Below are 57,671 nucleotides of genomic sequence, written 5' to 3' on the forward strand. Positions count from 1 at the left end.
CCACCAATTTCAACGCCAAGCAGACAAAGTCGAGCGTGTAAGGAGGTTCTGGGACCTCGCGGCGAAATTTTTCGCCTTCCATGTTTCCTCGACGCAGCATTTGCCAGACATCGCTTGAGAACTGATTCGCAGTAGCTCTCTGATCGCGGGCGAACTGGATTCGCTCGGGGGATCGCGACGAATCGGTCGAAGAACGCCGGGTTCGGCGAGGCATGATTGAATCTCGATTTAGAGGATTTCGATCACCAGGGCCTTTTTAATATACGGAATTTGTGGCCCTCTACAGGGAAGTACCGGCCCCCTCTCCCCAGCCCCTCTTCCCCAGGCAAGCTGGGGGCGAGGGGAGCGACTTTGGAGGAGGGAGCATCGAGTTTTGTTTTGGGATCCGTTCGGCTAGGCTCGTTCCCGCCCATGCTGGTATCCAAACACGAAAAAAGCCGTCCTTGGTAAGGACGGCTATTCGGTGGTTTTTTAATTCGCTTCTTTTGTCGCAGTCCTCTTCCATCGACTCTTATTTGCGACGGCGTCTTTTGCGACCGGTGGGGGCGAACTTTTGCGTGACTTCGCTGACCGCTTGCACGAAGCTGTCGACCTCTTCGACGGTGTTGTAGAGGTAGAAACTGGCTCGGGAGCTAGCGCTGATGCCTAGGTCTTTGTGCAGGGGCATGGCACAGTGATGGCCGGCTCGGACTGCGATCCCGCGGGTGTCCAACCACTGCGCAATGTCGTGGGCATGGATGTGGGGGAAGACAAAGCTGACGATGCCTCCTTTTAATGCTGGATCCTGGGGACCAAGAATGGTTAGCCCTTCGATTCCGGCCAAACCCTCGTGAGCTCGTCGCGTGAGAACTTGTTCGTGATCGTGAATCGCTTCCAATCCGACCGCACTGATGTAATCGATGGCAGCTTCCAGGCCGATGGCTTCAACGATCGGTGGGGTGCCCGCTTCAAATTTGTCCGGCAGTGCCGCCGTGGTGAACCCTTCGGTGGTGACCGTGTTTATCATGGCACCTCCGCCGAGGAATGGAGGCATCGCATCGAGGATCGATTCTCGCCCGTAAAGGACTCCGATCCCGGTGGGGCCACATAGTTTGTGACCGCTGAAGATCACGAAGTCTGCATCCCATTGCCGGACGTCGATGGCCATGTGGGGGGCAGCCTGTGCCGCATCGACCAAAGTCGCCGCCCCGTGTTGTTGGGCTTGCTGGACCCACGCGGCGACGGGCGTAATCGTTCCCAAAACGTTGCTGACCGCCGTAAAGGCGAACATTTTGATCTGCTGGCCGTACTGCTGCCAGAGGGAATCGAGATGTTCTTGGTCGACTTGTCCCTCGGAATTCAGTTTCGCAAACAGGACCTTACAGCCCGTTCGCTCACTCAATTGATGCCAGGGGACGATGTTCGCATGATGTTCCATCATGGTTAGCAGGATGTAGTCGTCCGGACCGACATTCTGGTCTCCCCATGTTCTGGCTACCGTATTGATTGCGGCAGTCGTCCCGGCGGTAAAGAGGACCTCTACCTCGGAGGCGGCATTCAGAAATCGAGCGACCGTGCGGCGGGCCTGCTCGTAGCGGTCGGTTGATTCTTCGCTGAGCGTGTGGATGCCTCGATGCACGTTGGCGTAGTACTTGGAGTAGCATTCCGACATCGCGTCGATAACCGCGTGTGGCCGTTGCGTGCTCGCCCCGTTATCCAGGAAAACCAACGGAGCTCCACTGTTGGTTTGTCGCCCTAGGATCGGAAAATCGGGCCGATACAGGGTCGGATTCAGTACGGATTTCGAGAGACTGCTTGGGCTTTCGGTCATGCTTAAGATTCTTCGCCCAGGCTGGGGCCTCCAAAGTGTGTTTGTGATTCGTCATCGTCATCGACAGGAGCGTGCATCGCACGCTGGACGACTCGCCACGGTAACAGGCAGCATTTCTGGCGATTCGGGGTCAGGTGAGGCCCAAAGAGCTCCAGCATTTGTTCTGCGGTGTACTCTCGGACTTCCTCAAAGGTCATCCCTTCGATTTTTTCCATCAGCATCGATGAGGAAGCTTGACTGATTACGCAGCCTTTTCCCTCAAACCAAGCTTCTTGGACCTTTCCGTCGGCATCCAGTTTCAACTCAACGCGCACCTCATCACCACAGAGCGGGTTTTTCCCCTCTTCGGCGTGGGTCACTGAGTCACAATGTCCGCGATGATACGGATCCTCGTAGTGATCAAGGACGTGTTCTTCGTAGATATCTTGTTCTGACGGCATAAAGCAATCAAAGGTTCATGGAAATCAAAGGGTCAAAACGGAACGTTTTATCGTTCGGCCACCTTCAGTCTACTTGTCGGTGGCCATTTTTCGAAAGTAGGCTTCGATCGCTTCTCTGTAATGGGTGGGTAGATCTTGGCCAATTTGCTGCAAGGCTTGCTCGCGATCGGCAGGGGGCATCTTCCCCCATTCGCTCCGTTTTCCTAGGTCACGCTTGTCGACATCGCCTGCCCCGCCTCCTCCAGCGGCTTGACTATCCTGCATCGGTTGCCCCTGTCCTTCGGCTTGGCCGCCCGACGAGGATCCGCCTCCTTGTTGTTGCTGCTGCTGTTGCTGTTTTTGTTGTTCTTCCATTTTGTCGATCAACTTTGACAGTTTGTCAATAATCGCTTGCTCTTGTTCCTGAACCTTGTCGTCGGAGCGTCCTAGCTCTAACCGTCGTTCGACATCGCTCATCAACCGCGAAATTTCGTCCAGGCTATCGGGTTTCAGCGGTTTCATGTCGACAAGCATCAGTTTCGCCGTCCGTGCGTAACGGATGGGGCATTCGGCATCATTGTCGAGCAATCGACGTAGGTCTTTTAATGTTTCTTCTTTGTTTAGCAACGCGTGATTGCAGGCGGCTCGGTAGAACAGCAGCGTCGCGGGGTCGACGAAGGTCTGGAATTCGATATCCGCCAGCAGTGGCAATGCTTCATCGAACAACCGTTCACGCACCAAGTCGCGGCCGATGTAGGAAGCGACCACTTTCCTTAATACGGCCGACAATTTGTCAAATCGTTTATCCGTCGGATCCAAGTCACCGTTGAGGGATGCATCGATGATTTCCGCGATCGTGGGAACGACGCCGGCCGCGGCATCCACAAACGCATCTAGTCGATCGGTCTGCGGTTGCTCCAGCTGAGCCTGGAATGCAGCGGCCGCTTGCTCGATCGCCTGGTCCGAAGTGTTTTGTTGCTGCAGTGCGTCGCGCAGCGCCGCAACCGCAAGTTCCGAATCAGGCATCTGCCATTCCGCTTTTCGCTCCAGACTATCGGCCGCCGAAGCAACGTTGCCAACCAGCCCGCAACTGAAAAGGCTTAGCGATATCGCAACCATACATGTTGCTGCAATCGCCGAACGGAATGGTTGGGGATGGGCCGTCTTCGATTCGCAGAACCGAGCGACAATCCTGCTACCGCCACGAATGGTTCGCGAGATCCTAAGCCGAGTGAGCGTTTTAAATGGTTCGATCATCTTGGTTCTCATGGACGGCAATTCGAAAAATAGGCGAAGCGGTTTCTGAGTGCGGGATGGCTACTGATTTCGTTTCAGGACCAAGTCCCGAGTGATGGAGTACAGACGGTTTTGTCGCTCCGCTAGGCCCTGCAGCAATGTTCTGATTTCGGCGGTCGGAGCCCCGTTATCGGTTTGCAACATGGCATCGTAGCGTTCGGTGGTCCCTTTGACGCGAGTCTGCATCGTCCGAATCAATTTTAGTTCGGCGAGGGATTCGACCAACGGTTGTTCGCCTTGTTGCCCTTGTTGTGGTTGCTCCCCCTGTTGTTCCTGTTTCTTTTTCTCTTCAAGATCTTTCTGAGCTTTTTGGAGTGCACCGATCATCTCTTCCAGGGCGGCAAGCACGTCTTCTTGAATTCCCTGGGTGACGACATCGATTTTCGATTGAGCCAGGCGATCCACGACGGTTTGCATGTCGCCGCGTATTTGTTGGACCACTTCTGGGAACGCGACGCTGGACCCCTCTTCGCGCAACAGCAGCATGGCTCGGTCAGCCTCCATGACAATCTGTTTTTCTTCGTTTGCCAGGTTGCCCGCTTTTAGGTCCGTTTGACGGTCGCGATCGGCAAGCGGGATCGCCGCCAGTTCACGGTTCTTTTCCAGGACGGCCGACTGCATCTGTGCCATTTTACGTAAACGGCTCTCCAGTCGAGCGAGTTCGCGTTGCATTTCTTCTTCGCGTAATTGGCGAAGGATTTTCTCTAATTGATCGATCGCTTGGCGGATCTCTTCTTCGGCTTGTCGTTGTTTTTCGGTTGCTTGTTCCCGTTTCGCTTCTTCCAGAGCCTTTTCGGCTTCCTTCATTCTCTCGAGGGCTTTTTCCAATTGCTTCTGCGCACTCTGTTGAGGGGACTGAGGCTTGGATTCAGTTTTGGGAGATTCGGGTTGCTCTCCTTCTTGCGGCTTTTGGCTTTGACTTTGGGATTGCTGGGCCTGTTTGGCATCCTGCAGTTCTTTTGCTGCCTTGTCCGATTCGGCTGCAGCCTGTTTGGCGTCCGCTTCGGCCTTAGCTTTTTTCTCGGCAGCCTTTTGGGCAGCGGCTTTCTGCTCGGCTGCTTTTTGATCGCTGGATTGTTTTTCTGAAGCGTTTTGATCGCCTTCGCTTGCTTGGCTCTCTTGCTTGTCTTGGTCCTGTTTCGCTTCGGCTTCGGATTTCGCCTGCTCAGCTTTTTCCGCAGCGGCTTCGGCTTTCTTGACCATCTCGGCTAGTTCTTCAGCTTCCTTCTGTTTCGCTTTCTTTTCCGCTTCACTCATCTTTTCAGTCGCTTCTTCAGCCCCCTCTTCAAGCGCTTCTTCAGCGGCGGGATCCAATTCTTTGTTTTGCTCTGCCATTTCTTTTTGCAGCGCTTCGGCCGCTTTGGCGATGTCGCTTTGTTCGGATTCGACCGATTTCAGTTCGGCGCCGTTTTCTGTTCGAGCTCGAGTCCCCCGCTGCCGTCGTTCCTGACGTTTTAGATCTTTGATCCAATTGCTGATCCGTTCTTTTTCATCCCGGATTCTTTGCGGACGATCTTCGGTCAGCAGCAATTTCAGCAAAGCAGCCATCTGCTCGTTGGCGGCCTGTTGGTCGGTAATGGCCTGTTGAAATTTTTGGCTCCGGAGGGCATCGGAGGCCGAATTCATTCGTTCCAGAATGAAAGTGTCTCGTGATTGCTTGGCGGCTCGCCGCAGCAATGCCGCACGTTCGGGGTTCTCGGTGACTTCGACCTCGGCCAGCCGAAGAAGTAGTTCTTCCAGCCGTTGGTAACGTTCGGAGACTTGCGTTTGGCGATCGGGAAGGGGAACGTTTTGAAGCGCTTCGCCGGTTTTCGCTGGCTGGGCAGCGGCCGGCGATGGCACAGCGGTCCACAGCACTGTTGTCAGTGTCAGCAGGCAAAGTAGGGAAGCAGCCGCTCTATCGAACATGTTCATTCTCCTGACACTATTCGTTGAACAGGTTTCGGATACGTTCGGTCCGCTCCTGTTCGGTATCTTCGATCAGTCCTTCCTGAGCTTCAATCAATGACCGGACGAGGTCCAGAATTTCATTGTAGCTTTCTAAGTCTAGCATTTTCTCTAAAATCGCCGTCAAATCGAGCAGGGTTTGATCGGCGGTTGCGACCGCGAGGGCTGTTTGATCTTGCCCTGTAGAGGGGTCGGCGATCCGTTCTTCGATTCCTGTGATTTGTTCGCCCAGAAGTTCCAGAGGTCCCGAAATGACCTTTCGCAGGGGCTGAGCCACCGCGGCGGAAAGCCTGGATCGACGGTCTGGCGAGTCGACTCGGTTGTTGACCATTTCTTCAAGGATGTTTTCGACTCCCGAAGCCAAACCTTGCAGTTCTTCGCTGGTCTTTGTTGTTTGGAGGGCCGTCTGTTGAATTCGCAGGCGGAGGACCTGTTCGGCCCGTTCGGGCGTGTCGGTTGAAGTGTCGGACCATCCCTCCCGTCGCAGCAGGTCTAAGGTATCACGCAACGACCGCGTTTCGTTGATCGCTTGTTCAAGCCGCGCCCGCAAGCCAAGCTCACGCCGCTCCAGCATCGCAAGCAATTCATCCGGCGTCACAATCTGCAGACGGTAGACTTCCGAACGGGCCAGATGAGGAGGTCCCAAGTCATACGCATCGCTCGTTTCAGCAAACACGTTGATCGCCGAACCGGGTTGTAGCGGAGTCAGACGGCCAGAATCGACAAGGGAACGCAGGTCGATTTCCGCAGCGAAAACGCCCTCTCGATCGATGGAAATCGGCATCGTCGTCGGTTGCGTCTGAGTTTCTTGGTCGGAGACTTCAACGACGGAGACTTCGGAGGTGGTGATTCCATAGTCATCGGTAATCGTTCCTCGCAGAGGAATGTTCGCCATTTTGGTCACCGCCAAATCGATCCCTTTTAGCCGCATCTCGATTTCGGGAGGGTTATCGTTGATGACGCCCAGGAAGTATCGGAAAGGCGTTTGCGAGGTCAGCCCTTCTTTGTCAATCGGAACAACGACCACTTTGGTCGATTGTCGCAGGTCATGGATCGTGAACCGAAACGAAAGGTCATCCTCGGCAAATTCAACGATTGGATTAACAACCACTTCATCGCCGACGGTAATCGCAACTTCGGTTCCCGATAGCGGTTTGCTGGAGGTCGCGACCAGTGTGACGTCCGCTCCTTCTCGCAGTCGTAGCCCCGGTTGGTACTCCGTTGTCAGGTCAGCGCTGGTTCCTTCGCGGTCAGCGCGAAGATACGGGGGGGACTGCGCTAGGATTTGCAAACTGGTGACCGCTGGCGGCGGGACAATTTCGATTTTATAGCCGTCCAATCGATCATCTAACCCACGGACCGAAAACGTTAGATCTCCGGCAATCCCGCTAAGAGGAGGCCCATCCAGCACAAAGTCTTGCATCCCGTCGACAACACGCCCAACCCGCCGCATGTTGGCCTGTCCGCGAGCTCCGTCGGCGGTCCTGTAATACAACGTGCAGTTATCTGGAACGACCGCTCCGTCGGCTCTGGCTTGGATTCTTAGGTTCGCGTTTGCCCCGCGAGGTAACCGAGCGATCTTGTTTTCAAAAGCGATCGATTTAGCGGCTTCACTATCATCGTCCAGTGCGGTCACGCGGGGGATTTCCATCCCAACCATTTGTAAATCGGCCTGTCGGGGCCAAGCAGCGTCGGTCAACAACAGCAACCTGGCGGCGCCTTGTTGGAAAACATGAGGTCGGGCAATCAGCAGAACCAAGACTGCCAGTAGCAGCGGAGCGACCAACATGACTTTGTGTTGTATCGGTTGCCAGCGGAAAACTTTTCCCAGCTGAACGTCGCCAATCCTTGCCACCGCTTGTTCACCAACCCGCTGTAACATCTCGGGCGTGTGGGCGTCGCCTTGTCGACTTGGGGCATGTAACTGCACGGTGGTGATTAGGCTGCCACCCAGTTCCGGATGGTGTCGTTCCAGCAAGAGGGCCAGGCTGTCATCGGGCAGGGAGCGATTTAATCGCCCCACCAATAATTTGACAACCAAGTAGGCAATCACGACGGCGACGCCCAACAACAAAACGACCCGAGCGGACCGTGGCATTTCGGTGCCACCCAGCAGCACCGGGACATAGTCAAATAGCAGGCCGAGCCAGAAAGCGGATAGCAAGACTGCAAGGATCGCCAACAGCGAATCCCAAACGATATAACGCCGGACCTGACTGCGCAGCTGTCCCAGCAGCGAGGTCAATCGCGAATCGAGTTGTCGTTCAGAATGCGGATCAGCCATACAAACTTTCTATGCCAAACGATGCAGTCGTCGCACCACCCATTCAAAGGTAAGGCAGGTCGCCAATAACCACATCAAAGATGCATTTAATCGACGGTTAAAATCACGATCGGGTGCGCCAGGTAAAACCGATGTTTGTGGCTGGGGTTCGATCGTGCCGGTCAATGTCGCAAGAGCCGCGGTAGGGGCGACATTCGCGGAATCCGAACTCGGTTCCCCGATCGGCAGATAAATCCCTCCGGTCAGCTTGGCGACCGTCATTAAATCATCGTCGTTGCGGCGCGGTCGTTCCAGTTCCAACGTTGGCAGTCGTACCTGGATGGTTTGCTGCAGGACATCCTCTTTCAGGGAATCCCCTAAGGTTAGCCGCAGTTCATAATTGCCCGCTTCTCGGACAAGCATCCGCCCGCCATAGGTACCCGCTCGAGGTTCTCCAGGCAGTGGAGTCAGTTGCATTTGACCAATCTGTCCACCAGGAGCCAAAATGTCGACATTGACGGACGGTACGTCGAGCGGTTCGAACTGTTCATTGGTAAGGACGGCGCGAACATTAATGCTCTCTCCGACCATTGCCCGCGGGCGATCGACCAACAGCAACCCGCGATTGGAATCCCGCATCAAGCGTCCTTCGGAAACCCATCGCAGAAGTTTGGTGTAGAAATTATCGAAGTAGGCATCGCTCACCCCACGCAGTCGCCACATTTCGCCGCTGCCGAGGAAAAAGACTCGCCCCGCACCATAGAATTGGGAAGCCATATAGACCGGATACTGGTCGCTGATGGCGGTCGTTGGGTCCGAGAAATAAGCATAGACCTTGGCACCCGCTTTGGCGTCTTTTACTCCGACATAATCGTAGACGCCCCCCGATTCTTCCCAAGCTTCAAAACTGGTTTGAGGATCGTCGGTGACCCACAGGAATTCGGTCCGCAGTGCCTCGGGGGTCATCTTGAGGGGCCACTGGATTTCACCACCTGCGCGTCCGCCCCGTAGTAGTGGATTGGACGTCGTTAGGTTCACCGGAAAAAATCCTGCCAGTTTGCTGACGCGAGGATCGGTCCGTTTGGTGGTCCACTGCGGCATGTAGACCGGCCCCGATACCAGGATCATGCCGCCGGCTTGTTCGGATAACCAGCGATCGAGCAAGTCCAGTTGCGCCGCGTCCAGCTGTAACCAATCGACATCAAATGCGATCAAGGCGTCGTATTGAAACATCTCCTCAGGAGTCGAAGGAAATTCGCTCAGTTGGGCGTCCGCGTCCTGGCTCATTCCAGGTTGCCCCGTTTGCAAAAGCACGTCCAGTTGGGTCGATTTGTCGCGGAAAAGGAGGTTGCGAACGAAGCGATATTCACGCATTGGGCCGCCTGCAACCGCTAAGACGCGCAGTTTTCTTGCGACGACTTCGTAGCGGGCGTCGCGAATGTCGTCTTCGCTGTTTTGATCGCCCTCCGGCGGGACGACGCGGATCGCTAGTCGCCGTCGACCGATGGTTTCCGAGTCCATTTCAAAAGGGACTCCGGTCAACGTGCCGTCGACCGATAGCGTGACCTCTTTACTGTCGACAACTTCGCTCGGAACCGCGTCTCCGTCGGCCCCATCCAGCAACTGAACCTGCACGGTTACCGGTTCGCTGCCGCTGGCTTGTAGGACAGCCGACAAAGCGAATTTGTCACCGGGGTAGACACGGCGGGGAGCATCCAGATCGACGATTCGTACATTGACCGGGGCCAGCGAACTTCCCAGTCCCAGCGGATAAACCGAAACGCCGTTGCGAGCCGCAATTCCGGCGGCAGATGCGGCGGGAGTTCCGCCGTTGGTTTGTCCATCGGTCAAGACAATGATCGCCGCCAGGGTCGCGGGATCATGCCGCGTCAACACGCTACGCATTGCATCGCCCAGGTGCGTGGTTTGACCAGCTGCTAACAAAGCTTCGTTCCAATCTTGAACGCGTCGTTCCTCCGGCTTGTTTTCCTCGTCTCCGTCGGTGGGCCGTTGGTCTGGCGACGGCTCCGATGCGGGTTCGTTTTCGTCGGGGGCTTCCGTATCCGCGAAGCCAAGCAATGAGTTCAACGAGCGGTCAGCATGGATCGTCCATGCCCCGCTTAGCAAACAAATACCGGTAACGATCGTGATGACGCCCCAGAACAGCGGTTGCCCCAAGCTGGAAACTCGGCCCGTTGCCCCCAGGAACAGCGAAGCGGCGCAGAGGATCAGTGCCGCACAAATCGTCAGTAAACCAATCACCGCGACTCGCGATGAAGCGACCGGTAGGACTTCGGCGGCTTCAGCGTCGACAGGCGTATCGGTTTCGGCGGCGCGGACTTCTAACTCGCGCGGTTCATCACCTTGGTCAAATCCGTAAATCGTGACGCGTTGGTCCGCAGCAAACTCATCCAACCAACTGGAATCGGACATGATTTGCGCTGCCAGCTCGGATCGCGAGATCGAACCGATTTCATTGTCCGCCGGCAGGGACATGCTTTGGCTGGTATCGACCAACACAGCGATCTCGCTTTGCCGAACGCTGGATTGTTGTGTTCGACGAGTGAGCCCGAAGAAAAAGAAGACCAAACCGGCCAGCGTGCAGATTCGCAAGAAAATCAACGACATCCGTACCAGCCGCGGGAGCTCTTCGGTGTCGCGCCGGTACAGGCGAATCATCAATCCAAAGAGGACGGCGATCACCACGAACGTCAGAGCCCAAGCCCACCAGCCATCAAGCCATGCGGCGCGTTCAAGCGTGTAGACGATCTCTTGGCGATCCGATGAAACTACGTCCGCTTGGGCTAGTAAATTTGGCAGGAGTAATGAACCGATCATGAGCGGACTCCTGAACCACGCGGGGTGTGATAGCTTGCCCAATAAGCCAGCGCCTGTTCACTCGCTAGCAGTGTCCCCAGTATGGCCAGCAGGAGCATCGAAATCGCTGATCCACCAGCTCCGGTCGATTGTTGAACGATATCCTTGTTGTCATAAAACGTCAAAACAGCTGGCTGCACATCGCGTTGCATTTGAGCTCGATCGGCGCGGATTAAATTGCCCTCTTCCGTGCGGACCACGGAAGCATAGGGGACCACCTGCGGCGGGCCGTCCAGCGGCGACAACCAAGCTTCGGTTATTCCCGGAGTCAGCAGTGCAGCGACATCAGCCGCTCCATCGATTTCAGCCGTCCGCGGGTCGATGGTGATTTCCAGCCCGCCAGCTTGTTCAACAGCTTGCATTTCGATCGGCACGCGTGGAGGGTCTTGGACGGCTGTTAGCAGTTGGACCATTTGGCCGAATCGTTCTTTTGAGAATTCAATCTCTAGCGGCTCGTCCACCCACCGTGAAGTCGCTTCACTTTTTCCCGACCACATGAAGGCATTCGCACGCAGCAGCATGACGACAAACGTTGGGTCGCCGGCCCAGTTCGACCACTTCGGATCCAAGCCCGCCAGAAAAGTTAAGACGCGTCCTTTCCCTTCGGTGTGCTGGACAGCGAGGGGGCGGCCGTCCTGTCGTTCCAGAACTCGGCGCGGTGGATTTGTGCCAGCCAGACGTGGGTCTTCGGTATCCAGCCCCCAGCTATTGGTTAACCCGACTCGACCAAACGCAGCGTCGCCGAGCGGTTCCAGCGGTGCGGTCAGAGGATGGTCCCCGACCATCACGATATTGCTGCTCGCTTGTTCGTCAAGCGGCAAAGGAACCGATTCGGTCAATGCTCCGGGCAGCAGCCCACGTCCTTCTGCCAACAGAATTTCAGTTAGTTTTTCGGGCTGTACGTTGGAACCGAGGAACCAAGCTAGACCGCCGCCTTGGGAAACATATTGTTGCAAGACAACGGCGGTGTTCTGGCTGATCGTTTCGGGATCGACACAGTAGATCGCTCGGTAAGGAAGCAGGTCTTCCAAGGTTGCCGAACGCAGAAAGCTGGAGGGGCGAATTTCGGGGATGGCACCGGTCTGGACTTGGCTGCCAGGATTCAACACCGAGGCGATGTGGTAAGCCCCTTGCTGTTGATCGTCGCCATCGACGATCAAGACTCGCTGTGGATTGGTCAAGGGAAGCGTACAAACACGCGAATTGTCGATTGCGACCGCATCGTCAGGGATGGTCACTTCGATGGCATGCGTCCCCGGTTCGGTAACAAAGACCTGGAACTGGCGGACGACTTCTTCGCCTGCAGCCAAGCGATCAATGACGACGCCTGGCAATAAGTCGACCGTGCCGGAATAACGCCGCGAGGGGTCCGCTGTATTGGCCATCGCACCATAACGAATCACGCGTGCGGCGACGTTAACGTTGGAGACTTCGGTTTGGCTGTGATTCTGGATCGCGACCTGTACCACCACCGGGACGCCAGCCACCCAAACATCGGGCAACGGGCTGACGCGGGTGATCGCCAGATTAGGGGCCGGGTCGTCAACACAATCGATGCAGCGGAGGTCAATGTCTTCGGCGGCCAATCCTTGAAGGATTTCGGTCAGTCGTTCCGGGTTCTGCCAATTGCGTTCCCGAAAATCGCTGATCATGTAAACGACCGTTTCATCGGCCGGTGTGTTGGCAATCAGTTCCTGCCCCATTCTCAGTGCTGGAACCATGTCGATGCTAAGCGGGCTGACAGCCGTCGACATCAGTCGGTTGATCAATCGTGAATCCCCGGTGACGGTTTGCACCGCTAAATCTGCCACGCTATCGCCAGACACCTCTTGGTCGTCGGCAACCAGGGCGGCTCGACTGGCTCGCAGGACGGTCAGTTGTTGTTGTCCGTCGGCTTTGGCCAGCCCTTCGGTCAGCGACCGCAGCGTTTCCAAAGCCCGTTCGTAAGCGGGGCGGCCACTGCTGGCATCGGCCATCGAATAGCTGTCATCCAAAATGACCACATGATGGGACATGCGTCCGCCAACACTGCTTAGCAAGCGGCTGCCACCGACCCATCCGCACAACATGGCAATCAGGACAGCAGCGATCGCCGTACGAGCAAGCCACAGCAAAAATTGCCGCAGGATGATCCATTTTTTTTGCTTGCGATAACTGGCCAGCAAAAAATCCATCGCCGCCCATTGCTGTCGTCGATGCCGCAACATATTGATCAAATGGACCAATAGCGGGACGGCAACAAACAGGAATCCGAGCGTCAGGGCAGGGAAGAGAAATGTCATATAGGGCTTAGCCTCTCAACTTTGGCAGGCCCTTGCGGGCAGTGAGAAACTTCGCCAAAACGGCATCCAGGGGCTCGCTGGTACGGACCTGAAGATAGTCGATCATCAGGCGGCCACAGGCTCGACGCGTCTGTTCCAGGTAATCGTTAAGCGCTTCCATATAGCCTTCGCGAAGGGCTTTGGGATTGCAGTTCAGGAAGCTGGCAGATTCCAGGCCTTCAAATCGGGTGGCTCCGTCGAAGCGGAAATCGAGTTCGTCGTCATGCAGCACATGGATGATCGCGACGTCATGACCGCGGGCTCGCAAAATCCCCAGTCCTTTCATCAGGTCGTCGATGCCCAGCAGGTCCGACACGATTGTGACCAAACCTCGCCGCGGGATCGTTTGTGCGACTTGCCCTGCAACTTTGGTCAGGTCGGTTTCGTCACCGGTACCAACCTTATCCATCGCGGCGAGTAACCGGCCTAGCTGATGACGATTGCTCTTGGCGGGGATCGTGGTGCGGATTTCATTATCAAACGTGAACAATCCGGTCGCATCTTGTTGACGCAAAGCCAAGTAGGCAAGGCAAGCGGAAATCGAAGCGGCGAATTCAAATTTGTTTTCGGCACCCTGGCCGTAGTTCATGCTGGCCGAGCGATCGACCAACAGGTGCAGGCGAAGATTGGTTTCCTCTTCGTACTGTTTGATGTACAGCCGATCTTGGCGCGCGTAGACCTTCCAGTCGATGTGACGGATCTCATCGCCGGTGGCATATTGACGGTGCTGAAGGAATTCGACCGACTGGCCAAAATAAGGGCTGCGGTGCATCCCTGATAAAAAACCTTCGACGACTCGGCGCGCCGTCAATTCCAGACGCCGAATCCGTTGCGTCGCTTCAGGACGCAAAAATCTTTTGGAATCGGGCATCGCGTGTCAGTTCGTCTTCCGTCTGAGGAGTGGCATCGATGATTCTTTGAATCACATCGTCGCTGGAAATGCCTTCGCTTTCGGCTGCAAAATTGACGACCATTCGGTGACGTAGTACCGGCGGGGCAAGGGCCGCGATGTCTTCGACTTGGACATGGAAGCGGCCATCTAGCAAGGCCCTAGCTTTACCGCCCAGGATCAAGTACTGGACCGCTCGTGGACCCGCACCCCAGCCGACCAATTCATCGACGAACGCTGGGATGCCGGGGCTGCCGACTCGGGTTTGGCGAACCAGCGAAAGGGCAAAGCGGACCACATGGTCGCTGACCGGGACCCGCCTTACCAAATCTTGTAGGGCAATAATGTCTTCCCCCGACAGGATCGGTTTGACTTCGGCAACGGAGGAACCGGTCGTTCGTTTCGCGACTTCAAACTCTTCGTCAAACGTTGGATAGTCGACGAAGATTTTGAACATGAAGCGGTCTTGCTGAGCTTCCGGAAGGGGATAAGTCCCTTCTTGTTCGATTGGGTTTTGCGTTGCCAAAACGAAAAACGGATCGGGCAGAGGGTGTCGGATCCTCCCCACGGTGACCTGCCGTTCCTGCATCGCCTCCAGCAGGGCGGCTTGCGTTTTGGGGGGCGTTCGGTTGATTTCGTCCGCAAGCACCACGTTGGAAAATAGTGGCCCTTCCATAAACCGCATCTCACGATGACCCGTTGCCCGGTCCTCTTCGATGATCTCGGTTCCGGTGACGTCAGCAGGCATCAAGTCGGGCGTAAATTGGACTCGACTAAAGCGAAGTTCCAACGCCTTCGCCAACGTGCTAATCATCAGTGTTTTGGCTAATCCAGGAACGCCTTCCAGAAGGCAGTGCCCGCGACTGAACAAGCAGATCAACAATTCATCGATCACCTCATCCTGACCGACAATGATCTTTCCCAGTTGCTCACGAATTGCATTTCGGGCTTCATGAAGCTTACTGGCCTGAGAAGCATCCAGCGGCACGGCATCAGCGGTCATTCGATTCCTTTGCATGAAAAAGAACGTGTGCCGGAAACAAGGTTCGTTCCAGCACACGTTCACAGGATAACAACTATTGACCGGTGTTGCTACGCTTTGGGAGCCTTGCGAAGGTCCAACCATTCGCTGTGGAAAGCTCCGTCTTTATCGACGCGCTTGTAGGTGTGGGCTCCGAAGTAATCTCGCTGAGCCTGCAGCAGGTTCGCTGGCAGTCGAGCCAAGCGGTACCCATCATAATAATTGAGGGCCGTGCTGAAGGCGGGTACGGGAATCCCCAGAACGCTGGCTGCGGCGATCACTGCACGCCAACCTTCCTGCGCCGATTCGATGGCTTCTTGGAAGTAAGGGTAGAGAAGCAGGTTTTCTAGGTTCGGTTCGGCGTCAAAAGCTTCCTTAATGCGATCAAGGAACTGGGCGCGGATGATACATCCACCACGCCAGAGCAGTGCCGATTGGCCGTAATCAAGGTTCCAGTCATGCTCGGCCGAAGCGGCTTGAAGCTGCACAAAGCCCTGTGCATAACTGACGATCTTGGAAGCGTACAACGCGTGGCGAACCGCTTCGATGAACTGTTTGCGATCGCCGATCAATTGCTGAGCAACGGCCGACATTTCTTTGTTCGATCCTTCGCTAGGTCCGTTCAAGACCTTGCTGGCACGAACGCGAGCTTCTTTCTGAGCCGACAATCCGCGTGCGAAGACGGCGGTGGTGACCAAGGTGCTAGGGACTCCCAGGTCCAATGCCAGTTGGCTCATCCATTTTCCGGTCCCCTTAGCACCGGCAACGTCCAAGATCTGGTCGACAAGGTAAGCGTCGCCACCTTGGTCGTCTTTGGCGCTGAATATGTCTCGCGAAATTTCGATCAGGTAACTTTGTAGTTCCCCGCGATTCCAATCGTCGAAGACGTCATACAATTCGTCGTTGCTCAGTCCGCCCAGTTCTTTCAGCAACTGATAGGCTTCGCAGATCAACTGCATGTCGCCGTATTCGATCCCGTTGTGAACCATTTTGACGTAATGGCCAGCACCACGTGGACCCACCCATTCGCAGCATGGGATGTCGTCGTTTGGTCCGACCTTTGCCGAGATCGCTTGGAACATTTCTTTGATGTGAGGCCAAGCCGCTTTGCTTCCGCCGGGCATCAAGCTGGGGCCTTTTAGGGCTCCCTCTTCGCCACCGGAAACTCCGGCACCGACATACAACATGCCTGCTTCTTCGACCTTTTTGGTCCGGCGTTCGGTATCGACGTAGTAGGTGTTCCCACCATCGATAATGATGTCGCCCTCTTCGCACAGTGGCAGCAACTGGTCGATAATCGCATCGACGGCTGGGCCGGCTTTGACCAGCATCATCAATTTGCGAGGTCGCTTAACCGATTTGACGAAATCTTCGATGGAGTGGCAACCGACAAAGTTTTTCCCTTTGGCGCGACCTTCAATCAACGCGTCGACTTTTTCGGTGGTCCGGTTATAGACGGCCACTTTATAGCCGCGGCTTTCCACGTTCAACGCTAAGTTTTCGCCCATCACGGCCAGGCCAATCAGGCCAAAATCACAGTCACCCATCGTCACATGTTCCCATCAGTTATTGAAAAATTGCTTAGATCACGGCAACCGAAAGCGTCAACAGGCCTGTTCGGTTGCGATTGATTTTAACCGTCGACTCGCCACTTGGGCTGTTCCGGCAGGAAGCTGTCGAATTCCTTAATCAGTTTCTCTTGGTATTCACCGGCGAAGGTGCCGTTTAGGAAACGGTCGATCCCTTCATCGTGGAACCGTTGCCAGCTCGCTTCTTCTTCGCCTGGATTGATTGGGTAGAACAGGCAATCGTTTGCGATGGCCGCTTTGTAATCGCCAGGAGCATCGCCGATCATCAGGCTATGGTCTTTGGCGTATTTAGCAGCGTTGGCAAGCGTTTCTTTCTTGTTGCCCGATTCTTGGCCGCAGATCTCGGTGACAAATTTATCGACACCGTGCTCGGACCATTCCGCTTTGAGGGCTTCGTTGGGCGTTGCACTGCAGACCAACATGTCCGCTTTGCCGGTTAGTTTTTCCAGCGATTCGCGAACCATCGGATAGGGAGGAACGCCATGGACAAATTCGCTAACGGTCCGGTTGACCTGTTCCGACCATTCCAGCGCGTGAGTCAAGTCTTTGTCGCCCGAAGCCGCAACTTTGACTTTGAGGGCTGGATTGCCCAGTTTCGTTTCTTCGGCGATCCAGTCGCGTAGCGATTGAGGGATCGAAATCTGCACGCCACGAGCCTTCACTTCGGGGCGTTTCTGAAGCCATTCAAGGGCCTCGACCAATGCGGGGAAGCGATTGATCCCACGGCTTTTACTGTACAGGTTGACGAATTCGGCCGCTTCACGGGCGTACTTGCTGATCGCCTGTAAATTGTAGTATTTGATGATGTTGGGAATGAAGCACTCTTTGTGCTTCAGTTCCATGGTGTCAAACACACATCCATCAGAGTCGATACCGACAAAAAAATCATGTTTCGGTTCAATAACGTACATCCGGTCTCGATCCGCCAGAGTTAGAAGGGAAAATCGGTAGTGAATTCCCCGCCGGGACCGTCACCACATTCGGGGACAGTCGGCTACGGCGGGGGGCAATGTGTTGCGTTAGCGGGGGTTAACCGCGGTCGGCTTGGAGGGAGTAGCTAGGCAGTTTTTGGTCCGCGTAGATTTTTTCAAAACGAGTCATCCGCTGACGACCGTTAATCATTGGCAAGGAAACCATTCCTTCTCCAACCAATGGTGTGGCGTATTTGACAAATTCGTCGGTCACGTCGTTACCATCTGCCGTGATCCATTCTTTCGGGAAAGTACGCTCGCTGTTGGCGACTAGGTCAAGTGGAACCTTGTCATAACGAACGCTATAAATCGGTCCATCGTTACGAAGGATCGTTGACATATAACCCGACTGATTGCCCGCCGCCAAACGGCAAGCCATTTCGCCAGCGTGGTAGGCTTCGTCCAAGTCGACCGTCGACGCGTACGCCATCGAGTGCCGTTGATCGGTTCCAGGAACGTTGGCCCGGGCAGCGCCCTTGGCAGCGATTCCGACCGAATTCAAATGGTTGACAATCTTTTGAGCGACCGTCATCTGGCTGGCACCAAACGACACATGGCCGAAGGAGTCGCGGACTTCGCCAATCGAGCCAACGTCAAAGCCTTCGCTGACGACGACGATGCAGCGACCGTCCCGTTTCAGTTGCTCATTAACATTGTCCGTCATCTGTTCTAGCGAACAGGGGCTTTCTGCAAGGTAAATCTGCAGAGGCATTTCGCGGTTCGGATCGGCCAGTCGTGCGGCGGCGGGAATGAAACCAATTCGGCGTCCCATCGCTTGCAGGACAAGAACCGGGTCCGCGGGGCAGGAGCCGCTATTTTCTTCGTTGGCGTACTGCACGTTGTGCATCCAGTACTTGGCGGTCGATCCATAGCCGGGCGTATGGTCGATCAGTTTAAATTCGCTGTCGCCAACGTCATTGTCGATCGTTTTAGGACCACCGATACCGACTAGATCCAGCCCACGCTCTTGAGCCAGGGCGGCAATTTTGTTGGCCGTATCCATCGAATCGTTGCCACCGATATAGATGAAGTAGCCCACATTATGAGCTTTGAGGACTTCGATGACTCGATCGAAATCTTCGTTTTGGCCTTCTTTTAGTTTGTAACGGCAGGTGCCGATCGATCCGGCAGCCGGGGTGTAGCGGAGTAGACCAACTTCTTCGGGGGTCTGAGCTGTTAGGTCCAGCAATTCCTCTTTCAGCACTCCCTCAATACCGTGTCGTGCACCATAAACGGTTCCGATTTCGGGTAATTCACGAGCCGTTTCAATAATGCCGCGGAGGGTGCTATTGATAACGGGGCTTGGTCCGCCACTTTGGGCGACAACCATATTACGAGGGGCAGCCATGGATACGTTCGTTCCAATTCGTACGAGGAATAGACGTGGTAGAAATCTGGGCGGATGATAGCTTACGCCTGCCCCCCGTGCCACCTCCTAAGAATCTGGCGAGCTGGTCGTAAGGCTCCAGCAAGGAGGGGGCAGCGAATTTGGGGAGGCCGGAATCCACCCTCTGGCGATAGTCGCTACGCTCGCCAGAGCCCCTATTTTCCTGGCTGAGCCTTTAAGTAGACCGCGTAGGTTCTTGCCACATCCGCCATGTAGTGGCTGAACGAAGTCTGAGCGGCACGGTCCATATATCGCCTAGCGGAAGGGAGGTCCCCTTCCGCTTCGGCGATCAAGCCAAGGTAGAGGTCCGCATAGAATCGAGCCGAATCGTAGCCGCGTGTTTCTTTCAGTGCAGCAACCGCCGCTTCGATTTCCTCGGGCCCGCCGCCGGGCAGACGCTGCAGGATCTGCTTCATCGGAGGACGGCGATCATCGGGAGCCGGTAGGATCAGTTTTCGAGCTTCCGCGAGATTGGTGGCACGGGCGACGCACAGGAAATGCCAGGCGGCGTTTTCGACGTCGTGCGGATTCACAACGCGGTGTTTCTCAAATAATGCCTTTCCATCGTCGGGACGATTAGCAAAAAACAAAGCGATCCCGTACTGCCACAACTGAGGTTCCAGTTCAGGCGTCAACCGAAGCGCGTGTTCGAAGCTCTTCGTCGCTTTGACGGATTGACCCGCGCGCAGCTGGGCGTCTCCCAGCCGAATCCAATCACCTGTGCTGCGTTCAGGTAAGGAAGCCGGAATCGATTTTTCGGCAAGTGCGACCGCATCCATACGTCGATCCGTTTGCATCTGAGCAAGCTCTTGGCCGGGTAAACGCTCGCCCCAAGTGGACGCCAAAAGAATTGCAACGGTCATGGCACCTACGCCAGTTACGCATCGATTCATGCCAATCATGTCAAAGCCCTATTTCAGTTTCAATAAAAAGGATCGAACGAGGCGCTGTCGCGAGCAAACGCCCTGCAAGACAGTCTGCTCTCTCCAGAGCCAGATATCTACCAGGCACGCCGGACAGCATCTCTTACGCCCATTGTCGCTCGGTTCTCCGAACGTGAAGCTTATAAGTGGCGAAAGTCTGGCGGTAAGTACGGCAGTCCACGCAATCAGATAAACTGCAAATGCTGCGATTGGATTTGCGTTCGTGATTTAGGCGGTCCAGTGATTTAGTAGGTCTGGTAAGAGAAGTCATCAAAGAAAGAATCTCCGTTGAACATTCTGCAAGCCTCATCGATTGTTTTTTCCATCGTCTGCACAATGGGAATCTCGGTTGCCGCTCCTGGGACCGAAGATCAGATCACCGTTCGCGTTGCTTCCTACAACGTTGAATTCAGCCGAAGTGCCACGCCTGAGCAGATTGGCGAAATGTTCAAACCATACGACCTGGACCTGGTCGGTTTTGATGAAGCGCCGGATGGCGATTGGACGGCCCGCGTTGGAAAAGTGCTGGGTATGAAGTACAGCTATGTGGGCAAGGTTTCTTCGGCAAACCACAAGGATAAATACAAAACCATTCTCAGCCGAACACCGCTTGAAGGGACCGCAGAATACAAAATGGAGAGCCCGGGACATGGCTGGAACCCCGCATCGGCTGTCAGGGCGGTGACCGAGATTGATGGAGTTCGCATCGCGTTTTACTCGCTGCATATCTGTGCTTCGGGCAAAACGAATGGGCATGCCTATAAGCTTGCAACGCAGATTCTTCCGAAGGAGACGACGGAACGGGTCATTGTTGTTGGGGATTACAACAACAGGATCGGCGATGACGCGATGGACACGATTCTGGAAGCGGGGCTGAACCCCACATGGAAAGACCTGGAAATAGATCTCTCTAAAGAATTTACCTATAACGCGTTCGACCCTAAAAAGAGCCTTGGCGTCATCGACCACATCTTGTTCAGCACTCGATCGGACGCCAAAACCACCGACGGTGGGATCATCGAACTGGAAACACCGTTGTCCGATCATAAACCGATCTGGGCGGAGTTAGTCTTTCCACGAAAAAATCCAAAGTGAAGGAAATCTCCTTCTCTTATCTTCTTGCCCCATTTTTTGCCAATCTTCACTGAGCGAATGGACAAGAAACTTCGATCCCACAGATCTGTTCATCGCTTTTGTTGTTCGGGCCCGTTCCCCTCCAAAAACTTTTTGATGAGACCGTTGATCATGCCAGCTAGTCATCCACGGTTCCGCCGCTCGAAAAGCATTGCAATCCTATTGCTCGCTCTGGTTTGTCCGAGTGTGGGACGATCGAGTGCATCGGAGCATCGTGAGCACGTCGTTGAACGGACTTATTCTGAAACCTTGCGGTACCGCTGTCTGGTCAACCTGCCAGACGATTACGAGGTCGACGCGGAACGACATTGGCCGTTGATTCTTTTCCTCCACGGTGGCGGTGCCCTGAATGTCGAGACGCTGAAGGAGTCGATCGGTGGACTTACTGGTCTGCCCGCAATCGTGGTGACGCCGATCTGCCCCCCGTCCAAATATGGTGAACGGTATACGAACTGGGATTCAATGCATCTGGGGGAAGTGGTTCGGGAAATCGGCAAGGAATATCGAATCGATGCAAAGCGACGATCGGTCGTCGGTTTTAGCATGGGGGGATCGGGCGCTTGGGAACTTCCTTCTTACGAGAACAAATTATTCGCAAAGTCGGTGGTCATCGCCGGTCTTTGTCATCCATGGTCGTTGCGGCACTATTCGACGACACAGGTCTGGGTGTTTGTTGGCGCGAAGGATTACATGCGAAAGGAGCAGCAAGAAACAGTCACGTCCGCGAAGCGATTCAAGGTGGACGTGGTGGAGACCGTTTGGGAGGGGGAGGATCACGCCGGGATCTTTCGCCGCGCGATGTCGTATCAGAGGATGTTGGATTGGCTGGTCAGCGATGAGGATTTGCGAGTATCACAGCATGACGCGGATGCCGGGACCGCACCGAAACGCTAGTTTAACGCTGTTGGTTTTGTGCCTTTCGAACTGCCTACTCACCTTGGAGCATCCACCTTGCGAAATCGAATCTTCATTCTTCTATTGGTTGCGTTCTCTTTGCCGGTTTCGCTTGTGAAAGGGGATGCGACCGTTGATCAGGAAACGGTCGCGCCGACCGGGAACGCCGATTCGGACACCGCCAATTTGATTGCGGCTTTGTCGCGGGCGCGTGTTGTCAAACTGGTCGATGGGGCGACGTATAAAATCAATCAGACAATCGCCATCAAGACTCCGGTAACAATCACCGGCATCGCTCGTGTCGTTTCCGAAACCAGGTATGAATTGTTTCAGGTCTTTGCTGCGGACGTTGCTTTTCGCGGCGTTACATTTGATGGGGATGGCAAATCAAACTACCCCGGAATGATTCGCGTCTACAAAGGAGCCGACCGCTTTCACTTCATCGAATGCGTCATTCAAAACGTTCACTCAGGCAAAAGGGGAGTCGCCAACCTGTATCCGCTGTGGGTTAGTGTGGACGGGGTGAAAGATTGGTCGATCCGCAATTGCCGATTTCAGAATATTTCGAACCACGGTGACGGCAAACCGATTGGCAAAGGCTTTGTCGGTGCGTTTCGTTATGGAAACGTCAATCCCGAAGGGACGCAGACCGGTCCCGTTGCCAATCCTTCCAGTGGTTGTATTTCGGGGTGCACCTTCCGCGATATTTTCACCGTCACCGACAACGTTAATGACACCGATGCGGATGCAATCAGGGCGTCCACTGGTATCGCATCGGACAACGACGTCGATGTTTTTCTTCGCGTCGAAAATTGTGTGTTTGTGGATGTGCAAAAATCGGCGGTAAAGGCAGGCAACATCGGAGGTGTCGTTATCGACAGTTGCCTTGTCGTGAATCGACGAACCGATTTCCCTATGTCGTTCGGGTTTCGCACGAACTTAACGACTGGGTTTCGTGTTCAAGATTGCGAGGTGCGGGGGAATGTCGTTCGAGCCGTTTACATTGGCAATGGCGGACCGTCGTTTGTTTCGAATCTGGTCTTTTTGCCCGATGCTCCGGTTGAGGATGGCGATCGCTACAGGTTCGTTGCGGATTCGGCAATTCAATTGGGGCAGCGGAATAGTGCCGCCCGGGTAGCAAGTCACGCGGTGATTCGAGGCGTGTATGCGTCGAACGCAAGGTCTGGCGTCTATTGTGCAAATTGCGAATGGGTGACCGTTTCAGGCGTCACGCTGGTCAAGGGCGAGCAAACCATCAAGCTGGCGAAAGGTTTGAAGGGAATTGAACTATCTGATGTTCCGTCTCCCCAGGAAACCGTTCGCAGCTTTGTCGATTGAATCCGTTGACGAACCGTCCGCAACGGGGTTGCTGTCACCGACCTTTGCACAATCCCTTCAAGCAGGTATTGGCTTTACGTCCCGAGCGAATGGGGACGCGAAGCCAACGGACTGTCGGGATGCAGGTTAGACGCCCGCAGTTTAGGTCCGTGCGAACTTCTGGTGTCCTGGGATACGTGCAGGCATAAAAAAACATCCCGCCTGCAAATTTGCAAGCGGGATGTTAAGAACTGCTGAAATCCTGATGGATTCAGAAAATGAAATGAAGGTGCTGGGGCTCGAACCCAGGACCTACGGATTAAAAGTCCGTTGCTCTACCGACTGAGCTACACCTTCCCAACAATAAAAGGGACTCCTGCGACATGTACTTTATCACTACACATCTAAAATCCATTTTTATTGTAGCGGAGCGGACAGGATTCGAACCTGCGGAAGGGTTTGACCCCTTCACCGATTTAGCAAACCGGCGCTTTCGACCACTCAGCCACCGCTCCGTGCGATTCGCTGGAGAGCAGATTTTGCTTTATTAGGGCTTTGGACGCAACCCGCTGAAGTCACGTATCGCCGAAATTTTAGCCCTTTATCGATCTGCCTTCCCTTCGACTCCTTTCAAGACAATCTCAGCAGCCTTAGGTTCCAGCTAAACGCTTCTAATTTTAAGCGTTTTATGGTCTATATTTTTACTAAGCCCTAAACTTGCTTCCAAAAGAATCTTGAAGAAAGATCATCGGTCATCTAGATCTTAGGGGTGAACCTATTCTGTCTTTCCGGTTGATTTCTGGATTTTCTTTTCGTTTGAGCCGCTATGCCGACCCCCGAATCCCCGCTGGATGCGGATTCTGAAGCATCCACGTTCCTGCACGAGTTACGCGTTTCGGCGATGGCAACCGAATTTGTGATTCTGTTGCCTCACGCGACGAGTGGTCGTCAGCTGGACCAAGCGCTCTCCGCGCTTCAGACGGTCCAGGCGATGGAACAGCAGCTAAGTATCTACCAGGCCGGAAGCGATGTTTCCAGGATCAACGCGGTCGCCGGGGAGCCGGTGAGAGTTTGCCAAGACGTGGTGGACGTTCTTCTGAAGGCGGCCGAGCTTGCGGAAAAAACTTCGGGCGCGTTCGATGTGACCGCCGGACCATTGATTGAAGCTTGGGGATTTACACGGCGGCGAGGCCGAAAGCCATCGGCGGAAGAAATCGAGCGAGCTCGCAGTTTGGTTGACTGGCGCAACGTCCAGGTCGATGCTTCACAGCGCACGGTCAGGCTGGCCAAACCGGGGATGCAGGTCAATCTGGGGGCGATCGGCAAAGGGTTTGCCATCGACCACGTCTGCGATCAACTGACGCAATTGGGCGTCGAACATTTCCTTGTCCATGGCGGAAATAGCACGCTGGCCGCTCGCGGGAACAGCGATGGCGATGCGTCCGCAGGAAGTTCCAAAGGCTGGGTCGTTGGCGTTCAGCATCCTTCTAGGCCTGAGCATCGGCTGGGGACGATTCTGCTGCAAGACGCATCGATGTCGACTAGCGGTCCCGGAAAACAATTCTTTCATTTTCGTGGCAAGCGTTTTGGGCATGTCATCGATCCACGTAGTGGCTGGCCCGCCGGAGATCTGGAATCGCTGACCGTGTTGGCTCCGACCGCCGCCGAATCGGACGCCTTGGCGACCGGATGGTTTGTGGAAGGACAGGAAATCGCCATGCAAGCTGCCGATGCCATGTGCCGTCCCCTCTATTGCATTCGGTCAAGTGACCGCCAGGGGGGCGTTGAGGTTCTCTTTGCCGGCGGCGCGGAATGGGCAGGCTAGCCGACCAGGAACTGATCGACTTCGTTGCTGACAATCACGCCGTAGTTCATCGCGCCAAGCCAGCCGCTCATGATGATCCCGACGCTGCCAGCGTGGTACATGCCGGTGATCTGTTGCGGCAGGGCGCGGCTGACGCCAAGGCCTTCAAACTTGGTGCCGAAGCTTGCGCCCAATTGATGCTGCGTGTAATGCTGAAAGGTTCGAGGCGTTGCGGCTTCGGCCCAGTCGATCATTTCGCGGATGTTCGGGACGTATTTGTCCAGAGCATCCAGGGTCGTTTCGATCAGTTCTTTTTTGCTCGCTTCGTAGTCGGCGTCGCTTAGGTCTGCCCAGTCGCTCCAGTTCGCGTTGGTACTGCTGACAATCGCGTGCCGTTGTTTGCCGTCGGGCCGAGTCCGCGGGTAGTAGAAACTAAAGGTGCGGCTGGTGATGTCGCGGCTGAGCAACGCTTCGGTTCGGAAATAGGGCGCGGTACTTGTGAACAACAGATCGCCGGTCGATTCATCCACGTGGGCGTCTGGTTTTAAGGCCATGTAGACCTGCGTGCTGCTGTTGTTCAGGCGAACGGCTTCGGTCTGCTGAATGAAATCACTGGGAAGGCTTTGCGGTCCCACCATGTCGAGGATCGTTGATCGGAGGTTCGCGTTGCTGACAACCGCTTTGGTGCGAATGGTCCGTCCATTGACTTCGACCGACTGGACGCGGTCTCCGGAAACGTTGATTTTTTCAACCGGGCAACGGATCCGAATATCAACATTGTTCTTTTTCAGCTCCTTTTCCATTCGCTGAACCAAGTCGTCCGTTCCCCCTTCGTAGATGAAAACCCCTTTGTTCATGAAGTTGCTAAACACAATCCCATACGTGATTGCGGGGTCTTCGAGCGTCGATCCATTTGCGTAGGTGATCGGTTCCATCAGCAACCGGATGACGTCTTCGCGGCCGGGGAAGAAACGATCAAACAATTGACGCGTGGTTGTTGTCTGGTCGTCGTAAAAGTTCATTCCTCGCGCGGTGTCGAAGAACTGATTGACGGCCACCGGATCGACCTTGAAATCGGTCGTCAGCAATCGAGTGAAATCGTCTCGATTGAAGGTGGTGCGAACCGAGAACATCGGGTTTTCAAAGCGAATGTTCTTCAGTTGGACAATGCGATCGGCGATATCTTTGGTCCAGTAGCGACGGCAGCTCTTGACCATCCCGTATGGAAAACCGTGCAGCGAGATATCGAAAATGTGCCCACCGGGCCGGCGAAACCAAGTCGCTAAGCCTCCCAGTTTGTAGTGCTGTTCAAGCAGCAGCACGCGATGCCCTGCTCGCCCCAGGATGTTGGCTGAAGTCATCCCCCCCAGTCCGCTGCCGATGACGACCACATCGTATTCGTCAGCGGCTCCTTTTAAGAAATCTCGTGCCATGGGATCTGCAAATTGACTAGGAAGGTGTGGGGATGTTTGACTTAAACGGGCAGGAACTAAGGGGCCGCTGCGGGAGCGTCGGGTCTGTCTTGGCGGTGAATCTTTTTGGTCGCCTTTCGTTTCGCGAAAGTTGGGTTTGCTGACGCAACTTTCGCGGAGCGGAAGGCGACACTGTTGAGACCGATCAGCGTAAATTCACTGCCTCCTCGCGAAAGGCGACATGCCAAAAAACGGATTTCCGACGTGGTAGGTTAGAAACCGATGCAAACCTTTTCAACCGAGGGGGTTAAGAATCAAGTGATAGTGGCAGTTCCAGTCCGTCGTAGGCCATCTGGACCCCTGCCGGCAAGTTCGGTTGGATTCGCTCATATCCCAGGTCGTGAGAGATGTGGGTTAGCACCGTTCTTTCGGCCCCGACCTCTGCTGCTATTTCTAGAGCCTCGTCAAGCGAAAAATGGGTTGGATGGGATTTCAGTCGCAACGCGTCGATCACAAACGTGCGGACTCCTTTTAGCTTCGCCATGGTCTCTTCGGGGACCTGGTTTGTGTCGGTGCAGTAAGCAAAATCGCCGACGCGGAATCCCAGGACGGGTAACTTGCCGTGAAGTAAGCGAAGTGGCATCACCGTGGTTCCCGCTACCTGAAACGGCTTTTCTGGGGCGATGGTTCGCGGTTCCAGTTGCGGTCGAGCGCCCGGGTGGGTCGTCGGGGAGGTCAAGAAGGCGTAGTCGTAAGAGTGTCGAATGCGGGCTTCGACCGCGGGTTCACAGTAGAGCGGGACGGGGTGCCCCAGGTAGAAAGGGAAGAGCCGTAGATCGTCCAGGCCAAACAGGTGGTCAGCATGGGCATGGGTGAAGGCGACCGCTTGGACCAAGCCTATATCTTCGCGAAGTAGTTGCGTTCTGAGGTCTGGAGGGGTGTCGATCAACAAATTTCCGGCGGGCAGTCCCAGCAGGATGGCACATCGAGTCCGTTGGTCGCGCGGATGCCCGCCCGTGCAGACAGGGCAGTCACAACCCAGGGCAGGGACGCCGACGCTGGTGCCTGTTCCAAGGAAAACAACCTTTCCTTCGATGGAGCGACCGCGGGCGGCGGGCGTTTGAGGGGATTTTTCGGGCATCAGTACCGTGGGGATAGGGGGCGACTGGGATCGTCCGTTGGAATCGCAAAAAGAGACCTGAAACATGGTATGCCATGGGACCCCTTTTCCAATACGGGGGAAACCTGCCATACTTCGCAATTCGTTCTGTCTCCAAGGTGTCCAGTGCTACGCTGTTGAACAGGCCCACAGACGAGAACAGACCCGCTAAAACACCGGTTAATTAGAGGATATTTAGGAATGCTAAAGAATTTTTCACCACAGGGATTGGGGATCACAGGTCGCCAGAGCGAACTAATCGAATTGGCTTTGACCTACGCTTTCCGTGGAATGGAGGTCAATATGACCGACATGTTGAAACGGACCCAGCGAACCAGCTTCGAAGATGCTTCGAAGTACCTGCGGGCGGCTGAGATCGAAATCGGGTGCTTTGATTGTGGCGTCGATTTGAACACCACCGATGAAGAGTTCACCGTTCAGCTTGGCCAGGTTCATCCCTTGGCTGAAGTTGCTCAGCAATTGGGCGCCAAGACCGCAACGATCCGCTTGCCATCGGCAACCGATATCGCAGCATTCCCCGAATTCTTCGAAACGGTTTCTGGCCGTATCAAGCAGGTTGCTGAAGTCCTTGCAGGCAAAGAAATTCGCCTCGGGATCGGTTTTGCCGCTGGTGCTGAAAAATTGGAAGGTTTCCAGTTCCCATTCGTGAACACTGTCGAAAGCTTCTTGGCACTCGCCAAGAATGTCACTGGCGACACGATCGGATACGTTCTTGATACCTGGGACTGGCAGGTTGGTGGCGGAACTCTTGAGCAAGTCAAAACCGTTCCAGCCGACAAAGTTTTTGTCGTCCGTTACGGCGAACTGACCGAAGACGCGACTCCAGAAACGGCCAAGAGCACCGATCGCATCTTGCCAACCGTTGACGGGCCATTGAATCACGTCGAAATCACCAAGTACTTGGCTTCCGCCGACGTCGACGCAGCAATCATGCCGACCGCCTCGGGCGCTCAGTACAAAGAACGCACTCGCGAAGCGACCGTGAATGCCGCTCAGGAAGCGATCGACGCGATCTTCGAAGGAGCTGGCCTGCCTGTCACTCCTCGCCCAATGGATCTCGTCTCGTCGATGCCTTACGAGCCAACGCCAATGAACTAATCGTTCAACGGTTAGTTTCTTAAAAAGAAAAAGGGATCGCATCCGGTGTGCGGTCCCTTTTTTGATGCGCCGTCTGGTTGGGAGTTGGGAGTTGGGAGTTGGGAGTTGGGAGTTGGGAGTTGGGAGTTGGGAGTTGGGAGTTGGGAGTTGGGAGTTGGGAGTTGGGAGTTGGGAGTTGGGAGTTGGGAGTTGGGAGTTGGGAGTTGGGAGTTGGGAGTTGGGAGTTGGGAGTTGGGAGTTGGGAGTTGGGAGTTGGGAGTTGGGAGTTGGGAGTTGGGAGTTGGGAGTTGGGAGTTGGGAGTTGGGAGTTGGGAGTTGGGAGTTGGGAGTTGGGAGTTGGGAGTTGGGAGTTGGGAGTTGGGAGTTGGGAGTTGGGAGTTGGGAGTTGGGAGTTGGGAGTTGGGAGTTGGGAGTTGGGAGTTGGGAGTTGGGAGTTCCGCAGCGCGTGCTTTTGTTTGTGAGGGCGAAGACTAAGGCCGTTGCCTGTGAACTGGACGTCTCTCTCTCACGCCGTTTAGAGGTCGCGGGACCTGGCGCATTCCTGTTCAGGGGCGCGCGGAAGTATGCAAGCGGACTTTGTTGCGTCGTTGCCGGGGGGCTGCGACGTTGGGGACTACCTTGATCCTTCGGTTCGTCCGGCTGCCACTTCTTGCTGAACCCATTCGACGATCGATCCGGCCTCTACAGGGGCGTCTTCGATGTTGTTGTTGTCCGCGGTCAGGCGTGATCGGGTCACGATTTCCATAAGGACTTCGGACGATGGATTGGGGGTCAGGTGTTGGCCTCGAAGTGAATCGTCATCCTGGAGGATGGGGGTCAGCACATCGTTGATTGCGAAGATTGTCAGCTGGTCTGAAAGGATTGCTTTGCGCAGTCGAGAGATTTGTTTGCTTGCTTCCGCTTTTGCAACCTCATCAAAGTCATCGCGTGACTGGATCATTGCTTCGATAGCCGCTAGGTCTCCCCATTCCAATATGGGGATCCGAGTCAATCGGTTCATGACCCCACTTGCCTGCCAGTTTTCCAGTCGCCCTTGCTCGGCGTCTGAAACGACTGCCGAGAGGATTTTGATCAACGCTTGTTTGTCTTCGGGATCCAATTGGCTTTGTTCGATCGTAGGGATCGTGTGCCCCGACAGGGTCCGAGCCGCCAGTTCTGTCCGTTTTTGAAACAGGCTGTAGGTGGTCACGCCGCAGCAAACAAACATTGCCGCAGCGATCAGCAGGCAGGTCGCCACGATGGCGGGCAGCCAACCGACGCCATCGTCCTCATCTTCGGGCAGCGTCGAGGTTCCAGGAGGATTCTCCGGGGTATCGGACGCTGGTTCGGAAGCCGGTTGTGACGACGTGGGGTCGGGGGTATCAGTCATTACAGGCCTAGGAATTCAATCTTCACGATTTTGAATTTCATCTTTCCGGCCGGGGCTTCGATTTCTGCAGTTTGCCCAACCTTTTTGCCGACCAGTCCTTGGCCGAGTGGGCTGGTGACCAAAATTTTTCCTTGGTCGTAGTCTTCTTCGCCAGCGCCGACCAGCGTGAATTGTTCCTCGTCGCCGTACTCCAGGTCTTCAACGGTTACGGTGCATCCGAAGACCACTTCGTCCTTGGGGAGCGTGGAAAGGTCGACGATGGTGGCCCGCGCCAGTTTCATTTTTAGTTCGTCGATCTTTCGCTGTAGCAAACCTTGGTTTTCACGCTGGGCATGGTATTCCGCGTTTTCTTTAAGGTCTCCCTCCTCTCTCGCCTCTGCGATCTTTTCTGTGATCTTGGGCATCTCGACTGAATCGAGACGTTCCATTTCGGATTTGATTTTGTTGTATCCCTCGCGGGTCATCGGAACCGAATCGTGCATCGAAATTATCCTTCACTTGGAACAGGTTCGGCGAGCGCAAAAATATAACGACCTTCCGCAGTCTCCCGCAGCAGGTCGTCACGTCATTGATTGATTGAGAAAAGAATCGCGGAGGCGAATTCAAGCTGCTTAGTTTCTCTTTTTCGAGCCTGTTTGTAAAGGACAGGCGAGCCATGCAAATGATTTGTCTGCCGAAAGATTCGATTCGTAGTGGCGGATTCCTGACCGGAATTGGACATCAATGGTTGCCCTTTCTCCGTTTAGTACTAGAATTGAGGTATGGGCAAGGCAGGCGAATTGCGATTTGTTTGCTTTTGTACCGGTTACTGATCACGGAAATTTAACGTCCTTGATTGAATGGCGTCTTTTGATCAGTCCTTTGGTACCGGCGATTGCCAATCTTCTAGCCCATACTTCTATTCGTACACCCTTTATTTTCAGGAATTTTCTGCTAATGCGTACTAATGCTATGCAACGTCGAGCTTTCACGCTCGTGGAACTCTTGGTGGTGATTGCCATCATTGGCGTCTTGGTTGGTCTGTTGTTGCCAGCCGTCCAAGCGGCCCGTGAAGCGGCGCGTCGAATGAGTTGTCAAAACAACTTGAAACAGCACGGCTTGGCGATGCATAACTACCATGACACTCACAACGGTTTTGCCCCTGGATACCTGTACGACATCACCGCGCAAGGCAACCCTGCTACGGACGAAATGTCGCAATGGGGCTGGGGAATGCTTATCATGCCATTTATGGAACAAGGGCCGATGCACGACCAGCTGGGTGGTGGTGCCATTCCTTTGTCGGCCGCATTGACTCCAGGGGGCGTTTACGACCGTTCGGAACTGCTCAAAACGGCACTCAGTCCCTTCATCTGCCCGTCAGACAGTGGAGATGGTGTCCTTCGGGGATCAGACAGCTCGCTTCGTGACGCAGCCGGCACAATCCGCGAAGCTGGCAAGTCGAACTACGTGGGCGTCAACACGACTCGTCGCTGGCACAGCGGTGGCCGGATGACCGGCCCCGACGCCGGAATGCCCAGCCGATGGAGCCCACCGACCAGCACGGGCAGCCCTAACGGTATCTTCATGCGTAACCGCTCGGTGCGATTCTCCGACATCAGCGATGGTACCAGCAATACGCTGATGATTGGTGAACGCCCTTACGAGATGAACACTCCAACCGGCCTTGCCGTTTGTAAGGCAGGAGCCTGGGCGGGGAATGATATCAACAATGAGCAACTGACCATCACCCGGACTTTGGGATCGCTGGTTCTGACGATGAATGGCCCCACCGCGGCTGACTGCCAGCGTGGTTTCGCCAGCCCTCACCCCGGTGGAGTGCTGTTCGTTCGTGCCGACGGCGGTGTCTCGTTTATCTCGGAAACCATCGATCATCGCCCGTGGGGAGTTTCTGGAAACGATAACGTTGACAGTGTTCTTGAACGACTGGGATCGCGCAACGACGGTCAGCCAACCGGCGAATAAACGTTAGCAACGGGGCAATGAATTTGCCAACGCCCCGACTTTTTCCACAATGCCGCCGCCCGCAGTTACGCGGGCGGCGGTTTTTTCATCCCCTTCTGACCTGAACTCTTTTGCAAGAATCTATGCCAAGTCACAAAAAATTTGCCGCTCTGGTCCTCGCGTTTGCTGCTCTTCCTTTGATTGGATGCGGCGGCCCCTCCGTTCCTGTGGGAAGCGTCAGCGGTACAGTCACCATCGACGGACAGCCAGCCTCCGGTGTCACGGTCTCTTTTCAGCCTGTGGAATCTGGCCGCGGATCGACAGGAGTTACCGATGAGGAAGGCTATTACGAATTGGTCTACAGCGCGTCCACCGAGGGAGCCCTGATCGGCAAGCATAAAGTGGGGATTCGCGGTCCAGAACCTGGGTTCGACGATGCCGCCACAGCAACGAGCGCGGTCCTGAAGGAATCCGCTTCGATCAAGCCTGAATACCTGCGTATGCAAAAAGACGTCGAAGTCACCTCAGGATCAAACACCATCGATTTGACTTACCCGTAACAAACTGTCGCGTCGGGTACGTGAAGATCAACAAAGACGCTTCCCGAGTTGGAGCCACCGTCAGGAAACGTTAGCAACGGCAGTTGCGTAGCTCCGTCTCTTCTCGTAGCTCCGCCTCTCCGAGGCGGAGAGCATGGCAAGCACGAGTCTCGGAGAGACTCTACTACGTGCTATCGCAGCAAACAGGGTGGCGATGCTTGGGCAACGGAGTCGCGACGGTTCTTCCCTCGTAGCTCCGCCTCTCTGAGGCGGAGAGCATGGCAGGCACGAGTCTCGGAGAGACTCTACTACGTGCTATTGCAGCAAACAGGGTGGCGATACTTGGGCAACGGTGTCGCGGCAGTTCTGCCCTCGTAGCTCCGCCTCTGCTCGTAGCTCCGCCTCTCCGAGGCGGAGAACATGGCAGGCACGAGTCTCGGAGAGACTCTGCTACGTGCTTTTGCAGCAAGCAGGGTGGCGATACTTGGGCAACGGAGTCGCGACGGTTCTTCCCTCGTAGCTCCGCCTCTCTGAGGCGGAGAGCATGGCAGGCACGAGTCTCGGAGAGACTCTACTACGTGCTATTGCAGCAAACAGGGTGGCGATACTTGGGCAACGGTGTCGCGTCGGTTCTGCCCTCGTAGCTCCGCCTCTCCGAGGCGGAGAACATGGCAAGCACGAGTCTCGGAGAGACTCTACTACGTGCTTTTGCAGCAAGCAGGGTGGCGATGATTGGGCAACGGTGTCGCGACGGTTCTTCCCTCGTAGCTCCGCCTCTGCTCGTAGCTCCGCCTCTCCGAGGCGGAGAACATGGCAAGCACGAGTCTCGGAGAGACTCTACTACGTGCTTTTGCAGCAAGCAGGGTGGCGATGATTGGGCAACGGTGTCGCGACGGTTCTTCCCTCGTAGCTCCGCCTCTGCTCGTAGCTCCGCCTCTCCGAGGCGGAGAACATCGCAAGCACGAGTCTCGGAGAGACTCTACTACGTGCGATTGCAGCAAGCAGGGTGGCGATGATTGGGCACCGGCGTTGCTTGGTCCCTACTTTTTCTTTTTGACGTTCGGGCGTTTCCGCTTGTCGGGACGCAAGGCCGGAGGTGGCTCGTTGGCGATCCGTTCTTTCATGCGATCGACAAACGATTTTGGGCCTTCGCTTTTATCGCTGCCGTTACCTGTTGGCCCGGAGGGCGTGCTGTAGGCCAGGGCTCCGCCTCCCTCTGCTTTGGGTGGAAGCGACTTCTTGACTAGCTTGCGTTCCGCAATGCCCCAAAGGCTGCTGGTGATGAAGTAGATGCAAAGTCCGCTGGGGACTCGGAAGAACAGGAAGCCCATGAACAGGGTCATGAAAGTCATGACCTTTTGAGTCATTGCAGTTTGTTCGTCGGTCGCCGGTGGCATGAACATTTTTTGTTGCGCCAAGAACAGCAGCATCACCAGCATCGGCAGGATGTTGAAGTAAGGGCCCAGCCAGCCGGTCCCTCGTCCGCTCATGTATTCCCACATCCAGTCGCCCCAGTAGTAAAGCATGTCGGGAGCCGCAAGGTTGCTGCACCATTGCCATGAGGGGCTAAGGGCCGCTTGGCGAAGCTCGATATCGACCGAAAGGCATCGGTATAAGCCGATGAAAATCGGCAGCTGGATGAACATTGGCAAGCAACCCGACAGCGGATTGAAGCCGGCTCGTTGCTGAAGTTCTCGCTGAGCCTTTAAACGACCTTCCATGTCGTCTTTGTACTTTTCGCCGATCGCCTTTAGCTGAGGAGCCAGTTCTTGCATTTTTTGTGCGTGCATGGCGGCTCGCCGCCCGAGCGGGAACATCAGCATTCGGACCATTAGGGTCAGCAGCACAATCGCAAATGCGTAATTGAACGTGATGTTGTTGTTCAGGAAGTGCAGGATTGCCTGCAGTGGTTTTGCGATCATCGGGAACCAGCCGTAGTAGATCGCATCGGAAAGGCCGTACGCGGCTAGCAGCGTTTCCTGTTTTGGGCCGGCAAACATTCGCACTTTGTGCATCACTGTTTCACCAGCTGGAATCGCTAGTTGCTTGCTGTCCAGGTAGAACGACGTGTTTGCCGCTCGTTCTTGGTGCTTGGGAAGCAACGCTTCGTCGCAGACCAGGGTCGCGGCGGCTCGAGTGTATTCCTTGAAGAACGGTTCCTCGACTGGGACGTAGGCGACCGTGAAGTACTGTGCGTCGACGCCGATAAAATTCAGTTCGCGTTCGCTTTCCGGGTCGTCCGGAGAGAACAGGATCTTGGCGGGGGGGCCTTCCTTTTTGCGGCGTTCTTTAATTAACGCATAGGTTCCCCACAGGACATCGCCGCTGCCGCTGTTTTTGTACAGGATATCGCGGGCCCCGGCTCCACCAAAGTTCGGGCTGATCTTGTTGGAATACCACCAGCCTTCAAGCGTAATTCCGTTTGGTCCATCCAAGCGGTAGGCCAGGTTCTGGTCCTTTTCGCCTTTGTTCTCGATACCGACTTCCATATCGATCAGGTAGCTGCCTTTGCCAAGCGTGTAGCGATGGATCAATTCCACCGGTTCCGCTTTCAGCTTTTGGAGAGCCGCCTTGGAAACGGGAAGGCGATAGGTCGCTTGTTGTTCGCCGGTGGTCGAAGCGGGTTGTTCCTCGACGTCCCAGATCACGTTGTGCTGACTGGGGAGTGAAGCGAGTTCCGTTTCGGAGTCGGCCAGTTGTCGCCCAGCAACCTGAGACAGCGTCATTAGGCAGGAAAGGCGATCCAAGTTGCCAGGGATTTCGTCCTCGCCACCGCGACTGGAAAGCCGAATCAGGTCGAGCGGGTGCTCGGTCAGTTCGATATCGAAGGCAAGCTCTACGCCAATGCCGTCCGGCGATTCGGGAGCCTCTTCGTCGGTTGCTTCTTCCGCCAATTCCGTTTCCAGGCCGCGAAGGACCGTGACGGTCACTTTGGTGCCCGGTTCAATTTTTTCCAGTGCGTCAGCGAAGGCTTGGCGATCGGGAGTTGATTTCCCTTTGACCGATGTGATCCGGTCGCCGACCTGCAGTCCGTCAGGGATCCCCGTCTGTTGGGAAGTGGCGAGGGCAACCGGAGTCGCCGGGCCGATCACGTTAATTTTTGGTCCGGCTTGGTCGAGAGAATCTTCCAGAGCCATATATCCGGCATAACCGCCTTGGACATCGACGCGGCGATAACGCAGGCGACCTTTTTTATTCCGTTCGGTCAGCTCGATCCGTTCGATCCCAGCTCCGCGGTTATTTAGGTAAACCAGCATGCGGTAGCCAGATTCCGCGTCATAGGACCCCAGAGTCTGCCAAGCGGTCTTGGTCGGCCGGGCCTCTTCTTCGATGTCGACTTCGACCGCTTCCAGTTGCGGGTCCGAGTCGGCTCCAGGCAACGCGTCTAGGTCCGCAGCGACCTCAGCCTGATCGATCAGAGGATCGGGCTGTGGGGGCTTAGGAGGGCCAAACATCCCGTTAAGCGAGATGTAGATAAACAAAAAGGCGGTCGAAGCGATGACCCAGGACAGTAGGCGGCGTTCCACGAGCAGAGCGATCCGGTAACTAGTAAGGTAGTAGGGAGCAAAATGCGGGGCGGGGAAAATCGATGGGATAAAAGAAAGACCAATGAATCCCCGAGCCGGCTTTTCGGGGTATTCTGCCCGTCAATGGCGATATTGGGAACCCGAAAACAGCTTTCCCACCCTTAATTCGCCAGAACCAAAGATTTTTTTGCTTAGTTCGCTTTGCTCCCATTGCAAATACCCCCTAAAGAAAGCTAGATTGTCGCACCAGTCGCTTACCGGCGGCCTTACTTTGTCTGCACCTCTACATAGTCCGGAGGGAATCAACAGCCCAATGCATTGGAGAATCGATGGTTAAGTTAGTCGTTCGAGATCGGGAAAGCATTCAAGAAGCCGTCCGCCGATTCCGCAAATTGGTCGAGCGTAGTGGCATCAAAAAAGAGATGCGCCGTCGCGAATACTATGAAAAACCGAGCGAAACGAATCGCCGAGCACGTTTGCGAGCCGAACGTCGAGGCCGTCGTACCCGTCTATTGGCTGGTGGTTGATTTTAGCGAAGCGGTCCATTAGACCGGTAAAACACTAAATTCCAATCGGGAATTTTCCGAAACAATAGGAAACCCGATTCGCCAGGGCGATTAGCTCAGTTGGCTAGAGCGCCTCGTTTACACCGAGGATGTCGGGGGTTCGAGTCCCTCATCGCCCACTTTGAACCCTTGGAAACAATCTTTCCAAGGGTTTTTTTGTGGAACCGCATAACCGGAATCTCTTATCGGTGGCGTAAAATGTCTTTTCGACCAGGCGAGCGGCCGTTCCCCCGATGTCGATCGGCAGTCGGCATGGCCGCAACGCAAAACTTTCGCTGCCATTGCTTTTAGCCCGGATCTCCGTTGGCTCAGCTCCATCATTGTTATTTTCTTGCCCCCATTTTCTTGCCAAAACAATTTAGTGCGGTTCCTCTTCGCTGGTCGGGGAGGTGATGGAGGATGGTAGTTTTGCCCAGACCACCAAAAAGAGTGACGTGACGGCGTAGCCGGCGACAAATTCCATCACGATGGGGAGGTGCGTCCTGGGGAGCTCTAGGGAACTGGCCGGATCGCTGATCCAGGGGATGAATAAGCGGTTTCCCGCTAGTGGCGAATGGATGACTCCGAAACATGTCAGTATCGCGCCTCCCATCAGTACGGCTGCAGCTAAGGTCAGTCTTCGGTCGATCAACGCTGCCAGAACCCACGCCCAGATCAGCGACGTGACGATAAAACCGTTGCTGAACATTCGCAGCGTTTCTAGGTCGTGACGGAGTCCAGCGTTTCCTAGATTGTCCATGGAAATACCGGCTCCCATGATTGCGGGGTCTCCCATTAATCGGTCCGGTAGGCTCATCGCTAAGTAGGCGAGTGCCGGCAAGCAGGCGATCGCGACGGCTGCGTAGTGCTTTCGTGGAGTCGCTTGAAAGGATTGGGCGGTGATCTCTAGCCCAATAAAAACCAAGATCGGATAAACCGCCGGGATTGGAAGCCACGCATTCAGCCAGGCGAAGTAACCGACGATCCCTGCTGAGGCGATCAGCAATGCGGTCGCCAACGTGTACGCGGCTCGGCCTCCCATCGCTTTGTAGGCTGGGTGTCCGATGTAAGGAGTTGTTTGGATGACGCCTCCGGACAAGCCCGCAAGCAATGTTGCCATCGCCTCGATCCCCAGCACACTGCGCGTGTCGTATTCGTCTCCTGCTGCGGCAGCACTTTCGGTGCAGTCGATGCCTCCAACGACGGTCGCCAACGCAAATGGAAGGGCAAAGGGAAGATAGGGGAGGGCGTCACCAAACGCGGACAACCATTCGCCTCGCCAAGTTCCTAGCCATTCCACAGGGAACCACGTGATCGGTCCGGGTTCGGGGAACGTGTATCCCCATACTCCCAGAGCACATAAGAAGTAATAGACACTGCCCGCTACGATCAAGGCTCCCAAGGTTCCCGGAGTCCTTCCCGGCAATGGGATTTTGCCGATCAGGGTTGCAAGCACGATCACCAGTCCCAGCAGCCCTGGCAATGGAGTGCCGAGGATATGTGTCAAAGGAAAGAAGCTGATCAGCACCAATGCGATCGCGGCCAAGGATCCCAGCAGTCCTGCGCGAGGGATGATCTTGCGGGCCATGGTTCCAAACGGGGCCAACGCTAGTTTTAATATTCCACTGATCACCACACACCAGATTCCGATGTGCCAAGTATGAACCGACGCATCCCAGTCGCTCATGCCGGCTTGTCGAGCCGCCAAGAATGCGGGGCCGAGGACAAGTAGGATCATTCCAAACGTCGAGGGCGTATCCAGTCCAAGGGGCATCGCGGTAACGTCCGAGCGACCCTCGCGCCGGCCCATCCGCAGGGCCAGGGCAAAAAAGGCGATGTCTCCTAACAAAACGCCGAGTGCGGTACCGGGAACCATGTGAGTCACAATGAACTCGGAATCCATTCCAAACCCAACCAGCAGCGTGGTCATTAACAACAACCCCGCAAGGTTGTCTAGCATCAAGCCGAAGAAAGCGTTGATGTCTCCGGTTCCAGCCCACCAGAATCGCGGCAGTTGGGTTTGAGCGTCCGTGTTAGGCATGAGCGACTTCCCCGAAAAAAATGCATCATAGCAAGATGCGTCGCTTTTCGCGGCGGACGTGAATCTTTTAGTGTTGCCTTTCGCTCCGCGAAAGTAGCGTTTGCGGGCGCTAATTTCGCGGGGGACGTGAAATTTGTTCGTGGGCGATTTGTCGGCAAGAATAGGCCCCATGCCAGCTTGCCTGGCATGAAGCCAAGATTTGAAATTAGTCCGCTGGCCCCAAAAAAGCCGTCTCCGGTTCGGATTGCCGCTGAAAGCGGCAATCCGAACCGGAGACGATAACCTGGGGGGCACCCTCTCTAATTTCAAATCTTGCGTTCCTGTCGGGCGAGCCGACGAGGGGACGTGCTGATCGGACGTCCTCGCAGATGCCCGCTGCTGCACTAAGGTTTGCGGGCACTCAAGACTTATCTATCGCACGCCCTCAAGCAGGCTCACAAATCGCTCACTTATAACCTTCGCATCCCGAGCGAACGGCGACACTGAAAGATTCTAGGTTCCTCGTCTCGGAGAGACTCGGCTGCGAGGCAATCCGTGTGAACTACCTTGTTGCCGAGGCGATCAACCGTCTCTTGCCCCTTACGGGTTGGTTAAATTCGGAGCCCAGATGCGATCCTGGATTTTCGGCGTTTCTCCGTTGGCTGGAAAAGTAGTCGCAATCGCTTTATCCATCAAGGCGTCCAGGATCTGACGCTGGTCGCTATGGGCTGGCAGGTGCGCCAGATTGGTGATTTCCAGTGGGTCGTTTCGATGGTCATATAGTTCGGCTCCATCTTTGCCGTCGTCCCATCGGGTGTACCGCCAGTCGGGCGTTCGCAAGCTGTAGCCGAAGAAACGCCTTTTGTTCTGATTGCGTTGGACTTGGCTGAGTGCCCAGCCTCTTCCTTCGCCCAGCGGGTTTTCCATTAGTCCCACCAACGACTGTCCCTGCAAATTGTCTGGAGCCTTTACGTCACACAATTCGGTCAATGTGGGGTAAAGGTCGACCAGGCCTACAGGGCTTTTCGAGACTTTGCCTCCTTCGATTCCCGGAGCCGCGATGATCATCGGGACGCGTGCACTCTGTTCGAACAGGCTCATCTTCTGCCAGAGTCCGTGTTCGCCCAGATGGTATCCATGGTCGCTGGTAAAGACGACGATCGTGTTGTCGGCCAGTCCCAGTTCTTCCAGCGAGTCCAGTACTTTGCCAACTTGAGCATCCATAAAGGATGTGCTGGCGTAGTAAGCCTGAATCGCTTCGCGGCGGAGTGAGTCGGTTAGTAGTTCATGATCTTTTTTATGGCTACCAAGGGCGGCTTGGGGGAGGTCTTTAACGTCCGTATCGACGTTTTGAGTGATCGGCATTTGAGCCAGATCGTATCCGTCGAAGTAGGGTTTGGGAGCGACGTAAGGAGTATGAGGCCGATAGAAGCCAACGGCCAAGAAGAACGGACGGTCCTTGCGTTTCGCACAACGTTCCAGGACCCACTTTGCATCGTCGGCCAGCATGCCGTCGGTGTGCTCCGCATCGGGACGCGGGGATGCGTACCATGAAAGCGTTCCACCGAATGAATTTTTACGAAGCGAAAAAATATCAGGTTCTTCAATCAGGCGATCGCAGCCCGCAGGGTTCAGTTCCAGTTCCCACGAACCGGGATCGTCATGCCCATTGGTTCCCACGCTTTTGGGGACGTTGTAGTGGTACAGTTTTCCGACGCGGGCGGCAAAGTAACCTTCCAGGCGAAAGGCCTGAGAGAGGCTGTGGTGGGAGGGGATCGTTTGGCGAAAGAGCTGTTGGTTGGCATGGATCCCGGTGCTGTTGGGATACAGTCCGGTCAGCATCGAATTTCGGCTTGGCCCGCAGAGAGGGTACTGACAGTAGGATTGTTCGAAGCGAACTCCGCGAGCCGCCAAGCGGTCAATGTTCGGCGTTTTGACCAGCGGGTCCCCATAGCAGCCGAGCGACGTATTCAGGTCGTCCGAAATCAGGAACAGCACGTTCGGCCGGGATTCGGCTTGAACGCTTGCCAGCGGAATAAGCACGACCGCTAACAGGAACAGGGTGGACGCATGAATTCGCGGGGGCGAAACCTTGGCAATCGTGGTTTGGTATGGCATTACGGTCGACTCGGCGGAAGGTTGGTAGGATTTTTTGAGAAGTCCATTCTATCTAGATCAAAACTCGTTCGTCGGTTTTGTGTGCCGCCTTTCGCTCGGGACGTCGATTTTATAGGTGACCGGTATGCAGCAGTCAGCGAGTCTATTTTATGGGCAGTTTGGCAGAAATGATGTCTGGCGGGATTCTGCTTGCCTTTCCGTGTGACGATCCGGAATCGTTGCAAGGGTTTCTCAAGAACTTTCCTGCTCCGCTTACTCAGATGCAATTTGCTGTAGATGGGAACGTTCTGTTGTATGGAGCCGAATTGCGAATTAAGGCGGCTCTGAAAAAGGGGCGTGCATTGTCGGATGGATTGTAGGATGCATTAAAAGATCCTAGTGCAGGCATGCCGCACGGGATTGCGTTTGCATCACCGAGGCAGTTTGGGGATTTCCTCCTTTGGTCGTCCGGGGGGACCTTTACGTTTTCGAGACGTGATCGACGGGACCAGCTGACTGGGAAATCGATGCCAAATCCTACAAAGAATGGCTTCCGGGAAAGGAGCAGGCAGGAATCGTCAGCTTCATCGACGGATCGGTTCGGCCGATTTCTGGGGCGGTCTCTTGGGAGGTGTTTGAGAAATTGTTGACCGTTAGTGGAAGGGAAGTGGTTGATAGGGAAGAGTTGAATCCGGAGTAAATGTGTGTGGGTGACCTGTTCCGTTGCGATTGCTTTTATTAGATGGCTTGTCTTGGGGTGGGCATTCGCGTCGAGTCTTGTCGGTTTCAATCGCGAAGCGATGGCATGCGATAGCCTGGGACGCAAGTCCCAGGTCAGTCAGTGAAAACGGTTTCCGTTAGTCGCGAAGCGACGACATGAGTTGAGCCCGGTGTAAACGTTTGCGGCGGGGGGGCCGTTTTCGATATTCGATATTCGATATTCGATATTCGATATTCGATATTCGATATTCGATATTCGATATTCGATATTCGGTTGGGGTTCGGTTGGGGTTCGGTTGGGGTTCGGTTGGGGTTCGGTTGGGGTTCGGTTGGGGTTCGGTTGGGGTTCGGTTGGGGTTCGGTTGGGGTTCGGTTGGGGTTCGGTTGGGGTTCGGTTGGGGTTCGGTTGGGGTTCGGTTGGGGTTCGGTTGGGGTTCGGTTGGGGTTCGGTTGGAGTTGGAGTTGGAGTTGCGTCCGTCGATTGTCATGCCGTCGCTTCGCGACTTTTGCGGGCGCGTGGTGCGTGTTCCTGGGACTTGCGTCCCAGGCTATCACATGCCGTCGCTTCGCGACTTTTGCGGGCGCGTGGTGCGTGTTCTGGGACTTGCGTCCCAGGCTATCGCATGCCGTCGCTTCGCGACTTTTGCGGGCGCGTGGTGCGTGTTCCTGGGACTTGCGTCCCAGGCTATCTCATGCCGTCGCTTCGCGACTCCCGATTCGTTGGATGCACTCTTATTAGAACATCCCGCCGGTGACGATCGGTTTTGGGGGGAGTGATTCAAACGGGTTGTTGTTTTCCCACGTAAATGAAAATGAATCGGATGGTTCCGAGTCGTCGGATTTGCCTGGCTTTGTGGACAGCTTCTTGGCGATCTTCCACGCCTCGGCTAGTTCGCCTACCACTTTTTCCATCTCCGCTTCGCCTTTCGTATAGGTGCGAGTCCACCAAGTGCTGGCGGCTGCGGCTAAGGCGGCCCCGACCAAATCGGGATGCGTTGTTTGGCGGGCGGCTTCTACCAAAAGTGAACTTTGCAAATTCGTTTCCGATTCTGAAGTCGCCGTGGGGATGCTTTCTTGAAGAAGGAGACTGGCGTGGGGAATGCCTCCCATTCCACCATTGCTGTAATCGCTGGAGCTCGACAATCCGAGGGCCAACCAAATCTCGTTGGAGACATCCTCGGGGGATTCCGTGAATAGGCTTGTTAGCTCTGCTTGCGCCGCGTCCCACTGCAATACGTTCGCGGTTGCTAGGGTTTGAACCTGTAGGGGGAGAGGGATTTCTAAGTTGTATCTTCTTGCTAGTAGGACATCCTCAATGGTGAGAACTGGCCCTCGATTGTTAAGTGTGTAGACGCCACCCCCCATACCTACACGTTCCATTCGATCACCTGAATTTCCGCCGATGCCGTCAGGTTTGTTGCTTGTCGCAACCTTGAAAAATTCGGTCATGCGCTCCGCGAACTCTTTCGGTGGGGCGACCTCGGAGATCCGCCGTTGTAATTCCGTTTTGAGAGCCGGGATTTGAGGGATTGCTGGATTCCAGGAAAGGGCAAGTCGATAGCCAATCGAAAGCAACGCATTTCTGTTGTACCCTTCATATTGCAAGCCCAATACCGATTCGTTGTCGTTTGATTGCGTTAGCAGTCGTTGCACCTGTTCTTGCAGTTGGATGGCTGTCTGGCTACTTGCCGACGCATTTGCCCATGCCTGCCATTTTTCTTCATCCATCGAAATGCAGGCCCACAAGCAAGCGGCTCGGCTGCGGGGATTGTCCTGTTTCAGTTCGTCCGCAATGGCGATCAGGCCTGGTTCGGGCATCATCCGCTGGAAGTACAAATTGAAATAGTGCATGAAGTACATGGACCGGCCCGAAATTTTCTTCGCGTTGTCAGGCGAACTGGAAGACCACCCGCCATAGTCGCGAGCTGCGATCAGCATCGCTTTGGCCAGTTCGACATCCTTTGTATTTGCCAATACGGTGACCGCGTCCATCGCCTCGCCCAGGCTGTCAACATCGCGTTCGGTTTTTAGTGTTTCGATCCAGTAAGAAAGTGGCTGGCCTCGGAATGTTTCTGTTTGATCTTTTGATGGGGTAGATCGATCTTTTCCGGCGAGACTGTCCCTGTTTGGTGCGACGCCGTCAATGCGTCGCACCTTCAGGATCGTTTCTTCGCCGCGTTGAATCACGACTTGTTGAGGGCTGAACTGAACCGATTCACCAGATGCATCGACTTGCACCTGATAGCTGCCGGTTTTTAACACCGTCCGATTCTCTCCCGAATGGACTTCAAAATTTTCAGCCGGTTTGCCCTCCTGAGAGAACGAAACCTGAACATCCTCTAGGTCCGATTCGATCACCAACGTTCCGCGGTCGGTTTTTACATACAGCAACAAACCCGCTAGTAACGCGGCAGCGCCTCCGGCAAGGAAGCCCGCGAGCCATTTGTTTCGTCTGCCGCCATCGGAAGACGTTTGCGAAACGTTTGTTGCCAGTGTTGGCGACCAGGGAACGGAATTCGCCGAATTGGTTGCAGAGGCGTTGGAGCTCTGTGCCGTTCGCTTTGCTAGGGATCGTAAACGTTTGACGCGGGCCGTCGCATCGATGTTGGGTAGCATCGCTTCCAGGCGTGACGCAACCTCGCGGGCTTCGCTGGGATGCTGCAGTGGATCTCGCTTGAGCAGGTTTGCTACTAGATCGCATAGCTCCTGCGGGGCGTCGGGACGGTAGGTTTGTAGGTTGATCGCTTCTTGATTGGTTTTCGACACGATTAGGGGAGCCAAACCACGATCGACGGTAAACGAGGGGGCCGTAAAGATGAACCAAGCGGTTCCAGGCATTCCCGTGTCCACGGCACGCCGCAGAGAGAAGGGACTGAGAAGTCGACGGTTCGGAAAGTTCCCGCATGCGGTCTGTCACAAAACTGGAGGCGTTGCAGTTGTTCGCATCATACCGCAGCGATCACCGCCAGAGGGTGGTCGATGTTTCGTGCCTGCCGCCGCCAGACGGTGGGCTACGCTCTGGCGAACATGACTGCGAAAGATGGGTAGGATAGCGACTCTGTTTGACACTCAGTTTAGCAGGTTTGACGGTCGCTCTTTACGTTTGCGGGTGGTTTGGGGTAGGATGCCCGGCATCCAGTCCGTTGCAGCTTGCGCAACTGCAACAATTTAATTTTGGAGTCGCGGCCGCCGAGCTAAATGGCCGCAGAGAAAAGGAATGGTTCGATGGGCGGAGTCCCGATTCTATTGGCTTTGGCTGCGGTTACCGTGGATTATGGTTATCAGCCAGATGGCCAGGGCGGCGTCGAATACATCGTCCAGGTGACCCCTGAAGAGTTCGAGTACGCGAAGCGTGCTGGCGAAATTTCTAGTGTGGTCGTCCCTGAGGTTCGTGGCCGAGTCTCTCGGTTCGTGATTCGAGTTGGCAACGACAATTTGCCTCGCGACCCAGGTTCTGCCGGGACCGTTGCTCAGGCTCAAGCGGTTGGCCCCGCCGATGGAGCGGATCTTACTTACATTCCAAGCCCACAGATGCGTGCTGACGGGCAGCCTCTTGCGACGCCTCCGCTACCTGGGGCAGCCAAGCAAACCGATTCTGCTCCCGTTACGGTCGCTCGGCCGCAGGCGGGTGGTGGGATGTCAATGCCCGTCGGTCCGCCCGCGCCCTCGACCGCGCGCACTCCGGCAGAGGAGGCGAAACAGCTAGCCGAGGAATACGCTCGCCAAGCAACTCAAAACGCGGCCAATGCGGCGAGTAGTACTGCCAATTCCGCGGCCGATGCTGCGTTAAGCCGAATCAATGGTGGGACCGCTGGCAATACGTTTGCGACGCCTCCGGCGACTTCGCCTTCGACCTCTCCCAGCACTTCCCCCTCTACCTCGCCAAGCACTTCGCCGCGGACTGCGTTTCCTGCGACCACAGCCGCCGGCGGGGCAGGTGGAAACACGAATTCAGGATTCCCTTCAGCGACGGCTCGCGACAGTGGGAACTGGAATCGTGAACCGAATGCAGCGACCGCGGCCTCGACGACTTCGGCTCCTGCAAGCCGTTATACGATGGGGCCGAGCAGTCCGCCTGCTGGCGGATTTGGGGCTCAGCCTGCTGGCGTCACTGATCCCCGCGCTGCGACCAGTCCCTACGACGCCCCGAGTAATCATTCACGAAGTAGTAGCCCTTACGATACGTCTTCGAGTGCGAGCAGCCAGGTTCCGACGGCTGCCAACCCATACGGAGCCGCGACGAATGGCGGTTTTGGGACTCCTCCAGCGACCTACGGGCAGCAGAACACGTACGGACAGCAGAACGTCGCACGTTCTGGCACGGGGGCTGGCAACACTTCGGCAGGGCAGCCGAGCGAAACGGACCGTTTGCTAAGTAATCTAAATCGAAATTCCCCGTACGGATCGGCGAATCAGAACCCGACAGCTAATTCCGGTTACCCAGCTGCTCAAAACACGCAAAACACTCAAGGCACACAAAACGGCGCGGCGGGATCTTCCAACTATCCGGTCGCTGCCGGTCAGGGCAATCTGACGAATCAGAGCAATCCAGGGTATGTCGGCAACCAAAATTACGCTGGCAATCCTTATGGCGGACAGACCAATGGGGCTCCTCAGTATCCGTATAACGGGACGACCGCAGCAGGAGATTCGGGTATAGGGAATTCCGCACCCGGCCGCACTTCAAACGGATACCCTAACAACTACGGGCAACAGCCTCCGGGAGCCTATCTGGCAAACGGGGCGAATCTTACATCGGGAACCGGAGACGGTACCGGGGCGCTTTTGAAGCGGCCTACAGGAAGCGTTCCCGGCCTGTTTGCTGGCGAAGAGGATGGGGACGTTAAGACGGCTGGAGCCGCTAGTTTCAAAGAGGAGCGTCGCGGGTTGCCTCAGCAGGTTTTCAATCTGTTGTTGTTGCTGTCCTTGGTGGGAAATTTCTATCTGATCATCCATATGTCCAAGTTGATTCAGCGTTATCGTGATCTGCGAATCAGCCTGCGAACGGCCAGTACCGGAAACAATAAGCTCGCCCCAGCAAACTAGGGCGAGTCTTCGCCGATGGGGGTTGAGTTGCCGCTGGCGAAGGTTCTGGGGGATCGTTTCCGAGCGAGAGCAGCGTTTGCACGCGTTCTTTCGCGGGGGATGTGAAGTCAATAACTGACGGGTTTGCAGCGGCTGACAAGTCTGCCCGGGGCCGAGTGAACACGTAGCCCGGAGGGCGGCAGATACTTGCCGGCGGCGTCAGCCGCCGGAGTGGGGATCGCGAAAAGAAAAGCCCAGCGGGCGACAGAACCATCCTTGTCTGTCGCCCGCTGGGCTTTCTTACGCGCCCGCTGGGTTTCCGTTGGCTTACGTCAATGGCAAGTGTCTGCCGCCCGCTGGGCCAAAAGCACTGCACTTCGGCTCCGATGGGCAGGGGGGGAAATCGTCATCTATAGGTTTCGCGTCCCGAGCGAAAGGCGGCACTCCGTCTGGCTGGTTCAACGACGGATTGTCACAGGGGACGGTTGTCGCTTTACGGTTTGTACGTGGTGGATTAGTCTACTGGAGTGAGGAGTGGGCCCTTTGTGGTTCCGTGTTTGTAAAGCCTTTGGCTTGTTATGTTCTTCTTTCCTGTCCGCACCCCTGGATCGCGACTCCTGCGACGCTTGACTTGCAGCTTGCTGCTGGTTGTGTTGTCGTGTGGCTGGATCGGTGTGCCTTTTTATGGACCGGTCGCTGAGAAAGAAGGGCGTTTTCCTTGCGAACATTGTGCGTGCGGTTGTTCTTCGGCGCTCTATTGCTGGGACAAATGTTGTTGTCATAGCGATCAAGAGAAACTGCAGTGGGCGGCCGAAAATGACGTTGTCCCCCCTGAATTTCTTGTGATTCGCGTCGCGCAAGCCTTTTCGGCCAGCGGCCTGGTGGAAGCGCCGAAATGCGGCTCGTGCTGCGGTGGAAAAACTGCCACCTGCAGCCAGCCTGCCAATGCGGACGCTCAGGCCGATGGCACGCCTTCCGATTCCAGTCGAGCTCGACTGGTACGTTTAGAGGATGCCGCCAAATGTCGCGGTATCGACATGATTTGGACGCTCTTTTCCAACATTGTCGTTCCCTCCTCGCCGGCCACACTTCTTTGCGTGTTGCCGATGCTTTTGTTCCGCTTGCAGGTCTTTGATCTGCAAGCCGAATCGATGAGCTACTCTCCTGACCCACCGGTTCCCTGGTAGGCATCCCCCGCAGTCGTATTTGAGTCGTTGCGTAAGCATGTTTCGTGCGGGGATGGTTCCCCGTTATGCGCGAAGTGTGCGTGTCACACCGCTCCTGCGTTGGTCTCCGGAGGTTCGCTCCTCACACCAGCGTTGACTTCGCCTCCAGCGTGGGAGCGACTTTTAAACCCAAGGAAATGCGCCTGAAAGTTCGCAAGGGCTTTTGTGTGGCTTGGGGTGACCGCTGCGCTCTTGCGAATGGTCCGTCGACATTGTCGTTACCGCCATTGGCTGCCCCCTGCCGTTTGTTCGGCGTTTGTTCGGCGTTTGTTCATTGCGTGTTGCGGTTTCGCGGCATCCTGCAGTTCAGCTGGCTCCTGCGATTTAGCAGGGTAACCACAGCCGCCCCTTGCGATCCCTTCCGAATATCCACTCCATAGCCACTACCATTACCGTTACCAAAAGCATGTCTAACCAAAAATATTGCGTTTCTGCGGAGTCGTTTCCTGCGGTCGGTCTCCGATCGTTTCCTGTTCGGCGAAGAGCGTTTACGCTTGTTGAACTGCTGGTCGTTATCGCGATCATTGGCGTGCTTGTCGGCCTGCTGCTGCCGGCGGTCCAGGCCGCGCGTGAAGCGGCGCGGCGGATGAGCTGCGGCAACAACATGAAGCAGTTGGGGCTGGCCGTTCACATGCACCACGATACGTTGCTGCGTTTCCCTTCCCAACGAGACAACCTGAAGGCTCCGGTCCCCGCGGCGCAGCAGTCTTTCTATCGCTGGGGACCGCTGGCGATGTTGACGCCGTACCTTGAGCAATCCGCGATCTATCAAGCCATCGATTTGAAGCAACCGCTTTATCTGTTTTCGATGGGGCCGCCTCCGGGAGTGGTTACCCATCCCGATTTGGCAAGTGAAGTCGGGACGTCGGTCGAGGCTTTCCTCTGTCCCAGCGACGTCCATCAAAGGATCAGCAGCGAATGGGGGGCGACCAATTATGTCGCCAACAACGGGTCCGGTGCAAACGGCGGGCTGAGCGATTCGGGCGATGGCCTGTTTTATATCGATTCGCAAAAGCGATTTCGCGATATCCTGGATGGAACGTCGCACTCCGCAGCGTTTAGTGAAACGCTGATTTCAAGCGGTGCGGCCGATAGCACGCGCGGAGTCGCGAACTTGAGCAGCGACGGTGAACTGGCGGCTGTTTGGAGTGCTTCGGCACCGACGATCGATGACAGTTGGTGCCTGGACGATTCGCAGCCCGTTGTGTTTAAGCGTGGCGAGAAATGGGCCGACGGATCGGTCAACGATACGGGCTATCACCATTTTCGGTCGCCCAACCCCGACGAAAACGATTGTTACTCACGCTATGCTGCCATCAATAATAGTCGTAGCCGGCATCCTGGCGGAGTGATGGTCCTGATGGCTGATGGATCGGTTCGCTTGGTCGGTGAAACCGTCGACCGCGTCACCTGGCAGCGAGTCGGATCGATTGCTGATAACCAAGTCCTCCCTCCCTTCTAAATATTTGAATATCTAAATATCTAAATAGACCACTTCTGGATTCGATCGAATATGAATTACCTACTTGTCTCTCTCCTGGTGCTGGCGACTGGCCAGCCCGATCAGTGGCCTGCCTTCTTGGGGGCCGGTGCGACGCCCATCCCTGCGGAGTCGGTGCCGCTGCACTGGTCACCAACCGAGCAGATCGCTTGGCAGGCAAATGTTCCCGGCCACGGGCAATCGAGTCCCGTCATCTATGACGGAAAAGTGTTCGTAACCAGTGTCGAAGGGCCCAACAAAGAAACCTTTCATACGCTCTGCTTCGATTTGAACAGCGGAGAGGAATTGTGGCGGCGCAGTGTCGAAAATTCGACTCCGGTTCCCAATAGCTACTACGTCAGTCGAGCCGCCCCGACGCCGGCGGTCGATCAAGGCCGGGTGATGGTCCTGTTCGAAAGTGGGGACTGTGTGGCCTACGATCATGCGGGCGACCTGCTTTGGCAGCGAGCCTTCAGCAAAGACAACGGTCCGCTGACTGCGGAATTTGGGTTGGGGGCGTCTCCCTGTCAGACGGAATCTAAGTTGTTTGTTTTGCTGGAACCGGAAGTCGATGGCGTTTTGCTGGCGATCGATAAGGTGACCGGCAAAACGGTCTGGCAAACGCCGCGTAAGCCGCGCAAAAGCTGGAGCTCGCCCGCGGTGCTTAAAATCGGAGAAAGCACGCAGGTGGTGGTCAGCTCTGACGGGACCGTCGATGGTTTTGATGCCGAAACCGGCGACCTGCTGTGGACCTTTGACGACATTGGTGGAAATACGGCCACCACCCCGATCGATATTGGTGAGGGGCGATTTCTGGTCGGGGCGTCGCCCGGCAGGAATGGCGAAAAGTCCAAATTCTCGCCCGATTCCAATGGGATGCTGCAGGTCTCTTTGCAAGGCGGGAAGTGGACGGTGCAGCGAAAGTGGGCCGCAACGGGCGCAACGCCAAGCTGGGCGTCGCCCATCGTCCACCAAGGTCTGGCTTATTGGATCAACCGGGCCGGAGTCGTTTACTGCTTTGACGTTGCCAGTGGTGAAAAGGTTTACACCGAGCGTTCGCCGCAGTCGGCGTGGGCAACCCCCGTCGGCATCGGGGACCGGATCTATTTGTTCGGCAAAGAGGGCCTGGTGACCGTGCTGGCTGCCGGGCGGGAATTCAAGGTGTTGGCGGAAAATGAGACCTGGAACGACGAAACGCTCCCCGCCGAAGCCCCGTTAAGCACCGAAGAACCGACCGAGGAACGTCGTCGCGCGGCCGCAATGTTCGCCCGCCCAACGCTGTACGGGGTCGCCATCGCCGATGGCAAAATCGTGATGCGAGTCGGAAACGCCTTGTTTTGTGCAGAAGCGACTGAATAGCGGTCTGGCAGGTGCGAAGAAACGTCGCATCCTTGGCAATACGATGGTATTCTAGAGCAGTACTCTCCTCGCGAGCTTGGACAGCGGATGGACGCTGTCGAGCCAGAAAATCGCAGGGGCTCGTCTTTCAGGAAAAGCAAACTATGAGCGGCACAACAAAGGACTTTACCGACATTCTCCTCAAAGAGGGCGTCATCAGCCTGGACCAGTTGAGTGAATCGGAACGAGTTGCCGCGGATGCTCGACTGAGCGTTGGGGAAGCCCTGGTCAAACTGGAGTACGCCTCGCCGGAAGAAGTGGCGCAGGCTACCGCAAAATTTCACCATGTTCCTTACGTTGACCTGCGAGAAAGGAAGATTCCCGAGCATATCATCGAACTGATCCCCGAATCGGTCGCTCGAGAAAACATGGTTTTGCCCTTCGATGAAGAAGATGGGACCCTGCGGGTTTTGCTAGCCGACCCGTTCGATTTGGAAACGACCGAAAAACTGCGGTTTATCCTGAATAAAAAGATCGAAACGGCGATGGCCCCCGTGCAGTCGATCCAGGAAGCAATCAACCAGTATTACGGTCAGGTCGAAGGTGAATCGGCTGACTCGATGTTGCAAGAGTTCACCGATACCGCGATCGACTTCACCGAAACCTCCGATGCCGATGATACGGGGGGTGACGATGGGGACATGGACGAAAATTCACCACCGGTCGTCCGTTTGGTCCACTTGATGATCCAGGAAGCCGTCCAGTTGCGGGCTTCCGACATCCATGTGGAGCCCTTTGAGGAACGGATTCGGATCCGCTATCGCATCGATGGCGTCTGTGTGGAGCGTGATAGCCCCCCCAGGCGAATGTTGGGGAGCCTTGTTTCCCGCATTAAAATTCTCGCCAAGATGGATATCTCGGAACGGCGACGCCCCCAGGATGGTCGAATCAAAATCACCGTTGGGGATAAAGAACTGGACCTTCGAGTCAGTATTATTCCGACCAACCACGGCCAGTCGGTCGTGATGCGGCTGTTGGACAAGGACAACATTAAGGTCGGAACCCGGCAGTTAGGGTTGGCCGAGCGGGACTTCCGAAACTTCAACTCGCTGATCAAAAGGCCTAACGGCATCATCCTGGTCACAGGCCCCACGGGGTCGGGGAAAACGACCACGCTCTATGCGTCGTTGAACGCCCTCAACCGTCCCGACCGCAAGATCATCACCGCGGAGGACCCGGTCGAATACTACCTGCCGGGGATCAATCAGGTCGAAGTGAAGCACAATATCGGCTTGGACTTCGCCCTCATTATTCGCTCGATGTTGCGGCAGGCTCCCAATATCATCCTGGTCGGAGAGATGCGTGATACCGAGACCGCATCGATGGGAATCCAGGCCAGTCTGACTGGACACTTGGTATTCAGTACCCTGCACACGAACGATGCGCCCAGTGCCATCACTCGAATGGTGGACATCGGTGTACCTGGCTACCTGGTGGCAAGCAGCGTCATTGCGGTCCTTGCCCAGCGTCTGGTCCGGACGATTTGCCCCCGCTGCAAACAGTCATACAAGCCCCCCCAAAGCGTTATCGACGATGCGGGGCTCCCGCCGGAACTGGTCGCCCATGCCGAGTTCGCTAAGGGGAAAGGTTGCAGCTATTGCCAGCGCAGCGGATACCGCGGTCGTTTGGGCATTTACGAACTGATGATGGTGACCAGTGGGATCCGCGAAATGATGTTCAAGGCGGCCCCTACCCAGGAAATCCGCGAAAAGGCGATTGAGCAAGGAATGACCACTCTTTACGCCGACGGAATGCGCAAGGTTTTACGTGGAATCACCACCTTTGACGAGGTTTACCGAGTGGCTAAACGGACCGAGCAGGACCATTTGGCAATGAGGCATCTGATCGAAGAACTGAATTAGTTCTAAGTCGCCTTTTCTTCCGCTAGCGTTCGGGACGCTTTCTTGAAGCGTCCGGCGTTGGTGCTAGCGTCGGTCGATTCGGACCGGCGCTCGGCACACGTGTTGCGTGACCGCCAGAGGAGGGGATTGCCCGGCAATTCCCTTCGTTAGTCTCGACATCGGCAGCCGGCCGCTCCGGCAAGCCTGAGCATGCAGTTGGGGCAAAATGGGCCGAAAATTTGGTTTTTGGCTAATGAGTACGCATAATGCTTGCATCGGCTGGGCTGATCGGTCCATGCCATCCCTTTTCCCACTTGCTTATCCCTTTGTTCCCTACCCTCCGATTTGTCGTCCCAGCCAAGATGGAGGGGCTCGGCAGGGTTTGGCACGACGCTAATAAGGATTTTGTTTATGGCAACGGTGCTGATCGACAAACTGCTGGCGGCTGCTGTGAAGCAGGGCGTTAGCGATATTCACATTGTCGTCGGCCAGCCGCCCGTGTTCCGCATGGACGGTCGGATGCGGAAGCTGGAAACGAAGATTCTCGAAAACGAGGACACGGTCGGCTTGATGAAAAGCATCACGCCTGAACGTTGCCAGCGAGAGTTGCAGGAAACGGGGAGTGCTGACTTCGGGTTCGCCTTTGGGGATATGGCTCGATTTCGAGTCTCGGTCTTCAAGCAACGCGGCTCGATTTCGATGGTGCTGCGACAGATTCCGAATGACAAATTGACTCCGGAGCAACTTGGGTTGCCCGAATCGGTGGTCAAGTTGGTGATGCGTCCGCGTGGGCTGTTCTTGGTGACAGGTCCGACCGGTAGCGGTAAGAGTACGACGTTGGCCAGTTTGGTCAATTTGATCAACGAAACCCACGACCATCACATCATCACGATCGAAGACCCGATCGAATTTTATCACGAACATAAAAAGAGCACGGTCAACCAGCGTGAAGTCGGCGTGGACGTCCCCAGTTTCGCCGAAGCGATTCGTCGAGCTTTGCGACAGGACCCCGACGTGATTCTGGTCGGGGAATTGCGTGACTTGGAAACGATTGAAGCGGCCATTAGTGCTGCGGAAACGGGACACATCGTGTTTGGCACCTTGCACACCAATAGTGCACAGGGAACGGTCAACCGTGTGATCGACGCGTTTCCCGGGAATCTGCAAGACCAGATTCGAACCCAGTTGGCTAGTTCGCTGATCGGCGTGGTGGCTCAGACGTTGTTGCCGCGGATCGGCGGAGGACGTGTGGCGGCTTACGAAGTGCTGGTCGTGACGCCCGGTATCGGTAACCTGATTCGCGAGAACAAGACATTCCGGATCAACAGTGCGATTCAAACCGGTGCCAAGCTGGGAATGCAGTTGATGGATGACGCGTTATTTAAATTATGGAACGAAGAGAAATGCACCGTCGAAGAAGTGCTTAGCAAAGCCCAGAGGCCAGATGACCTGGCCAAACGGATCGTGCAAGCACGGCGCGGCGTTATCGACGAGCCCGAAGTGTTAGGAGACGATTAAGATGGCCGTGCGTAAAATTGGACAAATCCTGGTCGACCTTGGGTTTATTACCGACGAGCAACTGGAAGCGATGCTGCAGGAACAGCAGCAGCAACCAGGGACTCTGCTCGGCAAGATCGCTGAGGACATGGGCCTGGTCACCGACGAACAGTTGGTGCAGGGTCTGGCCGAACAGATGCGGATGCAGACGATCGATCTGAGTGAGATCACGCTGCCGGAAGATCTGTTGGAAAAGATCACCGAAACGATGGCTCAGTTGTACCGCGTGATTCCGGTCAAATTTGAGAACAACACGCTGACTTTGGCGACCTGTGACCCTCAGAATCTGACGATTCAGGACGAACTTCGGACCTTCCTTGGTTACGAAATTCGCATGGTCGTATCGACCGAACGCGAAATCCTGCAAGCGATTGGACGGTTTTACGACAGCGATACCGAAAGTGTCGAAAAACTGGTTTCCGAACTGGCCGAAGATGACGAACTGAAGTCGGCCGTCGAAGCCCTGACCAGTGACAAGTTCAGTTTGACCGATGCTGAGGCCCTGGCCGATTCGGCCCCGGTTCGCAAACTGCTGAACATGGTTCTGCTGTTGGCGATTAAGGACCAGGCAAGCGACGTCCACTTTGAACCGTTCGAAGACGAATTTCGGATTCGAATCAAAGCGGAAGGGGTGCTGTACGAAATGGTCCCGCCGCCGCGTCACTTGGCGTTTGCGATCACCACTCGAATCAAGGTGATGGCCAGCCTGGACATTGCCGAACGCCGGATGCCGCAGGACGGCCGGATCGAATTGACGCTGGGGGGACACCCTGTGGACCTTCGCGTCAGCGTGCTTCCGACGATTTTCGGCGAAAGCGTCGTCATGCGTATTTTGGACCGCTCGGTCGTTGACCTCAGTCTGGAAAACGTCGGGATGGACGACCATACGCTTCAGGGATTCCGCAAAGCGATCGATCGTCCCAATGGAATTGTGTTGGTGACTGGGCCGACCGGTAGCGGTAAAACGACCACGCTCTATTCCGCGTTGACGGAATTGAACGACCCTGCAGACAAATTGATCACGACCGAAGACCCGGTGGAATACGACATCGACGGGATCGTTCAGATTCCTATCGATCATAAGAGCGGAGTCACGTTTGCCAGTTGCTTGCGAGCGATTTTGCGACAGGACCCGGACACGATTTTGGTCGGCGAGATCCGCGACTTGGAAACGGCCGAAATCGCCATCCAAGCATCGCTGACCGGTCACTTGGTGTTCAGCACATTGCACACAAACGATGCGGCCGCGACGGTCACTCGCTTAAAGGACATGGGGATTCAGACCTTCATGATCTGTGCCACGGTCGAAGCCATTTTGGCTCAGCGTTTGGTTCGGCGTGTCTGCACCAAATGCCGCGAACCAGCCAAACCTAGCCGCGACATGTTGTTCGAACTGGGGCTGAAACAAGAAGACGTCGAAGGCAAAGAATACTACCGAGGCGGCGGCTGTGATGCTTGCAACAACACGGGCTATAAGGGCCGAGTCGGTTTGTTCGAACTGATGGTGATGAACGATACGATCCGCGAATTGATCATGGCAAACGCTTCCACCGACGAAATTCGCGAGCAAGCGATTTCCGACGGCATGATCGCCCTTCGCAACTTTGGGATGGGCTTGGCCGAAGCCGGGGTCACCAGCCTAGAAGAAGTCGTACGAGAAACGATCCAAGAAGCGTAGTTGAAAACTTAGCGGTGCGGCGCAAGCCGTCCGGCAACAGGACGACAAAAGAAGCCACGGCCGGGCGGCTTTTGCCGCTCCGCATACGACAAACGTTCCGAATTTTTAATCTCTCCCTCCTGCGGTTGAAGCGATGCCAACTTTTCAATTCGAAGCGATGGACGCAACGGGACAAGAGGTCCGTGACGAAATCGATGCGCCATCCGAAGAGGAAGCGCAAACAACCATCCGGTCGATGGGCTACTTCGTTACCAAGATCTCTTTGAAAAAGGTTGCGGCGTCCAAATCGACCGGAGGGAAAAAGAAGAAAGGCTTTTCGCTTGGCAAAGCAAAAACAAAACATGTCTGTGCGTTCACTCGCCAGTTATCGATCCTGCAGGATGCAGGTCTGCCGATTCTGCGAAGTCTGACGATCCTGGAAAACAACCAGAAACCGGGCAAGCTGAAATCGGCTTTGCAGGATGTCTGCGAAGAGATCGAAGGGGGATCGACGCTGAGTGAAGCGATGAGCAAATCGCCGAAGGTCTTCTCGCGGTTGTATGTCAATATGATCAAGGCAGGGGAGGCTGGGGGGGCTCTGGAAACGATCCTTCAACGTCTGGCTGACTTTTTGGAGCGAGCCGAATCGCTCAAGCGAAAAGTAAAAGGGGCGATGATTTATCCTTCGGTGGTGGTCACCGTGGCGATTTTGATCCTGGTTTTCATCATGGTCTTTATTGTTCCTACCTTTCAGGAAATGTTCGAAGAGTTCGAACTTGATCTGCCCGCACCGACGGTGTTGTTGATCGCGATTGCTGAATACCTTGCCAAGTTCTGGTTCCTGTTGCTGTTGATTCCGCTGGGGATGATGATCCTGATCAAGTTGCTCCGTAAGTTCCGGCACGGGCGGATGGGCTTCGATCAATTCATGATCAAGATTCCGGTGATCGGGGGCTTGGTCGAAAAGAACATTTTGGCTCGAACAACGCGAACGCTGGGGACATTGATCAGCAGTGGTGTCCCCATTTTGGAAGCCTTGAACATCACGCGTGAAACGTCGGGCAATGCGATGTTCGAACGGCTTTTCTCTCGGGTCAGTGATGCGATTCGGCAGGGGGAAGTGATCAGTAAACCGCTGGCTGAAAACAGCGTTCCCGGATTCCATCCGATGGCCCTGCTGTTTTGGGGCATTGCCGGTGCGTTCCCAGGATTGATGATGCTGTCGATCGCTTTGACTTCGCGTTACACCTCGCTGGGCGAAGACCCGACGATGGTGCAGACGCTGTACGCGATCAGCGGCGGGATGATCGGTCTGGGGACCGTGATCGCCGGATTGCTTTACATGATGAAATACAAACAACGTGTCGTCGACGACTTGGTCGTCAACATGGTGGACGTCGGTGAAGAGACCGGCGAACTGGATACCATGCTTTACAAAGTTGCCGACACGTATGACGAAGAAGTCCGCACGTTGACCGATGGTCTGTTGGCCATGATGGAACCGATCATGATCGTGTTCCTTGGGCTGGCCGTCGGATTTATCGTGATCAGCCTGTTTATGCCGCTGGTCGGATTGATTAGTGGACTTGGTTAAGCCTTATACGCCCGCACAGCCAGGGGAAATCGCACGCGAATTCGTGTGATTTCTCCTGGTCGACTCCAACCCTCACGTCCGTAGCTCCGTACGAAGGAACCGTTGCCATGAATCGCCTCCTCTACTTATCCCGGCCGCTCCCGGTTCGTCCGTCCCAGACAGGGCAGACGCGACTTCGCTCCGGTTTCACCTTGGTAGAAATCTTGGTGGTGATCACGATCATCGGAATCTTGGCTGGATTGATCTTGCCAGCGATCAACGGAGCTCTGAAGACGGCGAAGGCGACCTCGATCAAAATGGAGATTGAAGAGATCGATCGCGGGCTGGCTAACTATGCGACCCAACATGGTGATTTGCCTCCCGACGGAAGCAGCTGGATCGTCATGAACCGGCATTTGAATAAGGCGTTTCCTCGTCTGTCGGCGGTTGATCGCACGTTGCTGTACAACATGTGCCATGAACCGGATGTGGCTGCCAGTCAAAATCCATCGGGGTCGACGTTTTATCCGACCGCGATCGATCGCGCTGAAGCGATTGTGCTGTTCTTGGGTGGGTTGAGCGACGATGAATCGCGTCCGTT

Annotated in this window: 40 protein-coding genes and 3 tRNA genes (2 of these 43 running past the window's edge); 19 read left to right on the forward strand and 24 right to left on the reverse strand. The window is 55.5% G+C overall.

Annotated elements, in window-relative coordinates; translation table 11 throughout:
• The 14 genes from FF011L_RS09960 to FF011L_RS10025 form a co-directional block, all read right to left on the reverse strand.
• A protein-coding gene (locus tag FF011L_RS09960) for an endonuclease domain-containing protein (protein WP_145351541.1) crosses the window boundary here: on the reverse strand, positions 1-214 show its 5' portion. Its footprint begins 194 nt before the window's first position; 214 of the gene's 408 nt are visible here — the first part of the coding sequence; the start codon lies at positions 212-214; the stop codon falls past the left edge of the window.
• 297 nt (positions 215-511) lie between these two features.
• On the reverse strand, positions 512-1,810 hold the full coding sequence (locus FF011L_RS09965; RefSeq protein WP_145351542.1) for an aminotransferase class V-fold PLP-dependent enzyme: 1,299 nt from the start codon (positions 1,808-1,810) through the stop codon (positions 512-514).
• 2 nt (positions 1,811-1,812) lie between these two features.
• On the reverse strand, positions 1,813-2,250 hold the full coding sequence (locus FF011L_RS09970; protein ID WP_145351543.1) for an iron-sulfur cluster assembly scaffold protein: 438 nt from the start codon (positions 2,248-2,250) through the stop codon (positions 1,813-1,815).
• A gap of 69 nt (positions 2,251-2,319) precedes the next feature.
• Positions 2,320-3,486 (reverse strand): hypothetical protein, encoded by a 1,167-nt coding sequence (locus FF011L_RS09975; RefSeq protein ID WP_218933116.1) that lies wholly within the window; start codon positions 3,484-3,486, stop codon positions 2,320-2,322.
• 60 nt (positions 3,487-3,546) lie between these two features.
• Positions 3,547-5,433 carry a coiled-coil domain-containing protein gene (locus FF011L_RS09980; protein WP_246109842.1) on the reverse strand — a complete coding sequence of 629 codons (1,887 nt, stop codon included), beginning with the start codon at positions 5,431-5,433 and terminating at the stop codon, positions 3,547-3,549.
• A gap of 16 nt (positions 5,434-5,449) precedes the next feature.
• The gene (locus tag FF011L_RS09985; RefSeq protein WP_145351545.1) at positions 5,450-7,756 is read right to left on the reverse strand and encodes a PX domain-containing protein; all 2,307 of its coding nucleotides are present in this window, start codon (positions 7,754-7,756) and stop codon (positions 5,450-5,452) included.
• A gap of 9 nt (positions 7,757-7,765) precedes the next feature.
• Positions 7,766-10,573 (reverse strand): VWA domain-containing protein, encoded by a 2,808-nt coding sequence (locus tag FF011L_RS09990; protein ID WP_246109843.1) that lies wholly within the window; start codon positions 10,571-10,573, stop codon positions 7,766-7,768.
• Positions 10,570-12,894, reverse strand: coding sequence for a BatA domain-containing protein (locus tag FF011L_RS09995; RefSeq protein ID WP_145351546.1), 2,325 nt, complete (start codon positions 12,892-12,894; stop codon positions 10,570-10,572). The genes FF011L_RS09990 and FF011L_RS09995 overlap by 4 nt, the downstream gene beginning before the upstream one ends.
• Positions 12,895-12,901: 7 nt before the next feature.
• Positions 12,902-13,783, reverse strand: coding sequence for a DUF58 domain-containing protein (locus FF011L_RS10000; protein WP_145355186.1), 882 nt, complete (start codon positions 13,781-13,783; stop codon positions 12,902-12,904).
• Complete coding sequence (locus FF011L_RS10005) at positions 13,773-14,825, reverse strand: AAA family ATPase (protein WP_145351547.1); 1,053 nt, start codon at positions 14,823-14,825, stop codon at positions 13,773-13,775. The genes FF011L_RS10000 and FF011L_RS10005 overlap by 11 nt, the downstream gene beginning before the upstream one ends.
• A gap of 89 nt (positions 14,826-14,914) precedes the next feature.
• Complete coding sequence (gene gnd / locus FF011L_RS10010; protein WP_145351548.1) at positions 14,915-16,390, reverse strand: decarboxylating NADP(+)-dependent phosphogluconate dehydrogenase; 1,476 nt, start codon at positions 16,388-16,390, stop codon at positions 14,915-14,917.
• Between the two features lie 86 nt (positions 16,391-16,476).
• Positions 16,477-17,343 carry an HAD family hydrolase gene (locus tag FF011L_RS10015; protein WP_145351549.1) on the reverse strand — a complete coding sequence of 289 codons (867 nt, stop codon included), beginning with the start codon at positions 17,341-17,343 and terminating at the stop codon, positions 16,477-16,479.
• Between the two features lie 118 nt (positions 17,344-17,461).
• The gene (locus FF011L_RS10020) at positions 17,462-18,751 is read right to left on the reverse strand and encodes a diphosphate--fructose-6-phosphate 1-phosphotransferase (RefSeq protein WP_145351550.1); all 1,290 of its coding nucleotides are present in this window, start codon (positions 18,749-18,751) and stop codon (positions 17,462-17,464) included.
• Positions 18,752-18,945: 194 nt separating this feature from the next.
• Positions 18,946-19,653 carry a tetratricopeptide repeat protein gene (locus FF011L_RS10025; RefSeq protein ID WP_145351551.1) on the reverse strand — a complete coding sequence of 236 codons (708 nt, stop codon included), beginning with the start codon at positions 19,651-19,653 and terminating at the stop codon, positions 18,946-18,948.
• A gap of 348 nt (positions 19,654-20,001) precedes the next feature.
• On the opposite strand from FF011L_RS10025, the gene FF011L_RS10030 reads away from it, so the two are divergent.
• The 3 genes from FF011L_RS10030 to FF011L_RS10040 all read left to right on the forward strand — a co-directional run bounded on the left by FF011L_RS10030 (position 20,002) and on the right by FF011L_RS10040 (position 23,079).
• A complete protein-coding gene (locus FF011L_RS10030; RefSeq protein WP_145351552.1) occupies positions 20,002-20,808 on the forward strand; it encodes an endonuclease/exonuclease/phosphatase family protein in 807 nt (268 codons plus the stop codon).
• 135 nt (positions 20,809-20,943) lie between these two features.
• Positions 20,944-21,741, forward strand: a complete 798-nt coding sequence (locus FF011L_RS10035; protein WP_218933117.1) for a carboxylesterase family protein — start codon at positions 20,944-20,946, stop codon at positions 21,739-21,741.
• Positions 21,742-21,798: 57 nt separating this feature from the next.
• The gene (locus FF011L_RS10040; RefSeq protein WP_145351554.1) at positions 21,799-23,079 is read left to right on the forward strand and encodes a hypothetical protein; all 1,281 of its coding nucleotides are present in this window, start codon (positions 21,799-21,801) and stop codon (positions 23,077-23,079) included.
• A gap of 263 nt (positions 23,080-23,342) precedes the next feature.
• Here FF011L_RS10040 and FF011L_RS10045 read toward each other — a convergent pair.
• Together FF011L_RS10045 and FF011L_RS10050 are read right to left on the reverse strand one after the other, a co-directional pair.
• Positions 23,343-23,415: transfer RNA gene (locus FF011L_RS10045), tRNA-Lys, on the reverse strand.
• A gap of 69 nt (positions 23,416-23,484) precedes the next feature.
• A tRNA-Ser gene (locus FF011L_RS10050) sits at positions 23,485-23,573 on the reverse strand.
• A 311-nt stretch (positions 23,574-23,884) separates the two neighbouring features.
• On the opposite strand from FF011L_RS10050, the gene FF011L_RS10055 reads away from it, so the two are divergent.
• Positions 23,885-24,883 carry an FAD:protein FMN transferase gene (locus tag FF011L_RS10055; protein WP_145351555.1) on the forward strand — a complete coding sequence of 333 codons (999 nt, stop codon included), beginning with the start codon at positions 23,885-23,887 and terminating at the stop codon, positions 24,881-24,883.
• Here FF011L_RS10055 and FF011L_RS10060 read toward each other — a convergent pair.
• The gene (locus FF011L_RS10060) at positions 24,880-26,295 is read right to left on the reverse strand and encodes a phytoene desaturase family protein (protein WP_145351556.1); all 1,416 of its coding nucleotides are present in this window, start codon (positions 26,293-26,295) and stop codon (positions 24,880-24,882) included. The two genes, FF011L_RS10055 and FF011L_RS10060, sit on opposite strands and share 4 nt — an antisense overlap.
• Before the next feature lie 286 nt (positions 26,296-26,581).
• On the reverse strand, positions 26,582-27,526 hold the full coding sequence (locus FF011L_RS10065; RefSeq protein WP_391560927.1) for an MBL fold metallo-hydrolase: 945 nt from the start codon (positions 27,524-27,526) through the stop codon (positions 26,582-26,584).
• A 108-nt stretch (positions 27,527-27,634) separates the two neighbouring features.
• Between FF011L_RS10065 and FF011L_RS10070 the strand changes: the two genes are divergently transcribed.
• Positions 27,635-28,552 carry a TIM barrel protein gene (locus FF011L_RS10070; RefSeq protein WP_145351557.1) on the forward strand — a complete coding sequence of 306 codons (918 nt, stop codon included), beginning with the start codon at positions 27,635-27,637 and terminating at the stop codon, positions 28,550-28,552.
• Positions 28,553-29,165: 613 nt separating this feature from the next.
• On the opposite strand, the gene FF011L_RS10080 is transcribed toward FF011L_RS10070, so the two are convergent.
• On the reverse strand, positions 29,166-29,921 hold the full coding sequence (locus FF011L_RS10080) for a hypothetical protein (protein ID WP_145351558.1): 756 nt from the start codon (positions 29,919-29,921) through the stop codon (positions 29,166-29,168).
• Positions 29,921-30,403: a transcription elongation factor GreA gene (gene greA, locus FF011L_RS10085; protein WP_145351559.1), complete on the reverse strand. Its 483-nt coding sequence runs from the start codon at positions 30,401-30,403 to the stop codon at positions 29,921-29,923. The genes FF011L_RS10080 and greA overlap by 1 nt, the downstream gene beginning before the upstream one ends.
• A 454-nt stretch (positions 30,404-30,857) precedes the next feature.
• Between greA and FF011L_RS10090 the strand changes: the two genes are divergently transcribed.
• Together FF011L_RS10090 and FF011L_RS10095 are read left to right on the forward strand one after the other, a co-directional pair.
• Positions 30,858-31,886, forward strand: coding sequence for a DUF1559 family PulG-like putative transporter (locus FF011L_RS10090; protein WP_145351560.1), 1,029 nt, complete (start codon positions 30,858-30,860; stop codon positions 31,884-31,886).
• A 122-nt stretch (positions 31,887-32,008) separates the two neighbouring features.
• On the forward strand, positions 32,009-32,425 hold the full coding sequence (locus tag FF011L_RS10095; protein WP_145351561.1) for a transthyretin-like family protein: 417 nt from the start codon (positions 32,009-32,011) through the stop codon (positions 32,423-32,425).
• 1,019 nt (positions 32,426-33,444) lie between these two features.
• Here the strand turns inward: FF011L_RS10095 and FF011L_RS10100 are convergent.
• Positions 33,445-35,931 carry a YidC/Oxa1 family insertase periplasmic-domain containing protein gene (locus tag FF011L_RS10100; protein WP_145351562.1) on the reverse strand — a complete coding sequence of 829 codons (2,487 nt, stop codon included), beginning with the start codon at positions 35,929-35,931 and terminating at the stop codon, positions 33,445-33,447.
• A gap of 329 nt (positions 35,932-36,260) precedes the next feature.
• On the opposite strand from FF011L_RS10100, the gene rpsU reads away from it, so the two are divergent.
• Together rpsU and FF011L_RS10110 are read left to right on the forward strand one after the other, a co-directional pair.
• Positions 36,261-36,458: a 30S ribosomal protein S21 gene (rpsU, locus tag FF011L_RS10105; protein ID WP_145351563.1), complete on the forward strand. Its 198-nt coding sequence runs from the start codon at positions 36,261-36,263 to the stop codon at positions 36,456-36,458.
• Positions 36,459-36,542: 84 nt separating this feature from the next.
• Positions 36,543-36,616, forward strand: a tRNA-Val gene (locus FF011L_RS10110).
• A gap of 239 nt (positions 36,617-36,855) precedes the next feature.
• Here FF011L_RS10110 and FF011L_RS10115 read toward each other — a convergent pair.
• Positions 36,856-38,517, reverse strand: a complete 1,662-nt coding sequence (locus tag FF011L_RS10115; protein WP_145351564.1) for a permease — start codon at positions 38,515-38,517, stop codon at positions 36,856-36,858.
• A gap of 579 nt (positions 38,518-39,096) precedes the next feature.
• Positions 39,097-40,614, reverse strand: a complete 1,518-nt coding sequence (locus FF011L_RS10120; protein ID WP_145351565.1) for a sulfatase — start codon at positions 40,612-40,614, stop codon at positions 39,097-39,099.
• A 149-nt stretch (positions 40,615-40,763) separates the two neighbouring features.
• Here FF011L_RS10120 and FF011L_RS10125 point away from each other — a divergent pair, with 149 nt between their 5' ends.
• Positions 40,764-40,973, forward strand: a complete 210-nt coding sequence (locus FF011L_RS10125) for a hypothetical protein (RefSeq protein WP_145351566.1) — start codon at positions 40,764-40,766, stop codon at positions 40,971-40,973.
• 1,075 nt (positions 40,974-42,048) lie between these two features.
• Here the strand turns inward: FF011L_RS10125 and FF011L_RS10130 are convergent.
• The gene (locus FF011L_RS10130; protein WP_145351567.1) at positions 42,049-44,151 is read right to left on the reverse strand and encodes a serine/threonine-protein kinase; all 2,103 of its coding nucleotides are present in this window, start codon (positions 44,149-44,151) and stop codon (positions 42,049-42,051) included.
• 360 nt (positions 44,152-44,511) lie between these two features.
• Here FF011L_RS10130 and FF011L_RS10135 point away from each other — a divergent pair, with 360 nt between their 5' ends.
• The 9 genes from FF011L_RS10135 to FF011L_RS10175 all read left to right on the forward strand — a co-directional run.
• Positions 44,512-46,359, forward strand: a complete 1,848-nt coding sequence (locus tag FF011L_RS10135; RefSeq protein WP_145351568.1) for a hypothetical protein — start codon at positions 44,512-44,514, stop codon at positions 46,357-46,359.
• 557 nt (positions 46,360-46,916) lie between these two features.
• Positions 46,917-47,525 carry a hypothetical protein gene (locus tag FF011L_RS10140; protein WP_145351569.1) on the forward strand — a complete coding sequence of 203 codons (609 nt, stop codon included), beginning with the start codon at positions 46,917-46,919 and terminating at the stop codon, positions 47,523-47,525.
• Positions 47,526-47,970: 445 nt separating this feature from the next.
• Positions 47,971-49,026, forward strand: coding sequence for a DUF1559 family PulG-like putative transporter (locus FF011L_RS10145; protein ID WP_145351570.1), 1,056 nt, complete (start codon positions 47,971-47,973; stop codon positions 49,024-49,026).
• A gap of 51 nt (positions 49,027-49,077) precedes the next feature.
• A complete protein-coding gene (locus FF011L_RS10150) occupies positions 49,078-50,403 on the forward strand; it encodes a PQQ-binding-like beta-propeller repeat protein (RefSeq protein WP_145351571.1) in 1,326 nt (441 codons plus the stop codon).
• A gap of 143 nt (positions 50,404-50,546) precedes the next feature.
• Positions 50,547-52,304, forward strand: coding sequence for a GspE/PulE family protein (locus FF011L_RS10155; RefSeq protein WP_145351572.1), 1,758 nt, complete (start codon positions 50,547-50,549; stop codon positions 52,302-52,304).
• A gap of 390 nt (positions 52,305-52,694) precedes the next feature.
• Positions 52,695-53,801: a type IV pilus twitching motility protein PilT gene (locus tag FF011L_RS10160; RefSeq protein WP_145351573.1), complete on the forward strand. Its 1,107-nt coding sequence runs from the start codon at positions 52,695-52,697 to the stop codon at positions 53,799-53,801.
• Between the two features lies 1 nt (position 53,802).
• Positions 53,803-55,518, forward strand: coding sequence for a GspE/PulE family protein (locus FF011L_RS10165; protein WP_145351574.1), 1,716 nt, complete (start codon positions 53,803-53,805; stop codon positions 55,516-55,518).
• A gap of 133 nt (positions 55,519-55,651) precedes the next feature.
• Positions 55,652-57,091: a type II secretion system F family protein gene (locus tag FF011L_RS10170; RefSeq protein ID WP_145351575.1), complete on the forward strand. Its 1,440-nt coding sequence runs from the start codon at positions 55,652-55,654 to the stop codon at positions 57,089-57,091.
• A 107-nt stretch (positions 57,092-57,198) separates the two neighbouring features.
• Positions 57,199-57,671, forward strand: the beginning of a protein-coding gene (locus tag FF011L_RS10175) for a type II secretion system protein (RefSeq protein ID WP_145351576.1). It continues 688 nt past the right edge of the window; the window shows 473 of its 1,161 coding nt (coding positions 1-473); it begins with the start codon at positions 57,199-57,201; its stop codon lies off the right edge, out of view.

This window comes from Roseimaritima multifibrata (assembly GCF_007741495.1).
GTDB lineage: Bacteria > Planctomycetota > Planctomycetia > Pirellulales > Pirellulaceae > Roseimaritima > Roseimaritima multifibrata.

Coding starts and splice junctions, on each gene's coding strand:
- FF011L_RS10005 (WP_145351547.1), bottom strand. CDS start 14,825: ATGACCGCTGATGCCGTGCCGCTGGATGCTTCTCAGGCCAGTAAGCTT.
- FF011L_RS10130 (WP_145351567.1), bottom strand. CDS start 44,151: ATGCCTGGAACCGCTTGGTTCATCTTTACGGCCCCCTCGTTTACCGTC.
- FF011L_RS10020 (WP_145351550.1), bottom strand. CDS start 18,751: ATGGCTGCCCCTCGTAATATGGTTGTCGCCCAAAGTGGCGGACCAAGC.
- FF011L_RS10155 (WP_145351572.1), top strand. CDS start 50,547: ATGAGCGGCACAACAAAGGACTTTACCGACATTCTCCTCAAAGAGGGC.
- FF011L_RS10095 (WP_145351561.1), top strand. CDS start 32,009: ATGCCAAGTCACAAAAAATTTGCCGCTCTGGTCCTCGCGTTTGCTGCT.
- FF011L_RS10170 (WP_145351575.1), top strand. CDS start 55,652: ATGCCAACTTTTCAATTCGAAGCGATGGACGCAACGGGACAAGAGGTC.
- FF011L_RS10140 (WP_145351569.1), top strand. CDS start 46,917: ATGTTCTTCTTTCCTGTCCGCACCCCTGGATCGCGACTCCTGCGACGC.
- FF011L_RS10125 (WP_145351566.1), top strand. CDS start 40,764: ATGGGCAGTTTGGCAGAAATGATGTCTGGCGGGATTCTGCTTGCCTTT.
- FF011L_RS10145 (WP_145351570.1), top strand. CDS start 47,971: ATGTCTAACCAAAAATATTGCGTTTCTGCGGAGTCGTTTCCTGCGGTC.
- greA (WP_145351559.1), bottom strand. CDS start 30,403: ATGCACGATTCGGTTCCGATGACCCGCGAGGGATACAACAAAATCAAA.
- FF011L_RS10070 (WP_145351557.1), top strand. CDS start 27,635: ATGCTAAAGAATTTTTCACCACAGGGATTGGGGATCACAGGTCGCCAG.
- FF011L_RS09995 (WP_145351546.1), bottom strand. CDS start 12,894: ATGACATTTCTCTTCCCTGCCCTGACGCTCGGATTCCTGTTTGTTGCC.
- rpsU (WP_145351563.1), top strand. CDS start 36,261: ATGGTTAAGTTAGTCGTTCGAGATCGGGAAAGCATTCAAGAAGCCGTC.
- FF011L_RS10160 (WP_145351573.1), top strand. CDS start 52,695: ATGGCAACGGTGCTGATCGACAAACTGCTGGCGGCTGCTGTGAAGCAG.
- FF011L_RS10065 (WP_391560927.1), bottom strand. CDS start 27,526: ATGGCAGGTTTCCCCCGTATTGGAAAAGGGGTCCCATGGCATACCATG.
- gnd (WP_145351548.1), bottom strand. CDS start 16,390: ATGGGTGACTGTGATTTTGGCCTGATTGGCCTGGCCGTGATGGGCGAA.
- FF011L_RS10025 (WP_145351551.1), bottom strand. CDS start 19,653: ATGACCGTTGCAATTCTTTTGGCGTCCACTTGGGGCGAGCGTTTACCC.
- FF011L_RS10150 (WP_145351571.1), top strand. CDS start 49,078: ATGAATTACCTACTTGTCTCTCTCCTGGTGCTGGCGACTGGCCAGCCC.
- FF011L_RS10015 (WP_145351549.1), bottom strand. CDS start 17,343: ATGTACGTTATTGAACCGAAACATGATTTTTTTGTCGGTATCGACTCT.
- FF011L_RS09980 (WP_246109842.1), bottom strand. CDS start 5,433: ATGTTCGATAGAGCGGCTGCTTCCCTACTTTGCCTGCTGACACTGACA.
- FF011L_RS10060 (WP_145351556.1), bottom strand. CDS start 26,295: ATGGCACGAGATTTCTTAAAAGGAGCCGCTGACGAATACGATGTGGTC.
- FF011L_RS09970 (WP_145351543.1), bottom strand. CDS start 2,250: ATGCCGTCAGAACAAGATATCTACGAAGAACACGTCCTTGATCACTAC.
- FF011L_RS10115 (WP_145351564.1), bottom strand. CDS start 38,517: ATGCCTAACACGGACGCTCAAACCCAACTGCCGCGATTCTGGTGGGCT.
- FF011L_RS10135 (WP_145351568.1), top strand. CDS start 44,512: ATGGCCGCAGAGAAAAGGAATGGTTCGATGGGCGGAGTCCCGATTCTA.
- FF011L_RS10080 (WP_145351558.1), bottom strand. CDS start 29,921: ATGACTGATACCCCCGACCCCACGTCGTCACAACCGGCTTCCGAACCA.
- FF011L_RS10090 (WP_145351560.1), top strand. CDS start 30,858: ATGCGTACTAATGCTATGCAACGTCGAGCTTTCACGCTCGTGGAACTC.
- FF011L_RS09985 (WP_145351545.1), bottom strand. CDS start 7,756: ATGGCTGATCCGCATTCTGAACGACAACTCGATTCGCGATTGACCTCG.
- FF011L_RS10120 (WP_145351565.1), bottom strand. CDS start 40,614: ATGCCATACCAAACCACGATTGCCAAGGTTTCGCCCCCGCGAATTCAT.
- FF011L_RS09990 (WP_246109843.1), bottom strand. CDS start 10,573: ATGATCGGTTCATTACTCCTGCCAAATTTACTAGCCCAAGCGGACGTA.
- FF011L_RS10035 (WP_218933117.1), top strand. CDS start 20,944: ATGAGACCGTTGATCATGCCAGCTAGTCATCCACGGTTCCGCCGCTCG.
- FF011L_RS09975 (WP_218933116.1), bottom strand. CDS start 3,486: ATGATCGAACCATTTAAAACGCTCACTCGGCTTAGGATCTCGCGAACC.
- FF011L_RS10055 (WP_145351555.1), top strand. CDS start 23,885: ATGCCGACCCCCGAATCCCCGCTGGATGCGGATTCTGAAGCATCCACG.
- FF011L_RS10165 (WP_145351574.1), top strand. CDS start 53,803: ATGGCCGTGCGTAAAATTGGACAAATCCTGGTCGACCTTGGGTTTATT.
- FF011L_RS09965 (WP_145351542.1), bottom strand. CDS start 1,810: ATGACCGAAAGCCCAAGCAGTCTCTCGAAATCCGTACTGAATCCGACC.